Source organism: Novosphingobium sp. HR1a (assembly GCF_015594425.1).
Classification (GTDB): Bacteria; Pseudomonadota; Alphaproteobacteria; order Sphingomonadales; family Sphingomonadaceae; genus Novosphingobium; species Novosphingobium resinovorum_A.
The window spans coordinates 1-57,671 of sequence record NZ_JABXWS010000022.1 but is presented as its reverse complement, the minus strand read 5'-3'; the positions used below and the strand labels follow the sequence as shown (position 1 = coordinate 57,671).

The 57,671-nt window shown below is 66.7% G+C and carries 39 protein-coding genes (1 of these 39 running past the window's edge); 14 read left to right on the top strand and 25 right to left on the bottom strand.

The features are described 5' to 3' along the window. Positions 1-600 carry the 3' portion of an adenylyl-sulfate kinase gene (locus HWN72_RS03710; RefSeq protein WP_211149880.1) on the top strand. 267 nt of this gene lie to the left of the window's left edge, so the window shows 600 of its 867 coding nt (coding positions 268-867); the start codon falls outside the window, past its left edge; its stop codon occupies positions 598-600. Here the strand turns inward: HWN72_RS03710 and HWN72_RS03705 are convergent. From HWN72_RS03705 to HWN72_RS03695, 3 genes are read right to left on the bottom strand one after another with little or no spacing between them, the layout of a single operon-like run. Beyond that, positions 542-2,464: a hypothetical protein gene (locus HWN72_RS03705; RefSeq protein WP_211149879.1), complete on the bottom strand. Its 1,923-nt coding sequence runs from the start codon at positions 2,462-2,464 to the stop codon at positions 542-544. The genes HWN72_RS03710 and HWN72_RS03705 overlap by 59 nt on opposite strands. Then, positions 2,461-4,827: a caspase family protein gene (locus tag HWN72_RS03700; RefSeq protein ID WP_211149878.1), complete on the bottom strand. Its 2,367-nt coding sequence runs from the start codon at positions 4,825-4,827 to the stop codon at positions 2,461-2,463. Before HWN72_RS03700 ends, HWN72_RS03705 begins: the two co-directional genes overlap by 4 nt. A gap of 10 nt (positions 4,828-4,837) precedes the next feature. Beyond that, positions 4,838-8,995 carry a hypothetical protein gene (locus tag HWN72_RS03695; RefSeq protein WP_211149877.1) on the bottom strand — a complete coding sequence of 1,386 codons (4,158 nt, stop codon included), beginning with the start codon at positions 8,993-8,995 and terminating at the stop codon, positions 4,838-4,840. Positions 8,996-9,385: 390 nt separating this feature from the next. Between HWN72_RS03695 and HWN72_RS03690 the strand changes: the two genes are divergently transcribed. Genes HWN72_RS03690 through HWN72_RS03680 form a run of 3 tightly spaced genes read left to right on the top strand, consistent with a single transcriptional unit; the run spans position 9,386 to position 14,792 of the window. Next, on the top strand, positions 9,386-11,833 hold the full coding sequence (locus HWN72_RS03690; RefSeq protein WP_211149876.1) for a hypothetical protein: 2,448 nt from the start codon (positions 9,386-9,388) through the stop codon (positions 11,831-11,833). 7 nt (positions 11,834-11,840) lie between these two features. Beyond that, positions 11,841-13,613 carry a GMC family oxidoreductase gene (locus tag HWN72_RS03685; protein ID WP_211149875.1) on the top strand — a complete coding sequence of 591 codons (1,773 nt, stop codon included), beginning with the start codon at positions 11,841-11,843 and terminating at the stop codon, positions 13,611-13,613. Positions 13,614-13,616: 3 nt separating this feature from the next. Then, positions 13,617-14,792 (top strand): hypothetical protein, encoded by a 1,176-nt coding sequence (locus HWN72_RS03680; protein ID WP_211149874.1) that lies wholly within the window; start codon positions 13,617-13,619, stop codon positions 14,790-14,792. 185 nt (positions 14,793-14,977) lie between these two features. Here HWN72_RS03680 and HWN72_RS03675 read toward each other — a convergent pair whose 3' ends face one another. The 17 genes from HWN72_RS03675 to HWN72_RS03605 form a co-directional block, all read right to left on the bottom strand. Then, positions 14,978-16,393 (bottom strand): hypothetical protein, encoded by a 1,416-nt coding sequence (locus HWN72_RS03675; protein WP_211149873.1) that lies wholly within the window; start codon positions 16,391-16,393, stop codon positions 14,978-14,980. Then, positions 16,390-17,661, bottom strand: coding sequence for a hypothetical protein (locus HWN72_RS03670; RefSeq protein ID WP_069707351.1), 1,272 nt, complete (start codon positions 17,659-17,661; stop codon positions 16,390-16,392). Before HWN72_RS03670 ends, HWN72_RS03675 begins: the two co-directional genes overlap by 4 nt. Positions 17,662-17,671: 10 nt before the next feature. Next, positions 17,672-18,109: a hypothetical protein gene (locus HWN72_RS03665; protein WP_008828576.1), complete on the bottom strand. Its 438-nt coding sequence runs from the start codon at positions 18,107-18,109 to the stop codon at positions 17,672-17,674. 204 nt (positions 18,110-18,313) lie between these two features. After that, positions 18,314-18,502: a hypothetical protein gene (locus HWN72_RS30970; RefSeq protein ID WP_248005792.1), complete on the bottom strand. Its 189-nt coding sequence runs from the start codon at positions 18,500-18,502 to the stop codon at positions 18,314-18,316. 138 nt (positions 18,503-18,640) lie between these two features. Continuing rightward, positions 18,641-18,859, bottom strand: coding sequence for an SDR family NAD(P)-dependent oxidoreductase (locus HWN72_RS30965; protein WP_248005791.1), 219 nt, complete (start codon positions 18,857-18,859; stop codon positions 18,641-18,643). A gap of 194 nt (positions 18,860-19,053) precedes the next feature. Next, on the bottom strand, positions 19,054-19,239 hold the full coding sequence (locus HWN72_RS03655; RefSeq protein WP_155986444.1) for a hypothetical protein: 186 nt from the start codon (positions 19,237-19,239) through the stop codon (positions 19,054-19,056). 28 nt (positions 19,240-19,267) lie between these two features. Beyond that, on the bottom strand, positions 19,268-20,365 hold the full coding sequence (locus HWN72_RS03650; RefSeq protein ID WP_211149872.1) for a TIGR03032 family protein: 1,098 nt from the start codon (positions 20,363-20,365) through the stop codon (positions 19,268-19,270). A gap of 164 nt (positions 20,366-20,529) precedes the next feature. Next, positions 20,530-27,360, bottom strand: coding sequence for a pertactin-like passenger domain-containing protein (locus HWN72_RS03645; protein ID WP_289357556.1), 6,831 nt, complete (start codon positions 27,358-27,360; stop codon positions 20,530-20,532). 185 nt (positions 27,361-27,545) lie between these two features. Then, on the bottom strand, positions 27,546-28,439 hold the full coding sequence (locus HWN72_RS30960) for a TonB-dependent receptor domain-containing protein (protein WP_289357555.1): 894 nt from the start codon (positions 28,437-28,439) through the stop codon (positions 27,546-27,548). A 28-nt stretch (positions 28,440-28,467) separates the two neighbouring features. Further along, positions 28,468-29,856: a TonB-dependent receptor plug domain-containing protein gene (locus HWN72_RS30955; protein ID WP_248005790.1), complete on the bottom strand. Its 1,389-nt coding sequence runs from the start codon at positions 29,854-29,856 to the stop codon at positions 28,468-28,470. 31 nt (positions 29,857-29,887) lie between these two features. Then, on the bottom strand, positions 29,888-30,808 hold the full coding sequence (locus HWN72_RS03635) for a FecR domain-containing protein (RefSeq protein ID WP_211149871.1): 921 nt from the start codon (positions 30,806-30,808) through the stop codon (positions 29,888-29,890). Positions 30,809-30,841: 33 nt separating this feature from the next. After that, positions 30,842-31,378, bottom strand: a complete 537-nt coding sequence (locus HWN72_RS03630; RefSeq protein WP_309141549.1) for a sigma-70 family RNA polymerase sigma factor — start codon at positions 31,376-31,378, stop codon at positions 30,842-30,844. Between the two features lie 290 nt (positions 31,379-31,668). Further along, on the bottom strand, positions 31,669-32,295 hold the full coding sequence (locus HWN72_RS03625) for a TetR/AcrR family transcriptional regulator (RefSeq protein ID WP_069707342.1): 627 nt from the start codon (positions 32,293-32,295) through the stop codon (positions 31,669-31,671). 186 nt (positions 32,296-32,481) lie between these two features. Continuing rightward, positions 32,482-32,988, bottom strand: a complete 507-nt coding sequence (locus tag HWN72_RS03620; RefSeq protein WP_051587141.1) for a nuclear transport factor 2 family protein — start codon at positions 32,986-32,988, stop codon at positions 32,482-32,484. A gap of 49 nt (positions 32,989-33,037) precedes the next feature. After that, the gene (locus tag HWN72_RS03615; RefSeq protein ID WP_211149869.1) at positions 33,038-33,514 is read right to left on the bottom strand and encodes a VOC family protein; all 477 of its coding nucleotides are present in this window, start codon (positions 33,512-33,514) and stop codon (positions 33,038-33,040) included. Between the two features lie 98 nt (positions 33,515-33,612). Then, entirely contained in the window at positions 33,613-35,868 is a 2,256-nt protein-coding gene (locus HWN72_RS03610) for a TonB-dependent receptor (RefSeq protein ID WP_211149868.1), read from the bottom strand. A gap of 320 nt (positions 35,869-36,188) precedes the next feature. Then, positions 36,189-38,576 (bottom strand): TonB-dependent receptor, encoded by a 2,388-nt coding sequence (locus HWN72_RS03605; RefSeq protein ID WP_008828589.1) that lies wholly within the window; start codon positions 38,574-38,576, stop codon positions 36,189-36,191. Between the two features lie 488 nt (positions 38,577-39,064). Between HWN72_RS03605 and HWN72_RS03600 the strand changes: the two genes are divergently transcribed. Continuing rightward, positions 39,065-39,712: a glycosylhydrolase-like jelly roll fold domain-containing protein gene (locus HWN72_RS03600; protein ID WP_211149867.1), complete on the top strand. Its 648-nt coding sequence runs from the start codon at positions 39,065-39,067 to the stop codon at positions 39,710-39,712. Here the strand turns inward: HWN72_RS03600 and HWN72_RS03595 are convergent. Both HWN72_RS03595 and HWN72_RS03590 read right to left on the bottom strand, forming a co-directional pair. Next, positions 39,675-40,700, bottom strand: coding sequence for a LacI family DNA-binding transcriptional regulator (locus HWN72_RS03595; RefSeq protein ID WP_036529260.1), 1,026 nt, complete (start codon positions 40,698-40,700; stop codon positions 39,675-39,677). The genes HWN72_RS03600 and HWN72_RS03595 overlap by 38 nt on opposite strands. Beyond that, positions 40,697-41,959 (bottom strand): MFS transporter, encoded by a 1,263-nt coding sequence (locus tag HWN72_RS03590; RefSeq protein ID WP_211149866.1) that lies wholly within the window; start codon positions 41,957-41,959, stop codon positions 40,697-40,699. The genes HWN72_RS03595 and HWN72_RS03590 overlap by 4 nt, the downstream gene beginning before the upstream one ends. A 142-nt stretch (positions 41,960-42,101) precedes the next feature. Between HWN72_RS03590 and HWN72_RS03585 the strand changes: the two genes are divergently transcribed. The 5 genes from HWN72_RS03585 to HWN72_RS03565 are packed head-to-tail and all read left to right on the top strand — an operon-like array spanning position 42,102 to position 52,266. Continuing rightward, on the top strand, positions 42,102-44,561 hold the full coding sequence (locus HWN72_RS03585) for a TonB-dependent receptor (RefSeq protein WP_211149865.1): 2,460 nt from the start codon (positions 42,102-42,104) through the stop codon (positions 44,559-44,561). A gap of 38 nt (positions 44,562-44,599) precedes the next feature. Continuing rightward, positions 44,600-46,177: a tryptophan halogenase family protein gene (locus HWN72_RS03580; RefSeq protein ID WP_211149864.1), complete on the top strand. Its 1,578-nt coding sequence runs from the start codon at positions 44,600-44,602 to the stop codon at positions 46,175-46,177. After that, positions 46,174-48,450, top strand: a complete 2,277-nt coding sequence (locus HWN72_RS03575; RefSeq protein WP_211149863.1) for a beta-glucosidase — start codon at positions 46,174-46,176, stop codon at positions 48,448-48,450. Before HWN72_RS03580 ends, HWN72_RS03575 begins: the two co-directional genes overlap by 4 nt. Positions 48,451-48,469: 19 nt before the next feature. After that, positions 48,470-49,780, top strand: a complete 1,311-nt coding sequence (locus tag HWN72_RS03570) for a cation:proton antiporter (RefSeq protein ID WP_211149862.1) — start codon at positions 48,470-48,472, stop codon at positions 49,778-49,780. Beyond that, positions 49,777-52,266, top strand: a complete 2,490-nt coding sequence (locus HWN72_RS03565) for an exo 1,3/1,4-beta-D-glucan glucohydrolase (protein WP_211149861.1) — start codon at positions 49,777-49,779, stop codon at positions 52,264-52,266. The genes HWN72_RS03570 and HWN72_RS03565 overlap by 4 nt, the downstream gene beginning before the upstream one ends. Here the strand turns inward: HWN72_RS03565 and HWN72_RS03560 are convergent. From HWN72_RS03560 to HWN72_RS03550, 3 genes are all read right to left on the bottom strand, one after another. After that, entirely contained in the window at positions 52,230-52,670 is a 441-nt protein-coding gene (locus tag HWN72_RS03560) for a hypothetical protein (RefSeq protein WP_036529245.1), read from the bottom strand. The two genes, HWN72_RS03565 and HWN72_RS03560, sit on opposite strands and share 37 nt — an antisense overlap. Before the next feature lie 86 nt (positions 52,671-52,756). Further along, positions 52,757-53,749, bottom strand: coding sequence for an alpha/beta hydrolase (locus HWN72_RS03555; RefSeq protein WP_155986448.1), 993 nt, complete (start codon positions 53,747-53,749; stop codon positions 52,757-52,759). A gap of 253 nt (positions 53,750-54,002) precedes the next feature. Further along, the gene (locus HWN72_RS03550) at positions 54,003-54,755 is read right to left on the bottom strand and encodes an SDR family NAD(P)-dependent oxidoreductase (RefSeq protein WP_008828601.1); all 753 of its coding nucleotides are present in this window, start codon (positions 54,753-54,755) and stop codon (positions 54,003-54,005) included. 135 nt (positions 54,756-54,890) lie between these two features. Between HWN72_RS03550 and HWN72_RS03545 the strand changes: the two genes are divergently transcribed. The 4 genes from HWN72_RS03545 (at position 54,891) to HWN72_RS30950 (ending at position 57,625) form a co-directional block, all read left to right on the top strand. Further along, complete coding sequence (locus tag HWN72_RS03545) at positions 54,891-55,793, top strand: LysR substrate-binding domain-containing protein (protein ID WP_008828602.1); 903 nt, start codon at positions 54,891-54,893, stop codon at positions 55,791-55,793. A 283-nt stretch (positions 55,794-56,076) separates the two neighbouring features. After that, the gene (locus HWN72_RS03540) at positions 56,077-56,913 is read left to right on the top strand and encodes an alpha/beta fold hydrolase (RefSeq protein ID WP_036529226.1); all 837 of its coding nucleotides are present in this window, start codon (positions 56,077-56,079) and stop codon (positions 56,911-56,913) included. Between the two features lie 347 nt (positions 56,914-57,260). Continuing rightward, complete coding sequence (locus HWN72_RS31560) at positions 57,261-57,392, top strand: hypothetical protein (RefSeq protein ID WP_256434541.1); 132 nt, start codon at positions 57,261-57,263, stop codon at positions 57,390-57,392. Then, positions 57,392-57,625, top strand: a complete 234-nt coding sequence (locus HWN72_RS30950) for a response regulator (RefSeq protein ID WP_309141548.1) — start codon at positions 57,392-57,394, stop codon at positions 57,623-57,625. The genes HWN72_RS31560 and HWN72_RS30950 overlap by 1 nt, the downstream gene beginning before the upstream one ends. Positions 57,626-57,671: the final 46 nt, after the last annotated feature.

Below are 57,671 nucleotides of genomic sequence, written 5' to 3'. Positions count from 1 at the left end.
GATACGGCGCGCGGTGTCGCCCTGATCGACGCCATCCGCGCGGGAGAGCCCGTCACCCTGCCCCGCTTCGACAAGGCGCGGGACGAACCCGCGCCGCAAGGCGACGGCGTTCCCGCCGATCTCGACCTGCTGATCTTCGAAGGTTGGTGCGTGGGCGCTCGCCCGCAGGACGCCGGTGCGCTGGCCGTGCCGGTCAATGCCCTTGAGCTTGAGGAAGACCCGCAAGGCACGTGGCGCGGTCACGTCAATGCCGCGCTGGCCGGTCCCTACGCCGATCTTTTCGCGCGCATCGACCGCCTTGTGCTGCTCGCCGCGCCGGGCTTCGAGGTCGTGCGCGGCTGGCGCGGCCAGCAGGAGGACGCCCTGCGCGCCCGCGAAGCCGAGGGCACACAGGTCATGGACGAGGCCGCGCTCGACCGCTTCGTCCAGCACTACGAACGGCTGACCCGGCACATCCTCATCGAAATGCCACAGCGCGCCGATCTGGTGCTGCGTCTTGCCGCCGATCGCAGCCTCGTGTCCGCCTTCCAGGCAGAACGCATCACCGCATGCACAGCCCCCGCGCGACGTCGGGGCGCAGTTGCCAGCGGCCCTGCTTGAGCAGCCAACTGCGCGCGCCTTCCTTGCTGACGGCGTAACCCTCGATGTCCTCGCGGCGACCTCCCCCGCCTGTGACGGCGCCCGCCTGCTGCGGCTCGATCGCGCAGGACATGAGCCGCCCGGCGCTGTCGTAGACCAGGCTGGCCCCGGTGGCGCCCATGAAACCGCTGGCGTCCCGATCGGTGAAGCTGCGGCAGACGACTTCGAGTACGGTGCCGAACTCGGTCATGCCGCCGGGGCCGGGCCTTGCGAAGCTGCGCAAGCCGACGATGTCGGCGCGGGTCTCGCTGCCCGCGCCTTCGAGGCCCAGCAGCGCCTGCCACGCCGCTGCTTCCTCGCCGTTCATATGCGCGGCGACGCGCGCCGCCTGAATCGCGGCGATGTCGAGCGACAGCAGGTCGCCCGGATTGCCCTGGAACGCGGTCTGCGCGAAGCTCAGCATGGCGAGATCGAAGGCGCCGACATCCTCCGGCAGGGGCCATGCCAGCTGTTCCTCGGCATAATGCAGCCCGTCGCTCGGGAAGATGCGGTGGTGACGGAACGCTTCCATCCACGCGACGCGGATGTTCTCGTCGTCCACCGGCACGAGGCGCATGTCGGCCGAGATCACCGCGCGCAGAAAGGTGAAGAAGGTGATCCCGAACGGCGGCGCATAGTCCAGCGCGCGGATCAGCATCGACTGGAACATCTGCGCCGTCTTGCCCAGCCGCGCGGCGATCTCCTGCGCCAGCGCGGGCGACAGGGCGCCGCGCGGGAGGATGCCGCTGCCGTTGGTGGCGATGGCAATCAGCCCCTCGATCCGCGCGCCGGCGACTTTCTGGAACGCGCGGTAGACCGCCTGCACCAGCACGTTGCCGAGCTGGTGCGGCTCGTCGCCGATCTCGGGGCTGTCATAGAGCAGGTCGCCGATCAGCGGGCGCAGCGTCGCGCCGCCGCCCGCCGTCTCGGAGAACGTGCGGGCCAGCGATCCGAGCACGCCCAGCCGCTCTATGTCGCCGCGCGCCTCGGTGATCTGGGCGGCAACGAGTTCGCCGTAGGAATAGCGCTGGAAGATCGCCACGAGGTCGGCGAAAGCCTCGTGGAAGGCGAGCACGTCGCGGTGAGTGGCGGTCATGAACTCGGGCTTCACCGCGTCCAGCAGGGCGTGCGTCATCTCGTGGACGATGACGTCGTGCGACAGCGCGGTGAACACCCGGCTGCCGGGGGGATAGCCCACCGTGTCGCTGCGCGCCTTGTAGTAGCCGAAGACCACGCAGGCGCGCGCCGGGTCGAACCACGCCTGCGCCTCCTCGACCTCCCACGGCGCGAGGTGGAAGCGATCCGCGCGCGACCATTCGCCGGTCGCCGGATCGTGCATGAGGCCAAGCACGATCTCGCGCCCCAGCGCCTTGCGGAAGGTGCCGTAAAGCTGCGAGGCGGTGGCATAGACCATCTGCGCGATGAAACGCGGATCGCTCAGCGAAGGCGGATAGCCCGCATCGGCGATGGTGACGATGCTGTTGGGCTTCATCGCGTCGATGATCGCCCGCACCGAGCGCCACTGCGGCTTGTCCTCCGACCAGACCGGCAACGTGACGGCGAAGCGGCGGCCGCGCAGTGTCTTGCCGTCGCCTGAGAACTCCAGCGGCTCGTAAGGCTCGGACACGGTGACGACCCCGCCGCGATCGGAGCGGGCGGTGGGGTCGATGGCGAATATCCGCATCCGGCGCACCATCGGCATGTCGGTCTCGGCGCCAATACCGGGGGCAGTATCGGCGGCCGGGCAGCGGTCCCTCGCCCGCTTGCGCTCGTCCGCCTCGTCCTCGGCGCTGCGCACTTCGCGCAGGACGCGGGGGGAGACGGTTATGACCACGCCGTCAGTCATGCGGGCAGACCGAACAGCGCCTGCGCGCTGTAGAGCGCCGAGCCTTCGAGCAGCGGCTTCTGGTCCTCGCCCGCCATCTCGCGGGCAATGGCGGCGAAGACGTCCTGCGCGGTCATCCCGGCGCCCTGCCCGCGCAGGATCTTCGTCGCCGCGCGAGTGAACACGCCTGAGCCCGCCTCCTCCATCGCCGACTGCTCGGGCAGGCAGGCGCAGAAGGTGACATAGGACAAGTCGGCGCCGTATATCTCGGAAGGGCTGGCCGCAGCCCGGCTTCCGCGCGCCGCCTTGCGTGCTTCGTAAGCCTTGAGCGCGATCGCGTCCGGCAGGCTGACGCTGCGTGGGCGGCGGTCGATGCGGCCGCCCAGCGCCATCCGGCTCGACCGGCCCGAATGGCAGAAGTCATGGAAGCGGATGACCTTCACGCCGTCCGCCACTTTCATCAGATCGGGCCATTCGTCGTCGATGATCAGCCCGCCGTCACGCCAGTCGAGCGCCACCAGCGCCTCGTCCTTGTCGTCGGCGAACTGCTTGTCCTGCAACTCGTCCCCGTCGACGTCGAGGACGCGGGTGCCGTGGGAGGAGATATGGATCATCACGCTGTCCCCGGCGCGCGCCTTGCCGAGAACCCCGCGCAGCGCCTCGCGGATCTGTCCCGCCCCGGCATCGGAAAGCACAGTGGCGGCGTAGCCCTGCTGGCGGAACGTATCGGCCCAGGTGTTCGCATCGTTGACGCAGCCGTAGAGGCGCATGCCTTCAGGAAAAGCGTCGTTGCCGATGCACAGCGCGATCTTCTGGCCACCGAGCTGCACCGGCGTCGTCGCCTGAGGCGGAGGTGGTGCGACGGGCACGAACTCGGCAGGCTGCTCGAACAGCCCCGCCGGCATGCCGTAGTAGTTCGCCGCCACGATCGCCCGGCCGACGCGCGGCTCGCCCGCCGGAAAGCGCGGCTTCACCACGCCCGCATCGCCCAGCCCCAGCATCCGCCGCAGCACGTTCTCGAGCGTCGCCACGTCGTTATCGAACCCGCCGTGCGAGCGCGAGCCTGAGGCCATGGTCGGCTTTGCAGAAGATGCGGTAGGAGACAGGATCACCGCGTCCCGGAACGCGCGCTTCACCTCCGGGTCGGTGCGGATGAAGTCCTCCATGCCCAGGATCGGCGTCTCCTTCTTCGGCTCGAACGCGCGGCTGACGAGGTAGAGCAGCGACTTGCGGTAGATGTTGGCGCAGTTGTCCGCCCGCTCCGCCTCGCGCGTCATCGCGAAGAGGCTCGCCTCCTCGATCTTCTTCTTGCCGATCAGGCTACCGAGCGTCTGCGCGAACAGGTCGTTGGTGATTGCCGGGGCCAGCAGGTGCATCTGCTTCACCCGCAGCTTGTCGGCGCAAAGCACCGGCAGGAAGTACGCATGGAAGATCGAGCCCGCACTGTGCCCCAGCGCGAAGATCGCACTCGGCTCCTTCCACGCCGCCGCCAGCTTTTCTGCGAACAGGCGCGCGCCGCCGCCGGTGTCGCTGGAACGGCGGGCGCTGTCCTTCATCGCGTCCCACAGCAGGGTGCCGACCTTGCCGCCGATCAGCTCCACCGCCGGGTCGGTGGTGTAATCGTAGATGTCGCGCGAGAGGGCGCGGCCCTTGCGCCGGTCACCCTCGACGATCTGCCAGAACGTCTCCAGCCCGCCGGTCTCCCAGATGAAGTAGACCGGGTAGATGCCATGCGCCATCCACCAGCGGTGATAGGCCCATGCCGCCGCGAGGCCGCTGCGCTCGTCGGTCAGCCCGCCGTGGGCGTAGAGCATCAGCCGGTAGCCCTGCTTCGCCTTGTCGACGATGGCGCCGACGAGCCGGTCGAGATCCGTCTCGTGCGTCGCCATGATCCCATCGTCGGAAAGCACGCCCTTGCGCAAGTTCACGACATGGAGCGCCAGTTCGCGCAGCTGCTCGGGCGCGCCGGTGAACGGGCCGGGATCGACGAAGACCGGCCAGGGCGACACCGCCACGGTGTCGCCACCGCGCGTCCTGGCCTCGGGCGCTTCCCCGGCCGAGGGCAGCCAGTCCGGTGCCACGACACTCGCCCTGTCCCCGATGGCCTTGTCCTCGGCCGCGTTCCACGCCGCGAAGTAATCCCGCAAGGCCGCGATCCGCTCCAACTGCTCCGTGCCCGGCTCCGCGCCCTCGCGCACCACCAGCAGTTCGACCGGCTGCCCGGGCTCCAGCCTGCGGTTGGCGCGGATCGATCCGTCGGGGAACAGCAGGTAGTGGAAGCGCTGGCTGAGCGCGGCCGAAGCCTTCAACTGCTCGGTCAGTTCCTTGACCGGGACATTGCCGACCCACTCGATCGCGAGCCAGTCCTTCTGCGCAGCGGCCATGAGCATCCTCCTAGGCATTGGCCTGTAGCGGCCGGGTGAAACGGGACAGCAGCATCGGCATCGTCGCGACGACGCCGGGAAGCAGGGTCAGCAGTGAGCCGGAGCCCTCGTGATCGAGGAAGGTGATGAGCACCGACCCCGCCGCGACCAGCAGCAGCAGCGGCACGCGCAGCACGTTCCACGCCCCGCCGCGCTGCGCGTCCTGCCGGAACTGGTGGAACCACTCGGGCTGCTCCAGCGTGCGGATCCAGTGCCCGAAGCTCTCGTTCATCAGCCGGAAGTTGGGATCGGTCTTGACCAGCCGCCGCGTCAGCAGGCTGTTGAGCACCGGGAAGTTGCTGGTGTTGATGAACTTGCCGTGCGCCAGATGGTGCAGCGTCAGATGCTCCTCCTTGCTCGAGCGCACCCATTCGCCCTGGTAGTAGTCGCCCAGGAAGTTCGCCATGTATTCGTGGATCTGCTCGCGGTAGACGTCGTTGAGATCGTTGAGCACGCCCAGTTCCCCCGGCGGAGCGGGCGCGGTCATGTCGTCGATCGATATGCCGAAGGAGCGGATCTGGTCCTGGATGCGGTCGGAGGGCACCTGTATCATCTCGCTGGCGATCGCCTCCGCCACCGCCGGATTGCGCGCCGCCCAGCGCCGCACCGAGGCACGGTTGACCGGGTCGTCGATCAGTTCCAGCAGCCGCTCCAGATTGGCGCCGCCGCGCGGCGGATCGGGCTCAGGGTCGAGCGGCGCGGGCTCGGCCAGCGTCTCGGTCCAGGTGTAGGTGATGAATTCGGAGAACAGCTCGGCCCAGCGGTAGGACTCGCTCTCGTTCATGATCCCGGCGCTGCCCGCCACCTCGGCCTCGCGCTTCTCGCGGTCGCGCGCCTGCCGCAGCCGGACCAGCGGCATCGTCTGGACGAAGAAGTAGACGTTGACCTCGGGCCGGGCGGTCAGCTGCTCCAGCAGTGCCAGCGTCTTCACGCGCAGATCGCGGTTGGCGACGATGCTTTCGAAGCCGGTGACGATCCACGACTTGGCGGTGAGCAGCGCCATGCTCTTCTCGCCCAGCTTGCCGCGTTCGAGCGCAAGGTCGAACATCTCCAGCCGGTCGCGCGTGTCGAGCGAGTTCTGCAGCTTGCGGAATTCCCGCGTAGGATAGTTGATGAAGACGGCCTTGATCGGGCGAGTGGACTTGGTGCGGATCTGCTCGGGCGTGTGGCGCGGATGGAGCGCGCGGAAGCCGAAATGCTGCAGGCCGAACAGGTTCTGCGCCGCCAGCACCAGCAGGCGCCAGGTCAGGAACGTCGCCACGCCCATGGCGCCGACCGCCAGCAGCCAGTCGCGCAGCACCACCAGCCCCGGGCTGCGCGGCATGGTGACGAGCGAGATGCCGGTGCGCGCCTGCGCCCAGCGCGCGTAGTCGGCCAGCACGCCGAGGCGAAGGTCGAGCGGATGGTCGAAACGGACCGGATCGTCGGTCCACAACTGCATGATCGCGGAGGCCATCTGCGAAGGCGCACCGGGCTCGGCGGCGGCATGGTCGGCGACCAGCTTGCGGGCGGACAAGTCGGCGGGCGCGGGCGTCTTCGCCTTGGGGGCGCTGTCGTAGAAGGGCCGCATCTGCGCGATGTCGTCGGCGATTTGCATGCGCGATTGTTGCAGCACCCAGGCATCGGACAGCGAGCGGTCAGCGCGCAACTGCCCCGCCCCCGCACAGCATGCGGCGAGCGCGGGGATGACCGCCAGCAAGTAGATCGTCACCAGCTGATGGCGCAGCACACGGTTGACACGGCGCATGACGGAGGGCGGCACGAACCCGGCAGGCGCCGCGCGCATCCGCTCCATCCACGCCGGCAACCTGACGTCGATTTTGCGCAGCGAAAACCAGTCCAGCGCCGCGACTATCCACATCGCCACCAGCAGCACCGGATAGGCGAAGGCCCGCCAGTTCGCGCCAAGGCAGCAGGCCAGCACCACGCTCGCATAGATGCCGAGCGCGGCGTAGAACACAGTCGCGACCTTGCCCCAGCCGACCGGCAGAGTGCCCCAGCTATGGTCGGCATCCTTGCGCGCCAGCAGGATCAGCAGCAGGAACAGCCCCAGCGCGGCATGCAGGAACGCCGCGTCGCCCCGCGCCAGCAGCAGCCCGGCCGCCATCAGCACCACCACCGCCAGCTGCGCCGACATGCCGCGCAGATACCACTGGTCGGCCTCGGCGCTGTGGAACGGCTCGGGATCGGGCCAGAGCTTGCGCAGCAGCGAGCGCGGGTCGGTCGAGGCCATCACGCCCAGCCCCGCCGCCAGCACCAGCCCGACGCAGAGCATCGTCACCCCCGCGACGAAGGCCGGATCGAGCGCCGCCCTCTGCAGCTTCGAGCGATCGTACCACGTCGCCACCAGCCAGTGCGCCGAGCAGGCAACACCGATCGACATGCGTACCCGCTTGCCGCCGTAGCGCGCATCGAACGGAGTGCCTGCCGTGGGCTCCGCCGCGCGCCGATGCTGCGCAGCATCGGCAAGCCCGCAGCGCTCGTCGACCGATCCCGCGATGCGCGACAGCGTATCGACGGCGTCGAGCTGGCTGCCGAACGTCTCGTTATGCGCGCGCGCCGGATCGGAATGCTGCAGCACTTCCAGGCTGGCGGGATCGATCACCGCATAGCCGAAGCCCTCGGGCACCGGGACCGCCAGTGTCGCGGCGGGCGGCTTTCCCGACATCACGAGGTTCGCCGCCCCCGCGCGGGTCAGCAGCACCACCATGCGAGCGTCGCCGTTGGCCGCCGCAGGCACCTGGTCGATCGTGTAGACCTGCCCCTTCCCGCAGCCGAAGCCGCCGTCAGCGTGTGCCTCCCCTTGGCGTCCGGTGCAGGGGATCACCTCCCCGGCGCGCAGGCGGCCGAAGTAGCGGCGCTCGCGAATGTCGGCGAGCGGGCGGTCCTTCGTCGGCAACTGGTCGATGATCGTGCTGCCGACCATGCTGCGCAACTGCAGCGCGGCCAGCGGCAATGGCGCCGGGTAAGTCTGCCACGGCGACGACGCCCCCCCTGCGCCCGATTGCTGCGACGAGGCCCAGCCATCCCCCCATACGGCCCTGGTATCCCGCTCGATCGCGCCGAGACTGAAGCCCACTTCGCGGTCGACGTCCTGCGCGATGGCGGCGGCGAGGCCCTGCGCCATCGTGTCGTTGTCACGCCTGAGGTCGCCCCAGAACGCGATCACCGCGCAGGCGGTCACCAGCGTCGCCACCATCAGCGGCACCGCGGCGATGATGCCGACGACGTCCATCCAGCCGAGCGAGGCATTGTGGTCGATCGAGGCCAGCTTGATCAGCGGGATCAGCAGCAGCAGCACGACCACCGAGAATCCGAACGCCGCCTTGGTGAAGGGGCTCAAATTGTTGAGCACCGCCCCTGCGCTCGGCGGATCGCCCAGAGCGCTGAGCAGGCACCGGCGCGGCGCGCAGACATAGGGGCCTTCCTCGCGCTGGATCGTCACCGGTCGTCCAAGGTCGAGCGGCCACTGGTACACCAGCCGCTCCCGCCCGCCGATCTCGATCTTCGGGGTCTTGCCCGAAGTGTCGGACGCGGGCACCGCGCCGCCTTCGAGCGCGGCCTTGTCCTTCGCTGCGGGCGGCTCGATGCGTTGGGGCCAGTCCCCGCGCAGCACGAGCAGGACTTCGCCATCCGGCCCGGTGATCGCCAGTTCGCGCGCCCGCGTCTGCTCGCTGCGCCCCGGAATTACCGGGGCCTGGATCACCGACTGCGCAGAACTCTGCGCACAGAAAGGCTCGCCGTCCTCGGTCGCGAAGGCCGACATCACCGGCTTGCGGTCACGCGCCTGGAAACCGTCGAGGGTCAGGCGCAGCTTCGTCGGCGCGGTCGGCATCGCGCGGCACCGGTCCTGCGCCGCATAGCGCACCTGGAAGCGGTCGCTCGAACTGTCGAGATTCGAACCGTCGCGCTGTCCATCCTGCGAGGCACGCCGGGTCACCATGTCGCCAAGGTCCCGGAACAGGCTGGCCATGCGCGCCACTTCGCCGAAGTCCGCCTGTTGCCGCCGCAGCACGAGGTCCGAGCGCGCCTGGATCAGCAGCAGCCCGAAGAACAGCACCACCGCGATCGTTGTCGACAACAGCACGGCGAGCGAGCGGACGCCCGGCAGGGATGCGACGCCGGCCACGTCAGCCGATCCCGCGCCGCGACGAACCTGCAAGGCGAAACCATCCGGCCACCGGCATGCCCCTATCCGAAGACGCCCTTAAGCATTTACCTCAGGGACGCAACATTGTCCCAAATCCGCCGTATTTACCGGCGCTTTTCACGAACACTATTTACCGGACGCCGCAAGCCCCCAAATCATGACGATACATGCCATCAAACAGGACCGCTTAACTTCACCGAACGCCGTTCACTCTACAAGCCGTTGAATATCATGACGACTATTGGTAAACTTCAGCAATCCGGAAACCATCGTCTTCTTCCATTACAAATATCGTCACTTGACCGCCCTGCGAAACGGGAGCCTCCTTGAAGGGCATAGTCAGGCAAGGTGCTGTCGAGAGGGGGGAGCATGGTGATCGCCAGAGGAATACTCCTGAGCGGATCGCTCGCGGCGCTGGCCGCCTGTCACGGCGGGCCGAAGGACGAGGCGCAGAAAGTCGGGGTGCGTGACGACACGCTCGTCCAGGCGGACGAAGACTACTTCCACGAAATGGACGACGGCGTCGCCCTCACCCCCGACGAGGTGAAGGGCCGCAACATGTGGCTGGTGTGGAGCGGCGGCAACGACCGCTTCTGGGACACCATGAGCAAGCCGACGCTGGGCGGCTTCGACCTGCTCAAGATCGTCGCCCCGCCGCCCGGCAGCCCCAATGCCCGGCCGACGCGCTGGAAGGTCATGGGCCTTGTCAACGAACCCTGCTTTTCCGCGCCGACGAAGCCGGACGGCTACGGCCTCTGGCGAGACACGCGCGATCCGGGCTGCGCACCCGATCCCTTCGCGAATGAAAAGAAGTACCCGGGCATCCGCATCGGCGCGCGCGGGACGACGGTGCCGGTCGGCTCCTACTTCGGCGAACCCTCCGGCATCCTCGGCCTGCGCCTGTTCCCCAATCCGGACTTCGACGAGAAGGCGAAGGCCCGCTGGGACGCGAAGCGCTATTACAGCGACGCGCGCTACTACAACGATCCCAGGCTGGTGCGCCCCTACCGCGTGGGCATGAGCTGCGGGTTCTGCCACCTCGGCCCCAGCCCGACGCGCCCGCCCGCCGATCCCGAGAAACCCGCCTTCGCCAACCTCAACTCCACGGTCGGCGCGCAGTACATGTGGGTGGACCGACTGTTCATGTGGAAGGCCGACCCGTCGAACTACATGTACCAGCTGGTCTCGACGTACCGGCCTGGCGCGATGGACACCTCGCTGGTTTCCACCGACAACATCAACAACCCGCGCACGATGAACGCGGTCTACCTGCTCGGCGACCGGCTCGGCGCCGCGCGCAAGTTCGGGCGCGAGACGCTGGCGGGCGGCAGCACGAAGAACGTCCAGTTCAACGACATCCTCGATTCCGGCCCGCTCACACAGTATTTCGACAAGCCCGCGACCGTCTGGACGCCGCACGTCCTCAAGGACGGCGCCGACGCGGTGGGCGCGCTGGGGGCTCTGAACCGCGTCTATCTCAACATCGGGCTGTTCTCGGAAGAGTGGCTGACGCACTTCAACCCGGTTGTCGGCGGCAAGATCATCAGCCCGATCGAGATCGCCACCGCCCGCCGCAACTCCGCCTACTGGCGCGCGACGGAGGCGGGGACGCCGCTTACCGCGCTGTTCTTCCTCAAGGCCGCGCGGCCCGATCCTCTGGCCAATGCGCCGGGCGGTGCGGGCTACCTCAAGGCGAGCCCGCAAGTGCTCCAGCGCGGCGCGATGGCTTTCGCCAATACCTGCGCGCGCTGCCACTCCAGCAAGCAGCCCGACGCGCCCGCAGGCGCTTCGCTGGTCGATGCCATCGGCCCCGACTACCTGACGCGCTTCAAGGCATGGTGGCGCTGGACCCAGAGCGAGGACTTCAAGGGCAGGATGCGCGCCCTCGTCGCGCGGCCGGACTTCCGCCAGGACAACTACTTCAGCACCGACGCGCGCATCCCGGTGACGCTGCTGCGCACCAACTTGTGCAGCCCGCTGGCGACCAATGCCCTGCGCGGCAACATCTGGGACAACTTCTCGTCCGAAAGCTACAAGGTTCTGCCCTCGGTCGGCACCGTCGCCTATCAGGACCCCTTCACCGGAGAGGCCCGCGCCTATCGCATGCCCGCCGGAGGACGCGGCTATACGCGCGTGCCCTCGCTGGTCTCGCTGTGGTCGACCGCGCCGTTCCTACTGGCCAACACGGTCGGCACGTTCAACGGCGATCCGTCCGTGGCGGGACGCATGGCGGCGTTCGACGACGGCATCGCCAAGATGCTCTGGCCGAACCTTCGGGAACGCGACGCGATGCTGCCCGGCGCCTGGGGCATGATCGACCGCACGACGACGCGCAGCAAACTCTACGTGCCCTCCTCGTTCATCCCCGACGCCCCGGGACCGCTGGACGATCAGGCGCGCAAGGCCCTGCGCACGCTGGAGAACGCGGACGGCGACATCGAACTGGGGCCGATCCCCAAGGGAATGCCCGTGAACCTGCTCGCCTCGCTCCAGCCGCTGGCGGAAAGCCGCGATCCGGCCACCATCGCGCGCCATTACCGCGACCTCGTCGTGCTGCTGGCACAGCTCAAGAAGGGCCTGCTGACCCTGCCGCGCGGCGCCGACGACGCGGCCGTGCGCGCTCACTTCGCCTCGCTGCGGGGACCGTTGATGGCGCTCAACAAGTGCCCCGACTTCGTGGTCAATCGCGGCCACTACTTCGGCACGGAGGAGTTCAACCGCTATCAGCGCACCCGCGACGAGCGCGATTTCGGCCGCGAGCCTGTCCTGTCCGACGAGGACAAGCGGGCGCTGGTCGAATACCTCAAGACGCTCTGAGCAGGCGGTGCCGCAGCCCGAACACGACTACATCGTGGTGGGGTCGGGCGCGGCCGGAGGCACCGTCGCAGCGCGGCTTGCCGAGGCGGGAATGCGGGTGCTGGTCATCGAGGCCGGGCCGGACCCCTGCGCCGGGGACGCGAGGACACAGGCGGACTACGCGGTGCCCGCCTTCCATCCCTTCGCCTCGGAGAACCCCGAATTCGCGTGGGATTACCGCGTGCGGCATTTCGCCGCTCCTGCAGGTGACCTCGTCAGCTACCCCCGCGCCGGGGCGCTCGGGGGCTGCACGGCGCACAATGCGATGATCTTCCTGGTCCCGCCAGACAGCGACTGGGCGCATCTGGCCACCCTGACCGGCGATCCGGGCTGGTCGCCCGAAGCGATGCGCCGCCATCGCAAGGTGGTCGAGGACTGCCGCCACCGCCCGCTCTGGCGCCTGCTCGCCCGCCTCGGCATCGACCCGACAGGACATGGCTGGGACGGCTGGCTGCCGGTCGAGAAAGCGGCGCCGATGCGCGCCTTTCGCGATGCGGCGCTGATCCGCTCGCTGCTGCTGGCGACGCTGGTGGACGTGGCACGGGGCCGAAACTGGCTCTCGCGCATCGGCGTGTTCCTGCGCGACTGGGGCGATCCCAACGACGGCAGGCGGCAGGACCGCGAACAGGTCTGTTACACCCCGCTCACCACGCGCGGCCACGCCCGCAGCGGCGCGCGCGAGCGGCTGGAGGCCGTGCGCGAGGCTCATCCGGATCGCATCACGATCCTGACGGACTGCCTCGCCACCCGCGTCCTGTTCGACAGGAGCGGGATCGCAAACGGCGTCGCCTGGCTGAAAGGCCGCCACCTCCACCGCGCCAGCCCACAGCCCGGCACCATAAGCGAGGAAGGCGCCAGTTTCGCCCGGCACGAGGTCATCCTCGCAGGCGGCGCCTTCGCCACGCCGCAACTGCTGATGCTATCGGGCATAGGCGACGCCGGCCATCTCGCCGAACACGGCATCGCCTGCCGCAAGCATCTGCCGCAAGTCGGATGCAACCTGCAGGACCGCTACGAGATTGGCCTCGTCCACCGCATGGCGAAACCATGGCGCTCGCTGCAGGGCGCGACCTTCAGCCCCGGCGACCCGCTGCACCGCATGTGGCGGAAGCGGCGGCGGGGCATGTACATCTCGAACGGCGCGGCGCTCGCCGCGCTGCGTCGCTCCAGCACCGCGCGGGACCACGCGCCCGACCTGTTCCTGATGGGGCTCATGGCGCGCTTTAAAGGGTACTATCCCGGCTATTCCGCCGAGCTTTGGCCGGGGCTCGACGGCTTCAGCTGGACCGTGCTCAAGGGCCAGACCGGCAACCGCGCGGGCACCGTGCGCCTTGCCTCCGCCGACCCGCGCGATCCGCCGCGTATCGACTTCGCCCACTTCACACAGAACGGGGAGGCCGACCTCACCGGCCTCGTCGAAGGACTGGAGATGGCCCGCGCCCTCGCCCGCCCGCTGATCGCGCGCGGGGTGATCGCCGAGGAGGAACTGCCCGGCGCCCACGTCACCGCTGCGCCCTTGCGCGACTGGGTCCGCGCCAACGCATGGGGACACCACGCCTGCGGCAGCGCCGCGATCGGGCCGGTGCTCGATCCCACCGGCCGGGTCCACGGGATCGAGCGGCTGCGCGTGGTCGACGCCTCGATCTTCCCGCGCATCCCCGGCCTGTTCATCGCCGCGCCGATCTACCTCGCGGCCGAGAAGCTGGCCGCCGACATCCTGCGCCTGAATAGGGAGAGCTGACCGATGCTGCGCTTTCTGCACCGCCTGCTCGAAGCGGGCCTCCATTTCGAGCGGCGCTTCGATCCCTTCTTCCGCCCCGCGCTCGACGCGGTGGTGCGGATGCCGCTGACGCGGTTCTTCAACTGGACCATCAACCTCACCCGCAGCCGCGACGTGCCCCCGCTGGCGCAGGAGCGCATCGATCCCGACGAGGACGTCAGCCTCGACACCATCATCGCCGAGATGCAGCATCACCTCGACCTCGACTTCACCCCCGGCAATTACGAACGCGCGGGCAATACCAAGACGCACGGCCTCGTCCGGGCGACTTTCACGGTATTGCCGGGTCTGCCCGAGCACGTGCGCCGGGGCGTCTTCGCGGCGGAGCGCAGCTTTCCCGCATGGGTCCGCTTCTCCAACCCCGGCCCCCATGTCGAGCCCGACATCGACGACGTCGGCTTCGGCTCGATGAGCGTGAAGCTGTGCGACGTGCCCGGCCCCAAGCTGATGGACGACGAGCATTTCACGCAGGACTTCACCTCGGTCACCGTCATCACCTTCCCCACGCCCGACACGCGCACCAACGCGCACCTGCAATACTGGAGCCGCCGCGAGATGGGGGTCTGGTACTTCCTGAACCTCAGGCGCCCGCACGTGCGCGACTTCATCATGCAGGCGCTGTGGAACCGTACGCTCGCCAATCCGCTGGCCAACACGTACTTCTCCTGCACGCCCTACCTGCTGGGAGAAGGGCAGGCGATGCAGTACAGTTTCCACCCCCTCACCCCCGTCACGACGCGCATTCCTCGCCTGCCGCTGCGCCCCGGCGACGACTACCTGCACGACAACCTCGCCGCTTCGCTGCGCGAGGGCGAAGCCTGCTTCGAGATGCGCCTGAGGCTGCAGCGCGACCCGTTCCTTCAGCCGATCGAGCAGGGCGCGGTCCTGTGGGACCCGGCGCGCACGCCCTATATTCCGGTGGCGCGGATCTCGATCCCGGCCCAGGAATTCCGCTCGCCTGCACAGTTCGCCTTCGCCCGGCAACTAACGTGGAACCCCTGGCACTGCGTCCCGGAACACCGCCCCCTCGGCAACCAGAACCGCGCACGGCGACGGCTCTACTTCGAGATGTCGCGCTACCGGCAGGGCAAGAACGGCGAAAGCCACGCCGAGCCGACCGGGCTCGAGCAGTTCGACTAGGGCGTGATCGTGTTTGACTGAAACACCGTCCGTCATCCCCGCGAAGGCGGGGACCCATCTGATGACGGTGCAATTTGCCACTTCAGGAGTTGGGTTCCCGCCTTCGCGGGAATGACGATGATTGAATTGAAGTCGGTCACACGCCAGCTTTTCGCCATCCGCAAGCACAGCGAAGCAATGACGAATTAGGGCGCGTCCTCGAGTATCCGCGCCAGCCCGCCGATCCCCGGCAGGAAGAAGTACGCCCCGCCCACCACCGTCACGAAGCGCGGCAGTCCGGCGACGAGGCGCGGATTGCCATCCCCGTCGTGCCACGCGAAGGCGTCCGTCGCCTGCCCGCTGCGGACCGGACAGCGGTTGCCCAGCAGCGGGTCCTGCTCGCCCGAAAGCCCGCCGAAGTAGGGGCTGGCGATCCAGCTGCCCTGCACGAATTCGAACTGCCGCGCGAGGCTGGCGTTGAGGCAAATGAAGTGCAGCCCGCACTCTTGCGCCACCGCCTCTCCGGCGATTACCGCAAGCGGCTCCGGCGCCGCGCCATAGGGCCGCCCCCGCCGCAGGAGCCGGTGAAACCGCGCCGAGGCCACCGCGTCATGGATGGCCGTGCCCTTGAACCCGAGCGAGGAAACCACATCGCGCAGGAACCCGCGCCGTCCTTGCGGATCGTCGCCGCTGCGCGGATTGGCGCGGCGGACGTGTGCGCCGACCGGGCATGCAATCCCGTCCGGGTCGCCCGCGAAAGTAAAGCCGTTGAGCCCGTGCGCGGCCAGTTCCGGCAGCGGCTGCCCGTCGATACCGCGCCCCACCATCCGCTCGGCCAGCGCGACTGCCCCGTCCCTGCCGGCAATCCGCGCGGTCCAGTCCCAGAAGCCGCCCACGTCCTGCATCAACTGGCGATAGACGAGGTACGTCCCGTTACGCCCGATCCCCCGCTGCACCGGATGATCCGCCACGAACCCGTACTCGTTGCCATGCCCCAGCAGGAATTCGCCGAGCGCGATCCGATCGCGATAGTCGCGGTCCTTCGCCCCGCCGGGTCTCAGCGTGCCCTCCCAGTCGACCTCCGGTTGCGAGACACCGTCCACGAAGCCGAACGGCTCGCGCCCGACCGGCCCGCTCGCGTCGTTGATGCGCAGGAGCGTGCAGGCGTCCGGCGGCATCGCGCCGAGTATCGCATCCTGCCACGCGGCGACGTCGCCCTCCCCGGCCAGCAGCATAAGCAGCACATGCGGCTCCGCCTCGCCGCTGCCCCAGCGCCAGTATTCGGGCGCACTGTCGTCCACGTCCCCCAGCCGCCGCGAGCGCGAGGGATCGCCCGCCATCCCGTCGAGGAACTCGGGCGCGAAGCCGGGCACATCGTCCACCGGCAGGCCCAATGCCCGCAGTCCCGCCGCCGTGAAGGCCAGCTGGCAGACCCGCTCCAGTCGCCGCGCCTCCGCCTCGGCCAGCGTCATCACCGCCAGCGAGCGCAGCCACGCCCGCGCCGCGCCCGGCTGCGCAACCTGCAGCAGCACATAGCGCGCACCGCCGAGCGACCCGAACCCGCGCCCGACGAGCGCCTGCACGTCGGTGCCCAGCCCTTTCATCTCTCGGCGCCCGTTCATATCTCGGCGATCCAGCGGCGCAGCGCACGCCCGCGCGGCCTCGCTTCGAACCCCGCGCGAATGCGGGCATTGCGCGCCATGTCGTAGTTGGACAGCCCTGGGAATGCCTTGAACCATACCTGCGTCGGGATCTGGTGGTGGAACAGGTAGCGCTTGAAGTCCTCCTCCCGCCGCGCACCGCCGCGGATCAGCCAGTCGGTGCGCGGATAGCCCAGGCCGTTGGAGAACGACAGGTTCAGCCCGAAGGCCACCTTGTTGATGAAGTCGTCGTTGTACGCCTCGCGGCTGCCGTCGTAATTGCTGGCGAAATAGACGCGGCGCCTGTCGTCGAGGAACGTCCAGCTCGCGAAGTGGATCGTGTTCACCCGCGCGAGCCGCCCCTTGCGATAGATGTGCCGCGCGCCCCAGCCGATTACCCACAGGATCACCACCGCCAGCCACCGCCGGAAGCGCCCCGGCTTGAGCGAGCCGATGGCGCTGTACTGGTTGGTGATGTCGTGGTCCTCCTGCGCCGAGAGCATGCGGTTGCGCTCCCGGTCAGGCACCGGGGCGAGCACCGGGTCGGTCTTCTCCCGGCGGCGCAGCAGCAGCACGAACGGCAGCAGACCCAGCACGATCAGCGGCAGCAGCACCAGGGCGAGCACCGGGAGCAGCAGGAAGTGGGCGATGTCGCCGAGCCTGTGCAGCAGCGGCATCTTCTGCAGCGGCGTCAGCGGCACCGCCTGCCCCGCTTGCGCAAGGATCGGCCAGAGCGTTTCCGGATCTTCCGTCCGGTGCGCCAGCCGCGCCGCGCGCAGCGCACGATGGAGCGCCGCCTCCTCGGCAATCTGCCGGGTGCCCCGCCCGCGCCAGTTGATGTAATTGGCCGCCGTCCGGCAGCGATGCGCGCGCATCCACGCGATGAGGTCGGTGCGCGGTTCGAAGTCGATGCAGAACCCGAATATCTTGCGCAGCCCCGGCCCCGCCACCACCGCCAGCGCCTCGAGGAACTCCGCATCCCCGCCATCGTAGTCGGCGATGAACGCCAATCGCACCGGCTCGGTCACCGGCAGGCTCTCGGCCAGCGCGATGCGGTCCCGCAGCGAGGGATCGTCGAGCACGACGAACCGCGCGACATGGATGCGCTTGAGCCGCCCGAACGGCACCAGCCAGTTCTCGGGCTCTGCCTGGCCGGGAGACGAGGTCATCGACGCCAGCGTCCGCTCCAGTTCGACGCGTACGCCGAAGCGGAGGGGCGAGGCGATGAAGATGTGTCCCTGCCGGATCACGGCGGCCCGATCAGCCGCCGAACTCGAGCGCGAAGTCGATCAGCCGCGTCTTGTCCCAGTAGACCTTGCCCAGATAGAGCCCCGGCTCGATCATCCGGATCTCGTCGCGCACGTGCGATGCCAGCAGCGAGGTGTCGGAATAGTCGAGCACGATGCACTCCTTGCCGTCCAGCCAGCTCGGCTCCTTGTAGACTTTGGCGACGATCGCCTTGAGCCCGAACGGCAGGATGGTGTTGCGCAGGAAACCATGCTCGCCGTCGAAGACCTTGCCCTGCCAGGCGAAGATATTGATGAGCTTGGCGATCTCGTCCGAAACCGAGGTGCCCGGCGCGATGATCGCCGTCCCCCTGGCCTCGCCATCGGGAATCGGCCCCGCCTCATGCGCGGAAAACAGCGCATCGAGCGCAGCCTGGTCCATCTTGAGCCACTGCGATACCGACTGTCCCATGGCGATCCTCCCAAATCAGCCTGCCAGGTCTGTGCGTATCAGAAATCAATAAAATACAAATTTTTGTATGTTTAGTTAGTTACCAAGGACATTACTCATATATCAGCGTTGATTCATTCCGCCACAATACGGTCAACACACCGAACGAAGGCCGTCAATCGGAGTGTACTATTCTGCACACTCTGTCACTACTGACATTGGTTGTTAAGCGGCCGGTGTCGATCCGGTGTTCACGAAAGGCTGGGCGATACCGTCCAATGGAATAGCCATGTCGGCCAGTTCGCGCTCGGCCCAGAACAACCTGCCCGTATATTCGGCCGGATTTTCGCAGGCGGAAAAATAGACGATCATTCGGGCGGGAACCGTCATCGACACTGCCACGCTGTCGTCCAATCCGGCTTCCCGCACGCGGATGGCGACCAGCTCGGTCGCGACAAGACCTGGGTGGAGGCCGATGATGAAGATATTTTTCTGCGCCAGTTCGGGCGCAAGGCAGTTCCCGAGCCGATCGAGCGCCCGCTTGCTCGAATATTAGCCGGGCACGGCAAGGCTGAATTCGCCGACAGCGTCCAGTTTGCGCGGCTCCTCCGGCATCCGGAAGACTTCGCCGTTGCCGGTGGAGAGATTGATGATCCGGCCACCGCCGCGCTTTTCCATGATCGGGACGACCAGCTGGATCAGCGTGAACGGCGCATGGACGTTGACATCGAACTGATAGAGCCAAGCGTCGAAGTTCCGACCATCCGCCATCGAAATCGACGACGATCTCCGCGTTGAAGCTGTCGAACGCGATGGGCGTGTCGTCGGCGCCGAACAACCACCCGGAATAATGTTCCGGCGGATATTGCTCCGCGGTCCTTGTAGCCATCGACCTCTCCCAACGATGAGCCAGTGCCCTTCATCGATGCCGCGATTTCGCATGATCGCCAAGAAGGACATAATCGTCATTGGCTGTCCATGCCGGTACATTCGATCCGGGCCGGTACATTCGATCTGGCGGCCTCCGGGTCCATTGCGCGGCCGCCCGCTTTCCAGATGCTCACCGGATCTTCGATTTCCAGATCCCGACTGTCTTCTTTTCCGGCCCGTCCGCGATAAACCGAGACGAAGGCCGCGGCAGGGGCAACCACCGCGACCTTCGCTCCCTCCCTGGGTCGTTCAAAGCTGATCGAAGGTGATCGTGCTCCGGATTTCCTCGGTCTGCGGGCCGACCGACATGGGGCAGGCCACGCCCGGCATGGCGGCGACATCGAACAACTCGGTGATGTGGCCTTCGAGGCGCACCCATTCGACGATGTGGCCGGTCGCGAGGTTCACGACCATGAGGCCGCACCACGCCTCGGCATCGCGCTTCTTCAGTTCGCCATCGAGCAGCAGGCCCTTGAAAGTGCCGTCGCGCGGCTTCGAGAGTGTGACGATGGCATGGCCATGGTGGATGGCCATGCCGCGCAGGAAGCCGGGGCAGAACGCGATGTCGATCTTCTCGCCGCTCGCGGGGTCGATCCGCACGATCTGGCCCCGTCCGCTGTCGAGCACGTAGACTTGTTCGCCGACCACGCGCGGGGAATGCGGCATCGAGAGCTGGTCGGTGACGATGCGGTCATCGCGCACGTCGATCAGCACCCCGCCCTCATGCCGCCGCTCGCGCCAGCCGCTGAGCACGTCGGAGCGGCTGACGGCGGTGACGTAGCGCACTTCCCCGTCCGCCATCGCCATGCCGTTGAGGTGGCAGCGGTCCTCCGGCGCCAGCCTGGAGATGAACGCCGGCTTCCAGATCGGCCTGAAGCTGTGGGTCAGGTCCAGCGTGGCGAGGCAGCTGTACTTGGTGTTGACGAAGATCACCCGGCCGTCCCGGTCCGCGCCGACCTCATGGATATCGACGTCGCCGATGGTCTGGGCATTGCGCGGGACCAGCACGGCATCGAACGCCTTGTTGCCCAGTTCGCCGGGACGCAGCATGTTCTCCAGCCTCCAGAGCTGCGACAGCGAGCCGAGGTAGAGCCGCCCCGGCCGCCAGCACACGCCCATCGCGCGGCTGAAGCTCTGCTGGTTGAACGAGACGGTGCCATTGGCGTGGGCACCGACGAGGAACAGTTGCCCGGTCTGGTACGAGGTGAAGGCCAGGCTCACCCGGTGCGTGCGCAGCCAGGCGTTGAACCCGCGCGAGACGGCGATGTTGGTGGCGCCGGGTGCGAGCGTAGCCGCTTCCGCTCCCGGGGCGGACGCGCGGCCGGTGGTGGTTTGGATCGCAGCCATTCCGGCCTCCGCCTCCGGGGGGGAAGCGGAGGCCGGACGCTCGGCGGTGGCGAGATCAGAAGCGGGGCCAGAATCAGGGCCAGAATCAGAGCCGGTGTCGGTCATGTCGTGTTCTCTGCTTGTGGCGAGGGCCGCGTGCGTGCCCGGCCCTCGTGGTATCGGGATCAGAACTTGAAGCGCACGCCGGCGCGGCCGCCGCCGCCCCTGGTGCTGGAACCGAAGGTGGCGTTACCCTCTACGAAGCCGCTGACCGGGCCTTCGGAGAGGATCGTCACGCCCAGCGCCGCCTGCCCGTAGTCGCCCATGCGGCGGCCCTCGATGCTTTCTGAGGTGCCCCCGCTCACCAGCGTCGCGGCGGGCCTGCCCTCGAACTGGTGGACCCAGCTTCCCCGGGCATAGAACACCGCCTCGGTTCCGAAGACCCTGGCCGTGCCGCCGATCCGCGCGCCCAGCTTGCCGGTCAGCCCGTCGAGCTTGCCGAAGTCGATCGACTGACCCAGCAGGTTGAGCCCGGCGATATCCGTCTTCTGCCACGCCAGCGAGGCCAACGGTTCGACGAACACCTTGTCGGAGCCCAGCCGCGCGCCGATCTCGCCCTGCAGGCCGTAACCGTCGCCGCTGGTCTTGTCCGACCAGTCGAGAACCCGGCCGTGCGCGTCGATCGCGTGGTGTGCATACTGGCCCAGCGCATTGACGAACAGCGCCCCGCGCCTGACCGAGCCGTAGGCACCCACGTTGACCGTTTCGAACTCCGCCCGGTCGCCGCCGCGCTCGAAATTCTGGCGCGAGCTGATGTAGCCCGCCGTCACGCCGAACACGGCGGAGCCCGCATCGTTCATCGACCCGCCGAGATCCATGCCCACCTGGAACCCGTAGAAGTCTTGGCGGTAGTCGAGGGCATAGTCGGTGCCGCCGATCGCCTGCGCGGCGTCGCGGTTGCTCACGCCGCCGTAGACCTGGCCCCACAGACGGGCGGCGGGCTGCACGTCGTCGCGCAGCTGCGTCATGTGGCTGCTCCATGCCTGCGCGGACTGGTCCCAGATCGCCTGCGCCCCTTCGCCGATCCGCGCGAGCCGATAGACCGGCGCACCGGCCTGCGCGGTCAGGCCGAAGCTGCCTGCCTCGTATGCGAGCGCATAGTGCACCAGCCCGACGTCCGGTGCCGCCATGTGGAACGCCGTCGATGCACTGCCCGCGCCGACCTTCACCAGTTCGATCGGTTTGGTCAGCAGCGTGGCATCGGATGCGCTCTGGTTGAGCACGATCCCGGTGGACCCGGTCGCCGCTCCCTGGATCACCAGCTTGTCGGCAACGCCCTTCCCGAGATCGAGCCCGAGTTGGGCATTACCCGAACCGAAATAGTCGCCGGTCAGCGTCAGCGTGTCGCCCGCCGCTCCGCCGCGCAGGTCGATGAGGCCGCTGTTCTCGAACCGCTCCAGCCCCTTGAACGTGACCGAAACCGGCGCGGCAGCCGCCCGTGCCGCAGCGGATGTACCGCTCGACACCGCCAGGATGCCGCTGTTGGTGAACACGTCCCGTCCGGCACCGAAGTCGCTGTCCTTCGTCGCATCGAATCGGCCGCTATTGACGAAGGTGTCATCCACCGCCGTCATCTTCACGTTGCCCTCGATCAGGCCGGAGTTGGTGATGGCCGCGCCGTAAACGGTGGTCAGCTCGTCGCCGATGCCGAGGTCCGCCATGTAGACCGTGTAGCCGTCGCCCAGGTTGCGGATTGTGCCCGCGTTGTTGAGCGTCACGCCGGTGTAGGAGCCCAAGATCACCGCATTGCCGATGCCCACATAAGGATCGTCGGCCGGGTTGTGCTGGCCGCCGCCGATGACCGTCGCGCCCTTGCCGATGTTGAGCACGGTGTCGCCGCTGAAGGAGTTCATCTCGATCGCGACGTGGTTGGGTGCGATCACTGACCCGGTGACGGTGGCCTCGGCATCGCCGGCGCTGATCGTCAGGATGCCGCGCCCGCCTGAAGACACGTTGCCGACCTCGATGCTGGTGGTGCCCGCAGAGATCGTCGAGAGGCCGGCTCCGCCCTTCGAGGCGTCGATCGCCTGCGCCTTGACCGACACGTCGCCGCGATAACTGAGAGCGACCACGCCCGCCGAACCCTCGCCCGAAACGGTGACCTTGCCGACGTCCACCGTCAGCATCGGCAGCGCCTCGGCCTCGCCCTCGGCCAGTGCGACCTTGTCGCCGCCGCGCCCGGGCCTTTCGACGACCGCGAGCACGCCCGAGGCGTACTTGCCCGAGGCTTCGACCGTGCCGGTGGAGACCACGTCCACGTCGCCGCCATGGCTGATCGCGCGGACCGCGTTGGCGGCCTCCCCGCTCGTCGCCACCTTGCCGGAGTTGGCGATCGATACGGTCGAGACCGCCCCGGTTCCGCCCAGCGCATAGATGCCGTGGGCGAACTGGCCAGAGGTGGCGATATCACCGCTGTTGGTCACATCGAGCGGACCCGCGCCGAAGGCCAGTACGCCGTAGGCGTTACGGCCACTGGTCGAGATCGTCCCGGTCGTCGTGACCGACACGCCCCCGCTCGCCGAATAGCCGCGCACGGCAGCCGCCTTGTCGCCGGTCGTGGCGACATCCCGGGCGTGGATGGTGACCTTGCCGTCGAGGGCGGCGGCATAGATGCCGGTCGCGAAGTCTCCTCTGGTGGAAACCGCCCCGGTCGCCGTCACGTCGACGCTGGCGCCGACCGCGTAGATGCCGTGGTTGAAATGCGGCGCGGTGTAATAATAGTCGCCGATCGGCTGGCCCGGCACGAAGTCGCCGGTCGTGGTCACGTCGCCCGCAGTGATCCTGATCGCCCCGGAATAACCGATCGCGACGATACCCGCCGATCCGGCTCCGGTGGTGGTCACCGTGCCCGCCGTGATGTCGATCCCGCCGCCCTGCGCCGCGTTCACCGCGACGATGCCGTCGGAAAGGTCGCCGCTGGTCGAGACCGAACCCACATCGATGCGGATGTCACCGCTGAGCGGCTGGCCGTCGAGGCCCGCGCCATAGACGCCCGCATAGAGGCCGGCGGCATTGTGGCCGCTGGTGCTGATCGCCGCCTGGCTGACCGAGACTGTGCCGCCCAGCGCCTGCGCAAGCACGCCCAGCGAGCGCTCCCCGCTGGTGGTGATCGTGCCGGTTCCGTCGATCGTCACGCCCTGCATGCCGAAGCCGACGATGCCGCGCGAATCCTGCCCCGAGGTTTCCAGCGTACCCCGGTTGTGGATGCCGATGGTCCCCCCGGAGATCGCGAACACGCCGTCGGAGATGTCACCTGCGGTCGAGAGGGCATCGGTGACGGTGATGTCGCCGTTATTGCCGGTGCCGAAGACGGCGGCGTAGATGCCGGTCGCGATCGGCCCCGTGGTCTTGACCTTGCCCACGTTCACGGTGACGTCGGTGCCCTCTGCGACGACGCCGAAGCCGCCTTCGGTAGCGGTCAGGATCTCGCCCGCATCGACGCGGACCGTCTTTGCGCCGAGCGCCAGGATGCCGACGCCGAGTGTCCCGATCTCCTCGACGTTGTCGACCTTGACCGAGATGTTCTGGCCGCTGACGGCGATGCCGGTGCTGTTGTAATGGTCGGAAGTGACGGTGCCCGCCTTCACGTCCACATCGCCATAGCGCGCCGATACGCTGATCGCGCCGCCGGTGACGGTGCCCGCGTCGATCGAGACCTTGCCGTCATAGGAATAGGCAAAGATCGCCGCGCTGACATCGCCATGGTTGGTGATGCTGCCCGCGTCGATCGAGATGTCCCCGGCCACCGCCAGGTTGACCGCCTGGATCCCGAGTGCCTCCTTGCCCGATGTCTCGATGGTGCCCGCAGTGATGGAAATCGCGTTGCCCACGCCGTTGGTATAGGCATTGATGCCATAGGCGTAGTCGCCCGAGGTCTTCACCGACCCTGCATTGATCACGGTGTCCATCTGACGGCCCAGGCTCAGTGCCCGGATACCGTCCGAACCGAAGCCCTCGGTCGTAACCTCGCCCACATCGACGGCAAGCGTTTCGCCGGCAGAGAAACGCGCGCCGCCGGTCTTCGCCAGAAGGCCATAGGAATAGTCGCCCTTGGTGGCGATCGTGTTGCCGGTGATCGTGACGTCGCCGTAGATGCTGGTGGCATCGATGCCGCGACCGACCTTGCCCCGGGTGGCGATATCTCCCACCGTCACGGTGTTAGACCCGTAGACGGCATAGGAATACACGCCGAATGCGTAATCGCCCCGCGTGCTGATCGAACCCACGTCGATCGCGATGTTCCCGCCGCGACCGATATTGATCGCATCGACGCCGTCGGACCCGAAGCCGGTTGTCACCAGCGTGCCGGCGGTAACGGAAATGTCGCGCTCTGCCTGTCCGTTGTCGTGGACGAAGTTGGAATTGGCGTAGATCGCGGCGGAATAGTCTGCGGCCGTGCTGACCGAGCCCGCAGTGACGTGCACGGCCGCGCCGACCGCCTTGATGCCGGTGCCCAGGAACGCCCGGTTCACGTTCGCGCCGCTGGTGGTCACGTCGCCCACGTTGATGGTGGTCGTGCCGCCCGAATAGGCGACTACGCCGCGCGCCGCCGTTCCGCTGGTGGCGACCGAGCCGACGTCGATATCGACGTTGCCGTAGTAGCTCCAGCCGTAGACCGCCTCGGAACCGTAGCCGGTGGTGGTCACCTTGTCGGCCTTGATGCCGGTGCTGCCGTAGTAGGCGGCGGCGCGGATGCCGTTCGACAGCGCCCCGGTGGTGCTGACTTCCCCGGCGGTGATGGTGATGCCGCCCGACAGCCCGCCGACATTGTTGTTGGCGTTGATGCCGTCCGACCGATAGCCGGAGGTCTTCACGGTCCCGGCGTCGATGGCGATGTCGCCGTAGCCATAGGCATGAATGCCGGCCGCGTTCGCACCCGAAGTCGTCACCGAGACGGCGGTGATCGTGGTCTTGCCGTCGGTGCGCGTCTCGATCCCGCGCGAATCGTCGCCGGTGGTGACCACGGTGCCCGCGTCCACCGTCACGTCGCCGCCGAAGAACGTGCCGTCCTCGCTGTAACCGCGCAACGCGGAGACCTTGATGCCCGAGGCGTAGGCGCCGCCGGTCGTCACCGAGCCCGCATGGATCGTCGCGTCGTTGCCGAGCGCCAGCACGTCCACGCCCGAGGACTGGTCGCCCTTCGTGGTGATCGCGCCCGCGTCGATGGCGATCTGGTGATCGAGCCCGTCGGTGCTGACGCCGGTGACCTTGATTCCGCTGGAATTGCTCCCGCCGGTGGTGACCTGGCCGGCCTTGATCGCCGTGTCGCCCGCATAGGACTGCGCGTAGACGCCGGGGCTGTCATCGCCCGAGGTAGAGATCGCGCCGACCTCGAGCGTGAGGTTGCCGTGATCGAGGAAGGACTGGAAGCCCGCCGCGTTATCGCCGGTGGTGGTCAGGGAGCCGATGGTGAAGTGCTGGTCGGAATAGACTCCGTTCGTCAGGATCGCCGGAGAATGATCGCCCGCCGTGGTGATCGATCCGATGGTGGCATCGACCGTGCCGAAGCTGTTGCCGATCGACAGGCCGACCGCATCCCGGCCCAGCGCGACCGCGCCTTTGGTGACGATGCTGTCGATGTTGAGCGTCACGTCGCCATCGGCATTCTGGATGATAACACCGCGCGAACGGTCGCCGTTGATGGTCACCGTGCCGAGGTCCACGTCCACGTCGCCACCCGTCTTCACCACGACGCCCGCCGTGTTGATGCCGTTGGTGGTGACGCTGTCGGCCTTGACGGTGAACTTGTGGTTCTCGCCCAGGTAGCCTGCCGAGCCCCCCGCATAGATCGCAGCGGAATTGTTGCCGTCCGTGGTGACGCTGCCCGCCGTGATGGTCAGCTGAGCGTCTGTGCCATAGGCGAGCACGTTGATGCCGTTCGCGAAATCGCCATGGGTGGTGACGCTGTCCGCGCTGATATCGACATTGCCGTAGATGCTCACCGCGCCCATCCCGGCCGAGCCGGTGCCGCTGGTCTCCACCGTCCCGGCAGAGAGCGAGACGTTACCGAAACCGCCCGCGTAGGCGCCCCAGCTCTCGTCCCCGGTGGTGGCGATCGCGCCGATCGACACCTTGGTCTCGCCCATCGTGAAGTTAGTGGCGATCACCCCGTCCGAAGCATAGCCGCCCGTCTTCACGCTGTCGGCATGGACCGTGAGGTCGGTCGGCGCGCCCAGCACGGTCTGGCCGGTTTCCTCGTCGAACACCGGCGGCTGGCCCGCCTGCGCGTCGATGCCAACCGAATAGTCGCCATGCGTGGTGACCGATCCCGCATCGATGGTCAGGCTGCCCTGGGTGCTGACCCCGTAGATACCGCGCGAATAGAGCCCGCTGGTCTCGACGCTGCCCGCCGAAACGCCGATCGCGCCGCTGTAGCCGGAAACGTGGACGCCGTCGGAGAAGGCGCCGCTGGTCTTTACCGCGCCGACCTGGACATCGACCGCGCCCGAGACGCTGCCCGCGACCACGCCATGTGCCTCGCTCCCCTGGGTGGACACGCTGCCGACATGGATCGTCAGGTCGCCTGCGTCGGTGTTGCCCGCAACGCCGATCGAACCGGTGCCCTGCGTGGCGATCGTGCTCGCGCCGTCGGCGATCACCGCCGCCGCACCGCCCGAGAAGTTGGTGACATTGATGCCGTTCACGTAGTCGTCGCCGGTTTCCACCGCAACGCCGTCCCCGAGATGGACGGTCAGGTCCTGGGGAGTCTCGCCCGCCCCGACGCCGTAATGGATGCCGCCCGGATAGCTGGACGAGGCCGGGCAGGTCACCGCCGTCAGGGTCAACAGGCCGCAGGCCGGTGCGGCCGCCGCAGGGGCGGTGCCGATCAGCAGCGCGGCGGCGGCGCCGGTCAGGCAGGTGCCGAGCCGCAATACATGACGGCGCGGTCGTGAACGGGCGGGGGATCGGAGGTGCCGGGTGGACTTGAGGATCGTATTAACGCGGTCGTCGTGCACGTGGTGCTCCCTGGTAGCGTCCAGGAGCAATCGTCGGTCGGGTCCGTGGCGCGCACCGGCCGGAGCCGGGCAGCGCATTGGCGATGTAAAAACCCCGGGACCCGACCCGTTGCCCCCTCGATGCCGGCAAAACGCCACCCCAAGGGCCTACCCGTAAGGGAAATTACACAATTGACACTTTTTCTTCAAAATCCTGCTTCGAAGCCCACCCGTACCGTGCGCGGGCGCTGCGGCGTGGTCTGCGCGCCCGCCCGCAAGGTGAAGGGATTGCCCAGCGCAAAGCGATCGCCGCGCGCATCCAGCAGGTTTTCGACCGACAGCGCGACCACCGCCCGATCGAGTTCCAGCCGCCCCGACAGGTCGAGCCGGGTCACCCCGCCCTGCCGCAAGTCGAGGTTCGCGCCCGCCCCCAGGTGCGACACGCCTTCGTGCACGACCAGCGCGCCGAGCCCGAGGCTCCGCCCCGCGCGCAGCGGCAGACGATAGCGCGCCTCCCCTCGCAGCGAGAGGCCCGGCACATTGGGCAGCGAACGGCTGCCGTCGCGCAAGTATTCCAGCGGATGCAGCCGGTCGCGGACCACCATCGCCGCGCCCAGCAGTTGCAGCCGCCCCGTCACTTGCGCGCGCCCCGTGACATCGGCGCTGAATACGCGGGCATCGCCGATATTCTCGGTATACGTCAGGCCCACCGGCGTCAGCAGGTCCCCTTGCACGTCGCGCCACCGGCTCCAGGCCAGCGTCGCGTCCCATTCCAGCGGGCCGGTCCCCACGTCGCGAAGGCCGACTTCGAGCGTGCCGATCCGGTCGGACGCGAACTTGCGCGAGACGATCCCGCCCGCAACGCCTCCCGGCCGGTATCCCCGCTCGTAGCGCGCGTAGGCCCGCCCCTTGCCATGCAACTTCAGCGTGGCGGCAAGCGACGGCAGCAGCCGCGTCTCGCTACGCGCCACCGACACCGGCTCCTGCTCGCGCGAGAAGTAGAAGCTGTCGAGCTTGCCCAGCGCATCCCCATCCAGCGTCATGCGGCTGAGGCGCAGGCCGCCGGTGAAGCTGAGCCCCGGCCCCGCATCGAGCGTCACTTCGCCGAAAGCACTGAGTTCGGTGTTGTCATTGCCGCACGCGCAGCCGATCGCCGGGGCTTTCGGGCAGCACGGAACGGATCTGCCGCGCCCGGCTGGAGAGAATGCTCACCCCGCCCACCCAGCCCGGGCCGTCGCCGGGCTCCCGCCACGCCCGAGCCTCGATCGTGACCAGGCTGGCGTGGTCGGCCTGGCGATAGAGGATCGCGCCGCCATCGCGCGCGGTGGCGGCATAGTTCTGGTCCATGCGCTGTTCCACCGCGCCCACCGTCGCGCTGACATGCACCGGCCCGCCGCCGCGCCTCACCGTGGCGAAGGCAAGCGCGATATGGTCGGACGATGGCTCGGCGACACCGCTGCGCCGCTCCAGCGCGCCTGCCGCCCCCGATCCCGTGCCGGGCTGCGCGTACTGCGCATCGCGGCTGCGGATCGCCTGGACCGCGCCGCCGATGTCCGCGGTCCAGTCGCCCTGACGGTAGCGCAGCGCCAGCCTGCCACCGGTCGTGCGCACACGATTGACGTCCTTGTCCCCGCGCGCCGTATCGTCGATGTAGCCTCCGGCGTCCGATCGATAGCCCAGCACGCGCAAGCCCAGCTGCCCCTCCACCACCGGCAGGTTGGCCAGGCCGCCGAGGTCGCCCCCCATCGCTCCGTGCGCCGTCGCCGAGATTCCGCCCCAGCCCCGCGCCGATGCCTCGCCGAGATCGGGAGCGCGCGGCTGCAACCGGACGATGCCGCCCAGGGCGCCCGCACCGTAGAGCGTGCCGTGGGGGCCGGGGAGCACCTCCACCTGCTCCAGGTCGAGCGGCAGCAGGCCGGGATCGGCCGCACGATAGGTCAGCCGCTGCTCCCCGAGGTACGGCGCCACCGTCGCCGCACGGGTGCCAGCGAAGCTCGAATCGGCGATCCCCCGCAAGAACAGCTTGTCGCGCCCCGGCCCCAGGTGCGTTCCGCTCACCAGCGCCACCCTGTCCGCCAGCGCATCGCTGCCTCGCATCGCCGCAGCCGCATCGATCATTGCACCGGGCATGACCCGCGCGGTGAGGGGAAACGCATGCAGCGCCGCATCGCTCCGGCTCCGAGCGACGACGATCGCCGCACCGCCGGGTTCGGGCGGACGCATAGGGATCAGGGCGGACACGGGCTCCGCTTCAAGCCGGCGCAGGCCGACGATCAGCCACGAATCGCCGCCGAGCCGGCGCAGCATCACGCCGTTGCCGAGAATCTGCCGGAGCATGTTGTCGACCCCGCCCGACACCCGCTTGGACGCGATCCGTCGCCGTAACAGCGCCGGGTTGGTGGTGCCGATGCTGGCGCCGGTGCCGCGCGCGATGATGTCGATCGCCTCCGCGAGGGTGCACGAAGGTATCGCAAGGTCGCGGGCGCAGGCCCGGTCCGGCGCCGCGACAAGCGCCATTGCGAGAGCGAAGACCCCCCGCCCGCGCATCTCAGTCCGAACCGCCGTCCGCGCTCAGCAGCAGGCGCACCCGTTCCTTCACCGCTTCGGGCGGCCCGTCGAGGCCGATCGTTCCGGTAAAGCGCCGGTCCCCGCCCTGCCCCTCCAGTTCCACGCGCAGCCCGGTCGCGCGGGCAACGTCGGCGAGGACCAGCGATACCGGGGCATCCTCGTAGTGCAACCGCCCTTCGCGCCAGCCGGCGACGCCCTCGGGCGCAAGATCGAACCGTCGCCCGCGTGTTCCTGCCCGTTCGAACCCCTGCCCGGCAGTGAGGACCAGCCCTCCCTCACCCTCCGCCTGCGCCACCGCCACCGCCACCGAGCCTTCGGCGACGCTTACGGCCAGCCGCCCGAGCTCGCTCACGACGTCGAAGCGTGTGCCCAGGTCGGTGATAGTCGCCCCGCCCGCGGTGACGACGAAAGGCCGCGCCGCATCGTGGCGCACGACGAACAGCGCCTCGCCCGACACCAGCGCCGCCCCGCGCCCGCCGGGATCGAGCCGGACCACCGTATCGCCGTTGAGCGCAAGGCGGGTGCCGTCGGCCAGTCGCAGATCACGGTGCACGCCGGCCGCAGTGCGATACTCCTGCCACGGCCGCGCATCCTCGCCCCTGAGGCCCAGCCACAAGCCGAGGCCCACCAGCACCGCCACCCCAGCGGCGATGCCCGCCGGCAGGTATCGCCGCGAAGGGTTGTCGTTGACCGCGACGAACTCGGCCCGGGAAGGGGGAAGCCCCTCCGCCACCTCGTCCACCGCCTTGGCCTCGGCAAGCTGCAGGATGTCGAAAGCACGCGCGTGATCCGGCGACAGGGCGAGCCACGCCGTCAGCGCATCCCAGTCCGCGAACCGGGGATCGCCCAGCCGGATCACCCAGTCGAGCGCTTCGTTGTCGAGGCGTGCCTTGTCCGTCACCATAATCTCCGGCACATAACGCCGCCGCCGCCGTCAATCCGCATCGAGGCCGCTCCTGATATCCAGAAGGGCGACGTAAGCCTTGCGCAAGTCCTTCTCCACCGTGCTCAGGCTCACGCCCAGTTCCTCGGCTATTACCCGCTGTTCCACGCCTTCCAGCCGATAGCGGCGGAAGACGTGTTCCACGCGCGGCCCCAGGTCCCGCAGCCGCTGCGAGGCGATGCCGACCTGCTGCCGGGCGATCAGCGCCTGCTCGGCCGAGGGCTGCTGGTCCCGGTCATTGACCTCGGCCCAGCCGGCATCCCGCACCGAGCGGCGGGCGCCTTGCCGCCGGGCATCGAGCAGCAGGCGCTCGGCCATGCGAAAAAGGTAGGACAGCGGGCTCGGTTCGACGTCTCGGTCGATCGACGAGGCCTTGATCCACATCTCCTGCAGGATGTCCTCGGCAATATCCCCCGCGCCGCGCGCCATGAGGTAGGCCCGCAGCCTGGCACGATTCGCGAGCAACACCCCCGCAAGCCTGCTGGAGCCCGCGCCTTCGATATCCATCACACTGGAGAGCCGATCCACGTTCAACCGTTTGTCACAAAATAGAAACCAAAATGGGGGCATTGCAAGCCCCATCGCTGCATCGCACAACGCGCAGCACGGTATGCCGTCAAACCTGTGACTGGAGCGCCCGTTCGGAACACCATGCGCCGGGCGCCGGCTTCCGATCGACGAACGCATTTTCCAGGTCGCCGCAAGGCGCCTGTCGTATCCTTCTTCGTTCGTCTAAGGGCCCGCCTAATCGCGGCCCGAGGTCCGGGTGTTTCGCGCGCAGGGCGGATCGCCGGGTGTGCATTCGGCGCGCGATGAGATCAGGTCGAGGTGCCGTCCGTCATTCCGGGCTCCTGATTCCTCGGCCGGTAGCCCAGGCGCAGCAGATGCTTGCGCAGAATTACGCGCTGACGCCTGGCAGGCCAGTCCGAACGCTGAATGGCAACCAGGGTCGCGATGCCGTTGATCGCGACCTGGATGTCGGTCGCCACGTCCCTGGCATTCTCGGTCGGATCGAATTCGCCCCGCGCCTGTGCCTTCACGATCAGATCGACGAACACGTCGTTGCTGACGGTGCTGCTTTCCGACCACTCCGTTTCGATGCCCTCGATATCCGGGGTCTGTCCCCAGAACGCCAGCCAGCAGTGCCAGTCCTGCCAGCGCGGGCTTGTGATGGGCAGCGCGAAGTCGAGGCATGCCAGCAAGTCCTTGCCGTCCCTGCTCGCCTTCCTGATCCGCGCCAGTCCCCGCTGCCATGCGACCCGCTGGGTATAGGCCAGCATTTCGTGCTTGCTGCGAAAGTAGTGGCACACGATAGTGGTGCTGTAGCCGCACTCCTCGGCCACGGCGCGGATGGTGACGGCCTCAACGCCGCCTTTTAGCACAATGCCGGATACGACTTTGGCGATCTCCCTGCGCCGCTGTTCGTGATCGACTATGCGCGGCATGGGCGATTTACCTCGATTTCGGAGAGACGTCGTGACCGCTCACGCTACTGCCGCAGATCAGCGAAGCCAAGCCTTCGCACCAGCGGCGGGCACCGGATTTCATTTGGCACATACGTATATAATGCCGGGTCCTTTCGATCGTCCCCAATCGGTTGCCGGCTGCCGCGCCGGGGCTGCCGCTTTCCGTCAGAGGCTGATGTCCATCGTCGCGGTCATGCGTGAGGGGTCCGGATCGTGCGGCGGCTTGCCGTAGTCCATGACCGGGAAGAACTTCCCGTCCAGCATCGGCGACCCGTAATAGACCTGATCGTAGCGGTGCACCTTGATGAGCCATTCGTCTCCGTGTTTGCGGAAGGTGCTGTGATAGATGCCCATCACCACCTGATACGATCCGTCAGGCATGCGCAGCACTTCGTCCACATGCCCGCGAGACGCGGCCGTGTCCCCGTCCACCTCGATCACCAGCGAGGAAATCGACTGCCGGACGAAGGGAAAGCCCTGCATGACGTTCCACCAGTGATCGACGACGGCCTGACGCCCGCGTGTGATGGTCCCGAAGGCGTGCCACTCACCGTCCTCGGCATAACATTCGCCATGCGCCTCGGGATCGCGGCGGAAGATCGAATCTCCAAGGCGAGCCAGGGTTCGCCTGACGCCTGCATCGCCATCCAGCCGGTTCAGAAGGTCATTCATCGTCGTCCTCGCTTGTTGTGTATGTCGTGCTTGCCGATGCGGCCGGACATCAATCCAGGGTCAGTGGGCCGCCCTGCCACCATCGCTCGAAGGCCGGGCGCAGCATCGACGATGCAAGTTCGACGACCATGCCGCCGCCCGCCGGTCTCACATAGGCGAACGGTCCCCACCGTTCCTCGGGTGCGGCCCCGGCGGCGATTACGCTCCATCCTTGCGCGGTCAGGTCGTCCACCGTACCCGCCACGTCGTCCACCCAGAGGCCGACATGGTCGCCGCGCGATGCTGCCGCGTCGAAGAAGCTGCCGGCCTCCCCCTGCTGCAGTTCGAGCCGCACCGGCCCTTCGCACGAGATCGTGAAGCGATTGGTGATCGTCTTGAGGCCGGCCTCGGGCGTCCACACGGAGAAGGCTTCCAGCGTGAAGGGCTCGGCGAACTTCAGCCCCAGCGTGCGCGCGTAGAACGCCATGGCTTCGTCGAGGTCCGGGACCAGCACGCCCGTGTGGAATACCTTGCTGTAATCGAGCACCGCGTTCTCCGTTGCGAATAGGTGGCCGCCCCGGGTTCGGCAAAGTTGGGAAGTGTCCTCCCCCGGGGCGGCGAGTTGCCTGAACAGGCAGCGATGGATCAGAACTCGTAACCCAGGATCACGCCGTAAGTGCGCGGTTCACGGGCGCTGGAGAACGACCAGAGACCTGCGACGGTGAAGGCGGCATTGGGGCCGCGATCGTCGAGGAGGTTGCGCCCGAACGCGGTGATACGTGCGGTATGACCGCCCAGGTCGAACCGCGTCGTCAGGCTGGCATCGAGCAGGTCCTGCGTGTCCGAACGCACGCGCGGGTCGTTGCGCGGCACGACGATGGTGCCGGTCGCGGGATAAGTCGCGGTGGCGTCCAGTCCGATCTGCTGGTCGTAGGGACTGATGTGGCGATAGCCCAGGTTCGCCACGACTTCGCCGAAGCCGGTCGGCACCTTGTAGTTGGCGTTCAGCGACAGGGTCGTCTTGGGCGCGTAGATCATCGAGACGTTCGAATAGTCTATGATGCGGGTGCCCGGCACCGTGGCACTGATCGCGCCTTGGGAAATGAAGTCCTTGAGGCTGTTGTCGAGCAGGCCCAGCGAACCGGACAGCGTCAGGCCCTGCGCAGGATGCGCGGTGAATTCCACCTCGATGCCCTTGAGCTTGGCCGAGCCCACGTTCGTCACGATGGTCTCGCTGCCGACGCCGCCTTGTGCGGGGATGGTCGTATTCTGCTGGAGGTTCTTGTAGTCCGCCAGGAAGGCAGCGACGTTGAGTTCAAGCAGTCCGTCGAGCAGGGAACCCTTGAAGCCGCCTTCGAAGGAGTCCACCGTCTCCGGCCCATAGGGTGTCGTCGCCGAGAAGAGCGTCGTTCCGCGGCCCGAGAAGCCGCCGGAACGATAGCCGCGCGACCATGAGGCGTAGAGCATCATGTCCGGAGTGGGATGGAAGTCGATGCCGATCTTGGGCGTGAACTTACTGTTGCTGACAGTGGCGTTCGGGAACTGGCTTGCGTCGATGCGCGCCATGTTCTGCTTGCGGTCCTGCGTCCAGCGACCACCGAACGACAGGCGCCAGCTGTCGGCGAAGGCCCAGTTGAAGTCACCGAAGAAGGCCAGCGAGCGGGCATGGCCGATGTTGTCCTGCTCGGCGATCGCGGGCGGCGCGAAAAGCGTGATGCGCGTGCGCTGCTGCAGGGAGTAGCGCGACTTGAAGAAGTAGCCGCCCACGACATAGTCCAGGCTGTCGCTGATCTTGCCCGCGGCGCGCAGTTCCTGGCTGAACTGGCGGTACGTCTGCGAGCGGGCGGAGAAATAGATGTCGGCGGACGAACCGTCGAAGTCCTGCGTCTGCGTTTCGTCGGACTTGCGGTAGCCTGTGACCGAGGTGAACTTCACGGCCCCCGCATCGAGGTTCATTTCCAGCGTCGCGGCGGGAGACTCGTAGTGCGAAGTTCCGGGCGTGCCGAACACGGTGTAGAGGTCGGTGGTGGTGTTGCGGTTGCACTCGTTGGCGGGTTCGAGCAGGCAGAAGACCTCTCCGGTCTTGCTGATGTTCGAATTGACCGGCACGAAGTCCTGCACCTGCTTTTCCAGCGTCAGCAGCGCGTCGAAGTTCGATGACGGCTGGAGCAGCGCCGCGACGCCGAAATTCTCGGCATTCGATCCGCCCGTGCGTTCGCCGGTGATGCCATGGTGGTAATAGCCGTCGGTCTGGTTGTGGAAGTAGAACGGCTTGATCGCCAAGACATCGTCGATGATCGGAATGTTGACGACGGCACGCGTGGCCCAGGTGTCGTAGTTTCCGTACGATGCCTCGACCTTGCCGGAGAATTCGAACTTCGGGCGGGTACGCCGGATGTTGATCACGCCGCCGATGGTGTTGCGCCCGAACAGCGTGCCCTGGGGCCCGCGCAGAACCTCGATCTGGCTGATGTCGAAGAAGTCGAAGAACTGCCCGGTGCTGGTGCCGATGAACACGCCATCGACGACGACCGCGACCGTTGGATCGAACGACTTGTCGACGTCCGCGAACGACAGCCCGCGGATCGCGACGTTGGCGGCGGCAGCGCCTGAATTCTGCTGGGTGATCATGACGCTGGGCGCCGCGCCCATGATGTCGCCGATATTGACCGATGCCTTGGCTTCCAGCGCGGCCGCATTGACCGCAGTGATCGCAACCGGCGTGTCGCGCAGGGCTTCCTCGCGCCGACGGGCCGATACGATGATCTCGCCTGTGGAAGCACCGTCGGCCTCCGCCTGCGCCGTCTGCGCATGGGACGGCGCAGCCCCGAGGGCAGCCGCCACTCCGAGTGCTCCGACGCCGACTTGCAGGAATGCCCTCAACGCGTGAATGCGCTGCATATTCGAATCCTCCCCGTATCTCGCAATCGGCATTCAACACTGCCGATCGTCGCGGGGAGACATATTATAATGAAACATCGTTATAGAACTATGTTATGTAATAGGTCGTCTTTTCGACGCCCCAGCAGGCTTCTTGATCACCTGATATAGTGTTGAAATAGAAGCGTTATCCTTGCGCATATCCGGAATGCGGAATGGCTGCCTTCGCCTGGAGCCGCAATCGCGAAACGCCGCATCACAGTGACTTTCGGGGAGAAGGCGCCGAACACTGAAACAGAAGAAGCGGGCCGACCTGTACAAGGCCGGCCCGCGAAGAAGTATCAGAAGCGGATGTTCATCTCGCCGCCGAACGTACGCGGTTCGTTGAAGAACCCGTTGAGCCCCGAAGTCGGGCTCAGGGCCTTGTAGAACACATGCTGTTCGTTGAAGAGATTGCGCGCCCAGACTGCGAAAGTCAGCTGCGCATCGCCCGAACCGACTGCGATATCGCCGACGGCCAGACGGCCGTTGACGATGAACGCCTTGTCACCCTTGGGCTGATACACGTTCGAAGCGGCACCCGGGCCGGTATAGACCGGGTCGGAGACGTTGGCATAGAAGCCGCTGTCGAAGTTACCGTCGAGATGCGCGCGAACGGTGTAACCGTTCATCGGCAATTCGTAGTCCAGCGTACCGCTGGCGGAGTGGCGCGGGGTGTAGGACTGATAGATCGGAACCGCGACGGTGCTGACGACGCCGGCGGCGTTCGGGTAGGGGTTCACGGTCGCCGGGATGTTGACGTACTGGTACGAATAGGAAGCGCCCAGCGTCAGACCTGCCAGCGGATTGACCGTCAACTCGGCTTCGATGCCGTGCAGACCGCCGGTGCCAGGGGCATTGATCGTCGAGGTCGTCGTGCGCGTGGTACGCACCCCACCGGTCTCGTACGGGCGCTGGAAATCGACCTGGATATCCTTGTACGTGCCCGCGTAGGCGGCAATGTTGAAGCGGGCATGGTGGTCGAAGAACTCGGTCTTGGCGCCGATCTCGAAGATCGACACCGTTTCCGGGTTGAAGGCATCGTAGTTCTGCGAACGGGAGTTGGCGCCGCCCGACTTGTAGCCCGTGCTCCACTTGCCATAGACGTGGACGTCCTGCGACAGATCGACAGCCAGGTTCACCATCGGATCGACGCGCGACCAGCTGGCGTCGAGGCCGATCGGGCCGGAGACGCCGTCGCGGTTGATCGGCAGGGCGTTGTTCACGATCGTGAGCGCGCCGTGCTTCATGTCCTTGGTCCAGCGCAGGCCGCCGGTCAGGTGGATGGCATCGTTCATCACCGCCGGGGTCCAGGTGGCCTGGCCGAAAGCGCCGACGCTGCGGGTGGTCACGTGGCTTTCGCGGTCGATCGCCTGCGCGCCGTAGTCGATCTGACGCAGCACGTAAGCCGAGCCGGCAGCATTGGTGAACTGGTTGGTGTAGAACGCCTGCGCATTGTCGGAGACGTGCTCGCGGTAGTACAGGGCGCCGGCCACGTACTTGACCCGGCCCACTTCGCCGATGGCCTGAACTTCCTGGCTCCACTGGTTCTGGTTGAACAGGGCCAGGCTGTAGCGGGCGAACTGCGTGCCCGTGAAGCCGGCCGCACCCTTCGCTGCCAGCGCCGAAGGCGACAGCGACATGGTGGTCGAAGCCGAGCCGTTGTCCCACTGATCTTGGTAAAGCTTGCGGTACGAACTGATCGACTTAATCGTCAGGTCAGGCGTCGCGGTCCATTCCAGGGTCAGGCGGTGACCATGGACCTTGCCGACGCTGGGCTGCATCGGGACGCCGACGTTGGCGGTCTTGACGCGGTCGGGCTGGACGGTGCCGAGCGCGGCCTGGGTATTGGTCCCGGCAGCAAGAAGGTTGAGGTACAGCGAGGTCGATTCGTCCTTCGACGTATCGAAGCTGTAGTCCGCGCTGAAATCGGGCGAAGGCTTCCACAGCGCCTCGAGGTGCAAGCCCTGCTTGTCGTACTGGTTGAAGCCAGCCTGACCCTGCTGCGGATTCTTGACCAGCGGATCGCGGCGGGCGACGACGCCGTCGATCTTGAACGCGATATTGGCGATCGACGGCAGGTCCACATGGACCTCGCCCTTGTACATGCCGAAGTTGCCGACGCCGCCGGTGGCGTTGACGTGGAATTCGCCGGAGGGCTTCTTGGTCACGATGTTGACCGCGCCGCCTTCGGTGTTGCGGCCGAACAGCGTGCCCTGCGGGCCCTTGAGCACTTCGACGTTCTCGATGTCGAACAGCGCGGTGCCAAGACCCTGGGCACGACCGAGATAGACGCCGTCAATATAGACGCCCACGCCCTGGTCGCGCGCCGGCTGGTTGCCGTCCGACAGCACGCCGATGCCGCGGATATTCACGATCAGCGCGGAGTTGCGCGAGTAGAACGGAGCAACTTTCAGCGACGGGATGGCGCCGTCGCCCAGATCGACAAGCGACGTGACGTGGCGATTGGTCAGGTCGTCGCTGCGCATCACCGAAATCGAAATCGGGGTTTCCTGCAGATTCTCGCGACGCTTCTGCGCGGTGACGACGATTTCGCCAAGGCCGCCGCCTTCGGCAGCATCGGCCACCGCGTCCGGTGCAGCTTCGGCCGCCTGTGCAGCTGTGGAAAGGCAGGCAGGCGCAAGCAGGGCGAACGCGGTCGTCGCCAGCCAATGACGCTGGATTTTCATGAAATACCCCTGAGTGATTATCGCCACTGCGGCGATCGTCGAGCGGGCCGATAGGGCTGCAATATTTCCCTATTGTGACTCTGGATTGCTTGATCACGAGATTTCATGCGCCGAAACTGATCGGCTTACGGGCTACCCTGCCTTGCATCCGGGAAAGCGATGCCACATGTGCCTGGCATCACCTGCCCGCTTCCGCGGCGACGGCGGCGGCAGCTGCGATCCCTCAGCCTTCGCCTTGCGGCTCACGCTGGGCGCCAGGTCGAACGCCCGCTCGAAAAAGCCACGTTTGAGCTGGAGTTTCTCGGGAAAGTGCTCCTGCGACAGGTCCGCGCCGGCGACTGAACGCCTACGGGGCCAACAAGAATGCCGCCGGCAGTCACCACCTTACGCAAGACACGTCGCGGCAGATCCAGCATTCTCGATCGACCATTCAGGAAGCTCGGCGATAGGATGAAACCTGGAGGTGTCTCCGGGCCGTCGCTCATGCGGTGCCGAGACTGGCTGCGCGTCTCGACGGCGCCTGGGAAGTGGCGTTCGAGGCGGAACGCGGTGCGCCAAAGGCCGCGAGCCTGCCCGCGCTGGCCCCGCTCAACGAACAGGTGGACCCCGGTATCCGTTATTTCTCGGGTATCGCCACTTACGGCAAGACGTTTGCGGCGCCCGCCGGCTACAAGCCCGGCGCACCGCTGCTGCTCGATCTCGGGCAAGTCGGAGACCTGGCAGAGGTCCGCGTCAACGGCCGCTTCATCGGCACCTTGTGGCATTCGCCTTACCGGGTCGATATCGGCGCGGTGGTCCGGCGCGGGACCAACCGGCTTGAAGTGCGCGTCGCCAACTTATGGGTCAATCGCCTGATCGGGGACGCCCAGCCGGGCGCTACCAAGATCGCCTCGACTGTCATGCCCACGTATCGGGTCGACGCAGCATTGCGCCCCGCCGGGCTGATCGGACCGGCGCGGACCCGGCCAACTCGGCGCGGGGCAAGGCGATCGGCTCCGCGCCCCGGCCCGACGATTCGCAATCGCCGCTCCGGCACAGCATCGCGGCATCTCGAGGCCGCTTGCGGCAGGGATCACCTGCTCTGCGCCAGAAACGCCGCTACCTTGCCGGCGCGATTGCAGTGCTGCCCCGGATGATCAGTTCGTGGGGCAGGAGCAGATGCGACTGCGCACCGCCTGCCTGTTTCCTGAACTGCGGATTCACCAATATATCGACTGCCGCGCCGGCCATTTCCGCCTTGGGTTGCCGGATCGTGGTGAGCTGCGGCCAGGCGGCGCGGGACGACGCGGAATCGTCGAAGCCGCAGATCGACAGCGCCTCCGGCACGGCGATGCCCAGCTTCATCGCAGTGATGAGAGCGCCCAGCGCCATGTCGTCGTTGGCCGCGAAAATGGCGGTCGGGCGCGGCAGACCCGAAAGCAGCCGCTCGCCCAGTTCCAGACCGGCGCGGAAGGTGAAATCGCCGCGCAGCACGGTGCTTTCGTCCACGGCGATACCGGCTTTCGCCATCGCCTCGCGATACCCGTCCTCGCGCCGGGCCGAGGACCGGTGGCTTTCCGGTCCCTGGATGAAGGCGATGCGGCGGTGCCCCAGACCAAGCAGGTAATCGGTCATCTCGCGCGCGGCGCTGCGGTCGTCCATGCGCACGCTGCCCGACGCCGCGGCCTTCGAGCTTGGCGCGACGAGGACCATGGGCAAGCCTGCCTCGGCGAACAGGGCGGTCAGCGCGGCTTCGTCACAGATGGGCGGGGCGACGATAGCCCCGTCGAGGCGCAGCGCGGCAATGCTGGAGCGCACCTGACCCGCCCAGTCCGCACCGCCAAGGTCGACCGGCTCGACGACAAGGTGATAGCTGCGCTCGCGGCAGCGCATCAGCGCGCCGTGCTGGACGTCGGCCGCATAGCCGGACACCGGATCGTCGATGAACAGGCCAAGCAAGTAGGAACGCGAACTCGACAGGCTGCGTGCAAAGGCATTGGGCCGGTAATCGAGTTCGGCGACCACCTGCTCCACCCGCTCGCGCAGTTCCGGGCGGACATGCGCCTCGCCGTTGATCACGCGCGAGACGGTTTTGGCCGAGACTCCGGCCTTGGCGGCAACGTCCTTGATGGTGATCACGCTCATGCCGGAATCTCGCGAGGGGCGGCGCAGAATGCGGCGAATACCGCAATCGCGACGTAGCACAGTGCCGGTAGCAGCAGCGCCGGCAAAAGGCCGATCGCATCGGCGAGCACTCCGGTCAGCATCGGCACCACGGCGCCGCCCACCACCGCCATGCACAGCCACATCGAGGCCAGCGGAGCAAGGCGGGCCTCGCGCGGCATCGCCATCGCATAGATCGTCGGATACATGATCGCGTTGCACAGCCCCATCGCGATCAGGGCGGCGGATCCGGCCACGCCCGGCAGGACGATCGCGGCGCACGTCAGCAGGACCGCCCCCAGCGCCGCATAAAGCAGCAGTGCCGCTTCGCCCATCCGGGTCATCAACCAGGCCCCGGCAAAGCGGCCCACCATCGCCCCGGCCCAGTACAGGCTCACCAGCCGTCCGGCGCTGACGGGAGAAATCGACAGCCGCTCGGGCAGCATCAATACGTTGGTCATCAATGTCCCGATCGTCACTTCCGCGCCGACATAGACGAAGATGGCGAAAGTGCCCCATAGCAGGCGCGGATCGCGCAGCACCGCGAAAATCTGGCGGCGCCGTCGCAGCGGCAGTCCCTGCGCCGTGCCGGCGGCGTCACCCAGCAATCCGCGATGCGCCAGATACGCCGTGGACAGCGCTGCCAGAACTGCCCCCGAAACCACGAAAGGCAAGGATGCCCTGACCGCCGCCTCCTCGCCCGGACCGGCTTGCGCGAGGAGGAACGGCGCGCTCAAAAGCGGCCCCATCACCGTGCCGAGCGAATTGAACCCCTGCAGCAGCGTCAGCCGGAATGCCGCCCCGCGCGAAGGACCGATCACGGTGACCACGGTGTTGGAAGCAATCTGGAGCACCGTCTGTCCGGCCGAAAGCAGCAGCAGGGCGCCCAGCACCAGCGCGAACTGGCGTGCGCCCTGCGCGACCGCCAGAGCCAGGCAGCCGGCGGTCATGACTGACAGTCCGAAGGCGATCGCCCGCATATAGCCGATTCGCACCACGGCCAGCGCGGCGGGCAGCGCGAAGAACAGATAGCTGGAATGAAACGCCAGCTGGATCAGCAGCGCGCCCTTGTAATCCAGCGCCAGGACCGCCTTGAGTTGCGGCACCAGCAGGCTGACCGCCGAACTGAGAAAACCGCCGATGAAGAACACCCCGATCGACAGCCGGAACAGCCGCTTCGCCGCGAATTCCGGCGATGCTAACGGTGAAATCGACGCTGGCGAAACGGTCATGACCGTCATCTAGAATACCCTTCGCACCATTGCAAAAGCCGGAAAGGGATAAGGCACGATTTTTGACATCGTTGTCAAATCGCGTGTTGACAACGATGTCAGGATTTGGTCTTTGCACCCTCACAAACACGACGCATCTGGGAGGATGATCATGACGAGGCACGCACTCGTCGCGAGCACAGCGCTTGCGACTTGCCTATTTTCCGTATCCGCAGCGCATGCACAGGACGCCGCCGCGCCGCAGGCAGCCCCGCAAGCCGCATCCGACAACGACATCATCGTCACCGCGACCCGCCGCGAAACCACGCTGCAATCGACCCCGATCGCGGTTTCGGCCTTCAGCCAGGACACGCTGAACAAGAACCAGGTGAAGGACGTCACCGACCTCGCCCGCTTCGTGCCCTCGCTCCAGTTCAACCAGCAGGGCGACCAGTCTGCGGTCTTGCTGACCCTGCGCGGCATCGGCAACGACAGTGCCTATACCGAAGTCGCCGACCCCGAAGTCGCCATCTACATCGACGGGATCTACTCGCCCCGTTCGCAGGGCGCCTCGGTGCTGATGTACGACATGGAGCGCGTCGAAGTGCTGCGCGGGCCCCAGGGCACGCTGTTCGGCCGCAACGCCACCGTGGGCGCGCTCAGCCTGATCTCGGCCAAGCCCAAGCTCGGCAAGTTCGAAGGCAGCGTGGAACTGACCGCCGGCAATTACGACCGCTTCGGCGTGCGCGGCGCGATCAACATCCCGGTGACAGATACCCTGGCCTTCCGCGTCGCCTTCGTCAGCGACCGGCATGACGGCTATGCCTCGTACCAGCCCGCTCCGGATATCACCGGCATCAACAAGTCGGCCTTCGTCACCAGCGGCAAGAAGTACTACGCCGCCGACCAGCAATCGGGCCGCGTCTCGATGCTGTGGCAGCCGAGCGACAAGTTCAGCTGGAATCTTTCGGCCGAGGGCTTCCTGGACAACGGCGCGCCGGTGATCGGTCTGCTGCAGACCCCGCGCGCGGGCACCAAGCGCTGGTCGACGCTGTCCGACACCGCGCCCGATACCAACCGCTATTCGGTCGCGGTGCGCTCCGCGATGAACTACGACCTGACCGACGGCATCCAGCTGAGCTACATCGCCGGCTGGTCGCGCATCGGCGGCAGCACCCAGACCGATGCCGATGCAGGCGCGCTGCCGCCGACCGGTCAGGTGGACGCCGACGGCAACGACCTGCCGCTGGGCGCCTTCAACGAAAACCGTACGCTGTCCTCGCGCTATGATTTCCAGAGCCACGAGGTCCAGCTGAAATCCACCGGCGAGCAGGCCGTGGACTGGATCCTGGGGGCTTACTACAGCCACGAAAAGAACAAAATCCGCTTCGATATCGACCAGCGCAACGGTTACCGCGACGGCACCTTCAGCTGGGCGGGCAGCTTCATCCAGGTCAACCGCCAGATCGACAGCCGCGCCGCGTTCGGCCAGGCCGTATGGCATGCCACCGACTGGCTGCGCGTGACCGGCGGCCTGCGCTATACCTCCGACAAGAAGCAGGACATCGGCGGCCGCAACGTCACGTTCTCCGGCGACGGTTGCTCGGCGGCGGATTCGGCGCCCGGCGGCGCCTGCCAGGGCGGCATCTTCGGCGCCTATCCCGGCGCCACCGCCGCGGAACTGGTCGACCTGCTGCCCGGCTTCTCGATCTCGAACAACGACGTGAAGGGCAAGTGGAACAAGCTGACTTATCTGGCCCGCGTCGATGCCGACCTTGCCGCCGATACCCTGGGCTATGCCAGCATCTCGACCGGCTTCAAGTCGGGCAACATCCAGGATAACGCGGGCCTTACCAACCCCGAAACCCTGACCAACTACGAAGTCGGCCTGAAAACCCGCTTCCTCGATCGCCGCGTGACGCTGAACCTGGCGGCCTATTATTCCGACTTCAAGGGATACCAGGTCAACCAGGCCGTCACCTTCCGCGACGACGAAGGCAACGTGGTGCGCAGCCAGATCGTGACGCAGAACGCCAAGGGCGCGAAGGCTTATGGTCTCGAAGCGGAACTCACTGCCAACTTCACCCCCGCCGATCGCCTGCAGTTCTCCGGCACGGTCCAGAAGACCAAGCTGGACGATCTGGAAAGCGTCGATGGACGGCTCTACGACGGCGGCAAGGCGTCCTCGATCGTGCAGCTCAGGGGCAATGAACTCGCCCACGCACCGCGCTTTTCGGCGAGCGTCAGCTACGAACATGACTTCGAACTGGCGAGCGGCGCGACGATCACCCCGCGTTTCACCACGCACTACGAGACCAAGAGCTGGCTGAGCTACTTCAACGGCGACGCCAATCCCTTCGTCAACGCCAACGACCCGGCCGACAACATGCCCGGTCGCGGCACCAACGGCACCGACTGGGACCGCCAGAAGGCCTACTTCCGTTCGGACGCCTCGCTGCGCTTCACGTCGGCGGACCAGAACTACACGGTGGAGGCCTTCGTCCAGAACATCGAGAACGGCAAGATCCGCACGGGTGCCGGGGCATTCGGGGCACCGCGCTACGATCCGGTGTTCCTGTCCAACCTCCAGCCGCCCCGCACCTGGGGTGTCCGCGCCCGCGCGAACTTCTGACCCTGAACTGACGACCCTCAACTGAAGAGGCGCAAGGTATGACGATCGACAATCCCCCCTCCGGTCGTGTCGTCATACCTCGTGTCGTCATACTGGGCGGCGGCACGGCCGGATGGCTGGCCGCCGCCTATCTTTCCCGCACGCTGGGGATGACCGGCATCACGCTGGTGGAATCCAGCGAGATCGGCATCATCGGCGTGGGGGAAGGCACGTTCCCGACGATCCGCTCGACGCTGGCCGGGCTGGGCATCAGCGAGGCGGAGTTTCTGGTCCGCGCCGATGCCACCTTCAAGCAGGGCGTCCTGTTCGAGGGCTGGGCGACCGGCACCGACAGCTATTTCCACCCCTTCAACATGCCCATCGGCGGCGAGGACGAAGCGCTCCTGCCCCACTGGCTGGCCGATACCAGCCCGCAGCGCGCCGCCTGGGCCGATGCCGCCACCGTACAGGAGCAGGTGATCCGCGCGGGGCGCGCGCCCAAGCGGCCCGAAGACCCCGACTTCTCCGGACCGATGAACTACGCCTATCATTTCGACGCCGCCCGCTTTGCCGACTACTTGCGCGACATCTCCATCGCCGCCGGGGTCGTGCGGATCGAAGGCACTGTCGGCAATGTCCAGCGCAAGGCCGACGGCGATATCGCCGCGCTGGAATTGACCGACGGGCGCATCGTCGAGGGTGATTTCTTCCTCGATTGCTCGGGCTTTCGCGCCCTCTTGATCGGGCAGACGCTAGGCGCGGACTTCACCTCGTGCAGCGACAGCCTGTTCAACGACCGCGCATTGGCGATGCAGGTGCCCTATGATCGGCCGGACGCCCCGGTACGCCCCTATACGCTGGCAACGGCGCACGAGGCGGGATGGACCTGGGACATCGGCCTGACCGAGCGGCGCGGCATCGGCTACGTCTATTCCAGCCGCCATTGTTCGGACGATGAAGCCGAGGCGACGCTGCGCCGTTATGTCGGCCCGCAAGGGGATGCGTTGAACCCGCGCCAGCTACGCTTCGAAACCGGTTATCGGCAGCAACAGTGGATCGGCAACTGCGTGGCCGTGGGCCTGTCGGCCGGGTTCTTCGAACCGCTGGAATCGACCGGCATCATGCTGATCGAAGCGGCGCTGCGGATGGTCGGCGATTTCCTGGGTCCGGATCTTCTCGCAGGCGCCGACCGCGATGCCCGTGACGCCGCTGTGCGCAGCTTCAACCGCCTGATGAGCGCGCGCTTCGAGCGGATCGTCCATTTCCTCAAGCTCCACTACTGCATCACCCGCCGCACCGACACCGCCTACTGGCGCGACAATGCAGACCCCGCGACCATTCCCGAGCCCTTGCGCGACATGCTGGCGCAGTGGCGCCGTCGCCCGCCCTCGCGGTTCGATTTCGTGGTCGACCTCGAGACGTTCCTGCCGCCCAGCTACCACTACATCCTCTATGGCATGGGGTTCGAGACCACCCTTGCCGGCGCGCGCTATCCCGGCGCTGCGCAGGCGCGCGAGGTTTTCGCCCGCGTGCGCGCGGCCCATGCCGGCGCGCGCGGCGGCCTGCCCGATCACCGCGCCCTCCTGAACCATTATCACGCCCGCACCCGCGTTCCGTCCAGCAAGGTTTCCCGATGAGATTTCCCAAGCACGCCGTCCTGCTTACCGCTCTGATGACCGGAGCATCACTTGCCGCGCCCGTTTTCGCGCAGGAGCAGGCCGCCGCCTCCGCGCAGCCGTCGTCCGAATCCGGGGCCGAAGCGCGGGCGGAGGCACTGGTCAAGGCGATGACGCTGGAGGAGAAGCTCCAGCTGGTTCACAGCTATTTCCCGCCGCTTGCAAAGCCGCAGCCGCCGATAGCGATGATCCCCTCCGCCGGGCATGTTCCCGGCATCCCCCGGCTTGGCATTCCAACCTTGCGCGAGAGCGACGCGAGCCTTGGCGTGGCCAACCAGATCGAGCAGCGCAAGGGCGATGTCGCCACCGCGCTGCCCGCCAGCATCGCCACTGCCGCCACCTTCAACCCGCGCCTGGCCTATGAAGGCGGCGCGATGATCGGTGCGGAGGCGCGCGCCAAGACCTTCAACATCCTGCTCGCAGGCGGCGTCAACCTTACCCGCGACCCCTGGAACGGCCGCAACTTCGAATATCTGGGCGAAGACCCGCTGCTCGCAGGCGTCATGGCGGGTGCGCATATCAGAGGCGTGCAGAGCAACGCCATCGTCTCGACCATCAAGCACTTCGCGCTCAATTCGCAGGAGACCGGCCGCACCGTTCTCGACGCGCGGATCGATAGGGCGGCCCTGCGCGAAAGCGACCTGCTCGCGTTCCAGATCGCCACCGAAATCGGCAAGCCCGCCTCGGTCATGTGCGCCTACAACAAGGTCAACGGCGACTATGCCTGCGAGAACGACTGGCTGCTGAACACCGTCCTCAAGAAGGACTGGGGCTACAAGGGCTGGGTCATGTCCGACTGGGGTGCGGTCCATTCGACGCAAAAGGCCGCAAACAATGGCCTCGACCAGGATTCCGGCCAGGAACTGGACGACGCGATGTACTTCGACAAGGCCCTTGCCGCCGCCGTCAAGGACGGCAGCGTGCCGATGGCGCGGCTCGACGACATGGTCCAGCGCATCCTGTTCGGGGTGATCGACAGCGGCCTGATGGACCGGCCCGTGCCTGACAGCGCCCAGCCGATCGACTATGCCGCCCATGCGCAGGTCGCCCAGCGCGCGGCGGAGGAAGGCATCGTCCTGCTCAAGAACGAGGGTAACCTGCTGCCGCTGGCGAAGACCGCGAAGAAAATCGTCCTGATCGGCGCCCATGCCGATGTCGGCGTGCTTTCGGGGGGCGGCTCCTCGCAGGTCCGCTCGGTGGGCGGCGCGCCAGTGGAGATTCCCCTGACCGAAGGTGCGGCCGCCTCCTTTGCCCGGATCACATGGCACGCGTCCTCGCCGCTTCATGCGATCCGGGCGCTGGCGCCGCAGGCCAGCGTGACCTACCTCGACGGCAGCGATCCCAAAGCGGCGGCCAGGGCGGTTCGCGGTGCCGACATGGCGATCGTCTTCGCCTGGGCCTGGCGGACCGAGGCGCAGGACCCGGAAAGCATGGCCCTGCCCGACAAGCAGGACGCGCTGATCGATGCCGTCGCCGCCGCCAATGCGAAAACGCTGGTCGTGCTCGAAAGCGGCGGCCCGGTGCTGATGCCCTGGGTGGACCGCGTACCCGCCATCCTGTCGGCCTGGTATCCGGGCCAGCGCGGCGGCGAGGCGATTGCCCGCATCCTGCTGGGCGAAGTCGATCCCTCGGGCCGCCTGCCGATCACCTTCCCCGCAAGCGTGGATCAGGCCCCCCGCAGCGAGCCTGCCGGCCTTGCCGAACTGCACGCCGCGAATGCGCGCCGCAAGGCCGGTGACAAGACCATCTACGGCATGAGCGGCGGCGTCGCCCCCTTCACCGTCGATTACCCGGAAGGTGCTGACGTGGGCTACCGCTGGTACGCCGCGAAGCAGCGCAAACCGCTGTTCCCCTTCGGCTACGGGCTGACTTATACCCGCTTCAGCTACGCCAATCTGAAGATCGAAGGCGGCGCCGGGCTGACCGTCGGCTTCGACGTCACCAATACCGGCAAGCGCGCAGGCGCCGATGTCCCGCAGGTCTATGTCGAGGCGAAAAGCGCAGCCGGAACCCGCGCCTACCGCCTTGCCGGTTTCGAGAAGGTCAGCCTGTCTCCGGGTGAGACCCGCCATGTCTCCGTTACGGTCGACCCGCGCGTGATCGCCCGCTTCGACGAGAGCGCGCCGGGCTGGAAGGTCGACGCGGGCGCTTATCCTGTCGTGGTCGGCCGCTTTGCCGGGGATACCGCGCTGAAGGGCACTGCCACGCTGGACGCCCTGTCGGCGCGGCCCTGATCGCGCGCGGGGATACGCCATGACCGGCTCCACCCATCAAAGCGAGATGCTGCTGTTCACGGTGCTGCTGCAGCTGATCGTGATGATCGGCGCGGCGCGGCTGATGCACGGGCTGTTCCGGCGTATGGGACAGCCCGGCGTCGTGGGTGAGATCGTCGCCGGGCTGCTGCTTGGCCCGTCGCTGTTCGGGCATTTCTTTCCCGGCGTCTCTCTTTCCCTGTTCGGGGCCAAGCCAGAGCCCGCCATCACGGTGCTGAGCCAGATCGGGCTGATCCTGCTGATGTTCCAGATCGGCAGCGAGTTCGAATTCGGCCGCCTGAAGGCAGCCCGCCTGCACCGAACGACCATCGCCGTGGCCGTGGCCTCGATCCTCGTGCCGTTCCTTGCCGGGATCGGCATCGGCCGACTGTCGGCCTCCAGCCTCGCGCCGGGTGTCGATTCGTTCGTCTACAGCCTGTTCTGCGGGGTCGCGGTGGCGATCACCGCCGTGCCGATCCTGGGCCGTATCCTGGGCGAATATGGGCTGACCCGCAGCGACGTCGGCATCGTCGCCATTTCCGCGGCGGCCGTGAACGACGTCGTCGGCTGGTTGCTGCTGGCCGGGATCGCCGCCTTCGCTGCCGCGCAGCTTTCCGTGACTTATCTGGCCCTCCACCTCGGCGGTCTTGCGCTGTTCCTGTTCGCCCTGCGCTTCGTGGCGGCGCCCCTGTGTGACCGGCTGGTGGCCCGCTTGCCACTGCGCGATGGCGCTATCCCTCCACATGTCCTGGCGATCCTGCTGATCGTGATCTTCACGCTGGCGCTGTGCACGTTCGCGCTGGGTATCTTCGCGATCTTCGGTGGTTTCGCCGCCGGACTGCTGTTTCATCGCCACCGTCCGCTGGTGGAGGCATGGAATGCGCAAGTCGGGCAGTTCGTGCTGGTCTTCTTCCTGCCGGTCTTCTTCACCTTCACCGGCCTGCGCACCAACCTGCTGGGCCTGTCCACCGGACCGGAACTGGCGTGGCTGGCTGCGGTCTGCCTGATCGCCGTGCTGGCCAAGATCGTGCCGGTCTACTGCGCCGGGCGCGCTAATGGTCTGCCCCATCACGAAAGCCTCACCCTCGGCGCGCTGATGAACACGCGTGGCCTGATGGAGCTGATCGTGCTCAACGTCGGGTATGACCTTGGTTTCCTGCCCCGGTCGATGTTCACGATACTCGTGGTCATGGCTGTCGTCACGACGGTCATGACCGGCCCGGTCCTGCGCGCGCTGCGTGACATGCGCGCCCTTCCCTTCCAAACCACACATGCGCGGCCGCAAGTATACGGCGTACAGGAGCGACCATGAAGACCAACCGATCGAGCGCCTCCCTCCTGATCCTCGCCCTGACTCTGACGGGGATCCCGGGCACCGCCTTTGCCCAAGCCTCATCAGCCGACCAGCCCGCAGCTTCGATCGCCAATCCCGCGATATGGCCGAAAGTCCGCGCCCGCCCCAGCCGCGATCCGAAGGTCGAAAAGAAGATCGACGCCCTGCTGGCCGCGATGTCGATCGAGGACAAGGTCGGCCAGATCATCCAGGTCGATATCGGCTCGATCAAGCCGGCCGATGTCGTGACCTACAAGCTGGGCTCGATCCTCAACGGCGGCAACAGCGGTCCTTATGACGACGAATACGCCTCCCCGGCCAAGTGGCTGCAGCTGGCGGACGAATTCTACGATGCGTCGATGACCCGCAGCGACGGCCGCCCGAAGATCCCGATCATCTGGGGCACGGATTCGGTCCACGGCAACAACAACATCGTCGGCGCCACGCTGTTTCCCCACAACATCGGCCTTGGCGCCGCGCGGAACCGCGACCTGATCCGCCAGATCGGCGAAGTGACCGCACTGGAAACCGCCGCCGCCGGGCTCGACTGGACTTTCGCGCCGACCCTCGCGGTGGTGCAGGACGACCGCTGGGGCCGCACCTACGAAAGCTATTCCGAGGAACCCCAGATCGCCGCCGACTATGCCGGTGCCATGATCGAGGGCGTGCAGGGCAAGGTCGGCACGAAGGACTTCCTCGCGCCGAACCACCTCATCGCCACCACCAAGCACTTCCTTGGCGACGGCGGCACCGGCGGGCGCGATCAGGGCGATACGAGGGTGCCCGAAACGGTGCTGCGCGACGTCCATCTGGGCGGCTACCCGGCCGCGATCGAGGCGGGCACGCAATCGGTCATGGCCAGTTTCTCCAGCTGGAACGGCGAGAAGATGAGCGGCAACAAAAGCCTGCTCACTGGGGTCCTGAAGGAGCGCATGGGCTTCGACGGCTTCGTCGTCGGCGACTGGAACAGCCACGGGCAGGTCAAGAGCTGCAGCAACGAGGATTGCCCGCAGGCCATCAACGCCGGGCTCGACATGTTCATGTACTCCGGCCCCGGCTGGAAGCAGCTCTACGACAACACTCTTGCCGAAGCGAAGGCGGGCACCATTCCCGCAGCGCGGCTCGACGATGCGGTGCGGCGCATCCTGCGCGTGAAGCTGCGCGCCGGAACCTTCGATCGCGGACGGCCATCGTCGCGCGCCTTCGCGGCCAAGTTCGACGTCATCGCTTCTGCGCAGCACCGTGCGATCGCGCGCGAGGCGGTGCGCGAATCCATGGTTCTGCTCAAGAACGACGGCGTGCTGCCGCTGAAGCCCACGGCCAACATACTGGTGGCAGGCACGGCCGCGGACAGCATCAGTCAGCAGGCGGGCGGCTGGTCGATCACCTGGCAGGGCGCGGGCCTGCCCAACTCCGCCTTCCCGAACGCCACCTCGATCTGGAAGGGCATCGAGCAGACCGTGAAGGCCGGCGGCGGCACCGCCACATACGCGCCGGACGGCAAGTTCACCGCCAGGCCGGACGCCGCCATCGTCGTCTTCGGCGAGCAGCCTTATGCCGAATTCAAGGGCGACGTTCCCAACCTGGAATATAGCCCCGGCGACAAGTCCGATCTGGAAATGCTGCGCCGCCTCAAGGCAGCGGGCATTCCGGTCGTTGCCGTGTTCCTCTCCGGCCGTCCGCTATGGGTGAACGCCGAAATGAATGCCTCCGACGCGTTCGTGGCGGCTTTCCTGCCCGGCAGCGAGGGTGGCGGCGTCGCCGACGTGCTGTTCGCGGACGCGGACGGCAAACCCGCGCACGACTTCCGGGGCAAGCTCAGCTTCTCCTGGCCCAAGCGGCCCGACCAATACGTGCTCAACCGAGGTGACGCAGGCTATGACCCGCTGTTCGCCTTCGGTTACGGCCTGTCCTACGCGGCGCCTGGCAAGGTCCCGCCACTGGACGAAGCCCGTCCCGCCGGGATGGCCGAGGCGACGCCCGGTGTCTTCTACGGCAAGGGCCGCGTTCCCGCAGGATGGTCCATCGACCGGCAGATGGTTGCTCAGGCCGGTGTAGACCGCCGCGCACAGGAAGACGCGCTTCGCTTCGCGTGGGACGGCAAGGCCAACGGTCGGGTCGCCATGGCAGCACCCCGCACCATCGACCTTTCGCGCGAAAGCAATGGCGAGATCAGCCTCGTCTTCGAATACCGCGTCGATGCCAAAGCCGCCGTGCCGGTGGAAATGGGCATCGAAAGCGGCGGCAAGACATACTCCGTGCCGATCGGTCAGACCCTTGGACGCTCGGCGCCGGGCGAATGGGCCCGCATGGCCGTGCCGCTGCAGTGTTTCGCCGGTCGCGGCGCGGACATGTCGGCGATCACCGCGCCTTTCGTACTGAGCACGAGTGGCCCCCTGACCATCTCCATATCCGATGTGAAGCTGGATTACGTCAGCATGCCGATGAACGCCTGCGGCGATTGAAGCGCCGCACTTCGGATCGCCCTGCAGCATGGGTAGACCACGCTACGTCGCACCAATCTGAAGGGCGACTTTTTGCCGGAACCGGTCATTCCAGGCAGACATGCGAAGCCAGGATAGGCACGGTGCGGCTGGGCGACGCGGAGGATCTGCGCATCGCAGTGGCAGCGGCTAGGCAACGCTTCGACCGCCTCCGCATGGCGCCCGAACTCAAGCGCGCGTTCACCCTCGAAGCCCTGCGCGACCGCGATATACGGAGCCAGGGTATTGGCCCGTACGCAATCGCGCAGGATCGGCAAGGTCTCGCGAGCACGAGTGAATTCGCCCATCCAAAGGTCGATCGACATCGAACAGATCAGCGCGATGCAATGCGTGACCGGATGGGCGAAAGCGGCCACCTCGGCCACCCGAAACTGAAACACCCTTCTATCGTCGGCAGGTCATGGATCATGGGTGGAGGCTGGCGGCGATATGCCCCTGCCCCATGTCACCGTCACTGTGTGAACGCCTTTATCTGCTCGACCAGGATGTCCGGCACTTCATCCGGAATGAAGTGCCCGCTATCGACCTTGAGCACTTTGGCGCTCGGCGCCTTGCTCGCAAGGACACCCTGCAGCCAGGCAAAGCCCGGGCCACCAAGCGCAAGCACCGGCATGGCAAGCGGGGCATATCCATCGTCATCGACGATGTCCTGAGGAAAGGCCTGATACCAGCCGTCGCCGGCACGGATCGCGTCGCGCGGCGTATAGGCTGCAGCATAGACATCGCGATCGAGGGCATCGATCGCCGCTTCGTCCTTGGTCAGGTAATGGAAGAACCAGTCCTGTTCCATCCGAATCCGGCCCTCGCCCGCCATCTTCTCGTGCAGTTCGGGCACCTGGTGATAGGCAAACCACCAGACGTAGGCGTGAGAGCCATCACCCACCTTGTCACCGAACGTACCAAGGGCGGGCAGCATCGGCCAGGTCGCAAGCCCGGCATCGGGCGGCGCGACATCGAGCAGAACCAACTTGTCGGTAAGGTCGGAATGGTTCGCGGCAAAGCTGTAGGCGACCATGGAGCCGATATCGTGGCCTACGATATCGACCTTTCCTAGCCCAAGCTGATGCACCAGACCTGCGATGTCGGCGGCCATGGTCTTCTTGTCGTAGCCGCCGGCCGGCTTGCTCGATGCCCCCATGCCACGAAGATCGACGGCAATCACCCGCCTGTCTCGCGCCAGTTGCGGCATGATCTTGTGGTAGGACCACCAAGTCTGGGGCCAGCCCGGCAATAGTACCAATGCCGGCTTGCCGCTGTTGGCAGCGCCGCCTTCGACGTAATGGAGGCGTACTCCATCTACCTCGGCAAAGCCCTGACGGAAACCCGGCAGCCGGGCGAGCAGAGCCTCATCCGATGTCGCTGCATGAACTGTCGTGCCGGATGGTGCCGCCAAGGCCGCCTCTGCGATCATGACGGGACTGCCCGCAAGAACCATGGCAGCCATTCTCAATGCAATGTTCCAGATCATGTCGTGTTGCTCCCCGCCTTATGGCGCGATGATATTGCCTGGCGATGGGTATATTCCGCGATGCAGGAGCCAGGCTGCCAGCCATTCGGTCGCGGAACCTCGTTCGTGCGGGTGGCTTCCTCATCCGCAGGTATGATCGAGGCGCCGGCCGGCCAGCCCGAAGCCGGTGCCCGCCGCCGAAACCGGCCGGCGGGCACCTGGGAAGCGGAAGGCCCGGCAAGCGGCTCTGTCAGATCTGGACCTGCCCGCCATCGACGAAGAGTTCGACGCCGTTGACGAAGCTGGCCTCTTGCGAACTGAGGAACAGCACGGCCCTCGCGATCTCCGAAGGCTGGCCGATGCGCCCGGCAGGGATCAGTCCGGCAAGATAGGCCTTGGTGTTCTCGGCATCCGTACCACCGCCGAACAGGTCATCGACGCCGGGCGTGTCGGTAACGCCGGGGCTGACCGCATTGACGCGAATGCCGCGGTCCTTAAGGTCGAGAATCCAGTTGCGGGCAAAGCTGCGCACCGCCGCCTTGCTGGCGCTGTAGACGCTGAGCGCAGGCGTGCCGGAGATGCTCACGGTCGATGCGGTCAGCACCACCGAGGCCCCGTCACGCAGCAGCGGCAGCGCCTTCTGCACGGTGAACAGCACGCCCTTCACATTGGTATCGAAGGTCTTTTCGTAATGGTCCTCGGTGATCGCCCCAAGCGGAGCGAACTCACCGCCGCCGGCATTGGCGAAGACCACGTCGATGGCCGAATGCTGCTGCTGAACGGCATCGTAGAGGCGATCGAGATCGGCCAGCTTGCTCATGTCCGCCCGAACGCCGGTAACCTTGCCGCCAATCGCCTTGACCGCTGCATCGAGCGCCTCCTGGCGGCGCCCGGTGATGAACACCGATGCGCCTTCGTCGGCGAAGGCCTTGGCCGTCGCGAGGCCGATCCCGGTCGTTCCACCGGTGACGACGACGACCTTGTTTTCGAACCTGTAAGCCATGTCATATCTCCATTCTCGTTTCCGACCGGCACCGTTGCCTGCCGCTGGAGAGACAAATGCATCCGGAACGATCTTGGCTGTAGATGGCAAAATCGCTACTCATCGTTCCATTAATGGAACGATGAGTAGCGATCGATGGCTGACTTCAACGACTATGCCTATTTCGCCGAAGTGGTGAAGCACGGCGGATTCGCGCCCGCCGGACGCGCGCTGCGCACCCCGAAATCGAAGCTCAGCCGCCGTATCGCTGCCCTTGAGGAACGCCTGGGCACCCGCCTGATCGAGCGTTCCTCGCGGCGCTTTCGCGTCACCGAAGTCGGGCAGGCGTTCTACGCGCGCTGCCGTGCCATGCTGGAAGAGGCCGAGCAGGCCGAAGCGCTCGTCGCGCAGGCACAGGCCGAACCGCAGGGCCGTATCCGTTTCAGTTGCCCGCGCGGGATGGTAGAAGTGCTATCGCCCCACCTGCCCGCGTTTCTGGCGCGCTATCCCAAGGTCGCGCTGCAGCTCGTCGCGACGGATCGGCCGGTCGATCTCATCGCCGAGCGTGTCGACGTCGCCCTGCGGGTCCGCGTGACGCTCGACAGCGACGCCTCGCTGACGATGCGCACTCTGGGGCAGTCACGGCGCATTCTGGTGACAGGCCCCGCACTTGCCGCAAGCATGCAGGATGCCACGATGGACGGATTGAAGCTGCTGCCGACGTTAGGCTCGAGCGACGAGATCGGCGAGATCACATGGCACCTTGCCGGCCCCGACAACACCGGCATCGATCATCGCCACGAACCACGGATGACCTGCGAGGACTTTGCCGCCCTGCGCGAAGCAGCCATGGCAAACCTCGGCGTTGCTCTGCTGCCCGATCATTCCTGCCGAGACGATCTCGCCGCCGGTCGACTGGTTCGCATCCTGCCTGAGTGGGGCGGGCAAATCGGCATCGTCCATCTGGTCTTCACCACGCGGCGGGGCCTTCCCCCGGCAGTCCGCGCTTTCATCGATCATCTCGCCTCGACATTCCGCGCGCTCGATACGCCGCGCTGAGCGGGCGCCGCCGTAAAGAGGGGCTTCCTACTCAGATGTTACGCGAGACATACGCAGGGATGATTTCCGATCGTAGGCAGGTCTGGTGAATTGAGCGGGACGGCAATCCGGGGCCAGGGACCACTGGGCACTCGAAGCGCTACATTTCGAATTCATCGAAAGATGGATGCAGATTTATAGCACTTTCCAGAACGTCGGTTCGGCGTCAGAAATTATGTCAACGGATGTCGATGAACCGGACAGCCGCGCCTCACCCGATCAAACTTTTCGAAGGATTTCCATCATGGCCTACGTAACCACCACTGACGGCGTCGAGATCTTCTACAAGGACTGGGGCGCGAAGGACGCGCAGCCCATCGTCTTCCACCACGGCTGGCCGCTCTCGTCGGACGACTGGGACGCGCAGATGCTGTATTTCCTGTCCAAGGGCTTCCGCGTCGTCGCCCATGACCGCCGTGGCCATGGCCGCTCCGCACAGGTCAGCGAGGGGCACGACATGGACCACTACGCCGCCGACGCCGCCGCGGTGATGGAGCACCTCGACCTTCGCAACGCCGTCCACATCGGTCACTCGACCGGCGGCGGTGAAGTGGCGGCCTACGTCGCGCGCTACGGCATCCCGCAGGGCCGCGTCGCCAAGGCCGTGCTGGTCAGCGCCGTGCCGCCGATCATGCTCAAGACCGAAGCCTACCCGGGCGGGTTGCCGATCGAGGTGTTCGACGGCTTGCGCGCCGGTCTTGCCGCCAACCGCGCGCAGTTCTTCCGCGATGTCGCCGCCGGTCCCTTCTACGGCTTCAACCGCGAAGGCGCCGACGTGAAGCCAGCCGTCATCGATAACTGGTGGCGCCAGGGCATGATGGGCAGCGCCAAGGCCCATTACGACGGCATCAAGGCCTTCTCCGAAACCGACCAGACCGAAGACCTGAAGGCGATCACCGTCCCCACTCTCGTGCTGCACGGCGATGACGACCAGGTCGTGCCGTACAAGAACGCCGGCGTACTGCAGGCCGAAATCCTGCCGAACGCGACGCTGAAGATCTACGAGGGCTACTCCCACGGCATGCTCACGGTGAACGCCGAGACCATCAACCCCGATCTGCTCGCCTTCGTGCAGGGCTGAATCACTCTCCCGTGGGAAAATCTGGTTCAGATGGTCCCACGGGATGTAAAGCACGCGATGATATCGAGGATTGCGCCTCACTGCGCATCGCTAAACGAACGAAGGCGGTTGAGGCAACGGCCGCTAACGAGACAAGCAATCTGGCGACTGAACTACCGAGAAGCGGCGCTTCGCCGCCATCATTCCGGGCGATGTCAAACTGACTCACCGGCCTGCTGAGGGCCGGATGATTTCCACCTACCCCGCGCGCCGGACACGGCTTGGCAGAAGGAATTAAAGTTGTCTCACCCCTTTGGCCGAGGCAAAGACCTACCAGCGTTGCCTTCAATGGCATAAGAGTCTCATCCATGATCCGTGTCCTGGTGGTCGATGATCACCCGATCGTTTGCGAGGGCTTGAGCGCGATCATCGAAAACGAGGACGATCTATCGGTGAAGCGGCGCATCAGTTCAGCCTGCTCAGACCTGACGTCGTCTTGATGGACATGCAGATGCCAAAGGCGAGCGGTGCCGAGGCCATTGCCACCATTCTTGCCGATGACCCTGCGACAAGGATCATTGTGCTGTCGACCTACGCCGGCGACGCGTCAGCGACGCGCGCCCTCAGGATGGGAGCAGCCGGATACTTGCTCAAGAGCAATGCCCGGAAGGTCCCATCAACGCCGCACATCGCCTCCGCTTACAGAGAACGCATCAAGCTCTTGAAGTCCTAAAAGACACATGTCGCCGGGCACGGTATGCTTGAGCACGGTATAGGCG

Bases quoted from the DNA above. Each gene is read 5' to 3' on its own strand.
- HWN72_RS03705 (WP_211149879.1), bottom strand. From the start codon at position 2,464: ATGACTGACGGCGTGGTCATAACCGTCTCCCCCCGCGTCCTGCGCGAA.
- HWN72_RS03700 (WP_211149878.1), bottom strand. From the start codon at position 4,827: ATGGCCGCTGCGCAGAAGGACTGGCTCGCGATCGAGTGGGTCGGCAAT.
- HWN72_RS03690 (WP_211149876.1), top strand. From the start codon at position 9,386: ATGGTGATCGCCAGAGGAATACTCCTGAGCGGATCGCTCGCGGCGCTG.
- HWN72_RS03680 (WP_211149874.1), top strand. From the start codon at position 13,617: ATGCTGCGCTTTCTGCACCGCCTGCTCGAAGCGGGCCTCCATTTCGAG.
- HWN72_RS03675 (WP_211149873.1), bottom strand. From the start codon at position 16,393: ATGAACGGGCGCCGAGAGATGAAAGGGCTGGGCACCGACGTGCAGGCG.
- HWN72_RS03665 (WP_008828576.1), bottom strand. From the start codon at position 18,109: ATGGGACAGTCGGTATCGCAGTGGCTCAAGATGGACCAGGCTGCGCTC.
- HWN72_RS30965 (WP_248005791.1), bottom strand. From the start codon at position 18,859: ATGGCGGATGGTCGGAACTTCGACGCTTGGCTCTATCAGTTCGATGTC.
- HWN72_RS03650 (WP_211149872.1), bottom strand. From the start codon at position 20,365: ATGGCTGCGATCCAAACCACCACCGGCCGCGCGTCCGCCCCGGGAGCG.
- HWN72_RS30955 (WP_248005790.1), bottom strand. From the start codon at position 29,856: ATGGCGCTTGTCGCGGCGCCGGACCGGGCCTGCGCCCGCGACCTTGCG.
- HWN72_RS03625 (WP_069707342.1), bottom strand. From the start codon at position 32,295: ATGCCGCGCATAGTCGATCACGAACAGCGGCGCAGGGAGATCGCCAAA.
- HWN72_RS03620 (WP_051587141.1), bottom strand. From the start codon at position 32,988: ATGAATGACCTTCTGAACCGGCTGGATGGCGATGCAGGCGTCAGGCGA.
- HWN72_RS03610 (WP_211149868.1), bottom strand. From the start codon at position 35,868: ATGCAGCGCATTCACGCGTTGAGGGCATTCCTGCAAGTCGGCGTCGGA.
- HWN72_RS03605 (WP_008828589.1), bottom strand. From the start codon at position 38,576: ATGAAAATCCAGCGTCATTGGCTGGCGACGACCGCGTTCGCCCTGCTT.
- HWN72_RS03595 (WP_036529260.1), bottom strand. From the start codon at position 40,700: ATGAGCGTGATCACCATCAAGGACGTTGCCGCCAAGGCCGGAGTCTCG.
- HWN72_RS03590 (WP_211149866.1), bottom strand. From the start codon at position 41,959: ATGACGGTCATGACCGTTTCGCCAGCGTCGATTTCACCGTTAGCATCG.
- HWN72_RS03585 (WP_211149865.1), top strand. From the start codon at position 42,102: ATGACGAGGCACGCACTCGTCGCGAGCACAGCGCTTGCGACTTGCCTA.
- HWN72_RS03580 (WP_211149864.1), top strand. From the start codon at position 44,600: ATGACGATCGACAATCCCCCCTCCGGTCGTGTCGTCATACCTCGTGTC.
- HWN72_RS03575 (WP_211149863.1), top strand. From the start codon at position 46,174: ATGAGATTTCCCAAGCACGCCGTCCTGCTTACCGCTCTGATGACCGGA.
- HWN72_RS03570 (WP_211149862.1), top strand. From the start codon at position 48,470: ATGACCGGCTCCACCCATCAAAGCGAGATGCTGCTGTTCACGGTGCTG.
- HWN72_RS03565 (WP_211149861.1), top strand. From the start codon at position 49,777: ATGAAGACCAACCGATCGAGCGCCTCCCTCCTGATCCTCGCCCTGACT.
- HWN72_RS03555 (WP_155986448.1), bottom strand. From the start codon at position 53,749: ATGGCTGCCATGGTTCTTGCGGGCAGTCCCGTCATGATCGCAGAGGCG.
- HWN72_RS03550 (WP_008828601.1), bottom strand. From the start codon at position 54,755: ATGGCTTACAGGTTCGAAAACAAGGTCGTCGTCGTCACCGGTGGAACG.
- HWN72_RS03545 (WP_008828602.1), top strand. From the start codon at position 54,891: ATGGCTGACTTCAACGACTATGCCTATTTCGCCGAAGTGGTGAAGCAC.
- HWN72_RS03540 (WP_036529226.1), top strand. From the start codon at position 56,077: ATGGCCTACGTAACCACCACTGACGGCGTCGAGATCTTCTACAAGGAC.
- HWN72_RS31560 (WP_256434541.1), top strand. From the start codon at position 57,261: ATGATCCGTGTCCTGGTGGTCGATGATCACCCGATCGTTTGCGAGGGC.
- HWN72_RS30950 (WP_309141548.1), top strand. From the start codon at position 57,392: ATGGACATGCAGATGCCAAAGGCGAGCGGTGCCGAGGCCATTGCCACC.